This window comes from Micromonospora trifolii (assembly GCF_022229005.1).
Classification (GTDB): Bacteria; Actinomycetota; Actinomycetes; order Mycobacteriales; family Micromonosporaceae; genus Micromonospora; species Micromonospora trifolii.
In genome coordinates this window covers 1-55809 of record NZ_JAKKFD010000041.1, presented here as the reverse complement: position 1 = coordinate 55809, position 55809 = coordinate 1, and the positions used below count along the sequence as shown (strand labels likewise).

The following is a 55809-nucleotide window of genomic DNA, read 5'->3' as shown; positions in this document are numbered from 1 at the left end:
CCGCCGCCACGCCCGCCACGCCACCCGCATCGAGGTCAGCGTCGCGGCCGACGACACGTCAGTGCGCCTGCGGGTCAGCGACGACGGCGAGACCGGCGCCGCCCGTCCGACCGGCTCGCCCGGGTTCGGCCTGGTGGGCATGATGGAGCGCGCCGACCTGCTCGGCGGCACCTGCGAGGCCGGCCCCGATCCCGACCGTGGGTGGACCGTCACGGCAGTGCTTCCGCGCGAGGGAGTCGACGCGTGACGGTTCGCGTGCTCGTGGCGGACGACCAGGAGATCGTCCGTACCGGCCTCACCATCATCCTGAACACACAGCCCGGCATCGAGGTCGTCGGTGGGGCGGGCGACGGCCGGCAGGCGGTCGAGCTCGCCCGGCGGCTCCGCCCCGACGTGTGTCTGTTCGACATCCGGATGCCGGGCATGGACGGCATCGAGGCCACCCGGGCGCTCGCCGGGCCCACGGTCCCGGAGCCGCTCGCGGTCGTCGTCATCACGACCTTCGACCTCGACGAGTACGTGTACGCGGCGCTGCGGGCCGGCGCCCGCGGCTTCCTGCTCAAGGAGGCCGGCCCTGACCTGCTCAGCCAGGCCGTGCACGCGGCCGCCAACGGGGACGCGCTGATTGCGCCGAGCGTCACCACGCGGCTGCTGAAGGCGTTCGCCGACGCGGATCCGGCCGCGCCGCGCACGCAGCCCATCGAGGCGCTCACCGACCGGGAGGAGCAGGTCCTGGTCGCCGTCGCACGGGGACGCACCAACCAGGAGATCGCCGACGAGCTCTACATCACGTTGAGCACTGTCAAGTCGCACGTCACCAGCCTGATGACGAAGCTGGGGGTGCGTAACCGGGTCGAGGTGGCGATGTGGGCGTACGAGACCAACCGCCGCCGACGGCACTGGTGAGCGGCGGAAGTACGACGACGGCGTCCGACCATGGGCCGACCCAATCGCGGCCCATGTGCCGATGAGCGGGGACGGGTCCGGCGTCCACCATCGGTGGCATGACGATGCGCGAGTGGCGGCTACCGGCCGCGTTGATCCTGCTGGGCCTGATACCGATGCTCGCCGGCGCGGGACGCCTCACCGAGTTGGGCAGCGGACCGGAGGTCACCCCTGCGAACGCGCGGTTCGTCGCCGATCCGCTGCCGGTGGTGCTGCACATCGTCGGCGCGGTGGTCTACACGATCCTCGGCGCATTCCAGTTCGTACCCCGTCTGCGCCGCCACTCTTGGCACCGCCGCGCCGGCCGGGTGCTCGTCGCCTGCGGACTGACGGTCGCGTTCACCGGCCTGTGGATGGCCGTCGCGTACGACCTGCCGGCCCATGACAACGACGTGCTCGCCGGCATGCGACTCGTCTTCGGCTCGGCCATGGCCGGCTCGATTCTGCTCGGCCTCGCCGCCGTGCTACGCCGGGACATCGCCCGGCACCGTAGGTGGATGACGCGCGGCTACGCGATCGGGCTCGGCGCCGGCACCCAGGCGTTCACCCACGCGCCGTACCTCATCGCGACCGGGGAACAGCCCGCCGGGAACGTCCGGGCCGGCCTGGTGGTCGCCGGCTGGTTGATCAATCTTGCGGTCGCCGAGTGGTATTTGCGGCGTCCGGCTCCGGTCGTCACCGCGGCGGCAGTGCGCTGAGCTGAGCCCGAGCGGCAGAAAGGCTGAGGGGACGGCGTTCAGGAGTCGGTGGCATCGGTCAGCGCGCGCAGGTCCGGCCTGGCACTACCGATGCTTGGGCGCCACGGCCTCGAGGTCGTCGATGCTGCCGGACATGATCGTGCGAAGGTGCTCGGTGATGTCCTGAGTTGGCCAGTCCCACCAGGCAAGTGCCAGAAGGCGGGCGACGTCTTCCTCGCTGAAGCGGCGACGGATGAGCCTGGCTGGGTTGCCGCCGACGATGCCGTAATCGGGGACGTCATCGACGACGACGGACCCGGAAGCGATGACCGCTCCGCTGCCGATCTGGACGCCGGGCATCACCATGGCTCGGTATCCGAACCACACGTCGTTGCCAACCACGGTGTCACCCCGGCCGGGCAGGTTGGTGATGAGATCGAAGTGTTCGACCCAGGAACCGCCCATGATCGGGAACGGAAAGGTCGACGGGCCGTCCATGCGGTGGTTGGCGCCGTTCATGATGAACCGCACGCCCTCGCCCAGCGCGCAGAACTTCCCGATGATCAGCTTCTCGGGCCCGTAGTGATACAGCACGTTGCGGGTCTCGAAGGCGGTTGGATCATCCGGGTCGTCGTAGTAGGTGAACTCCCCAACGTCGATCAGCGGCGAGGTGACCAGCGGCTTCAGTAGCACCACGCGCGACTGTTCGGGCATCGGATGCAGCACGCCCGGATCGGCCGGAACACCTGCCATCGTGATCTCCTCACGGGCCGCTGAAGGACATAACCAAGATCGCAAAGACCCGTCGCACGCTACCACCGCTCTCACACGTGAGGGTGTGGCTGCCGCGGCGGCGGCACGGCAGCCACACCGGCGTCACCTGCTCTGCTTCTCCTGGCACGGCACGCAGAAGCGGGCGTGCGGGAGGATTTCGAGCCGCTCGGCCGGGATGCTCTGGCCGCACCTCTGGCAGGCGCCGTAGGTGCCCTCGCTGATCCGGTTCAGCGCACCGGTGATCTGCTCGATGTTCTGGCGGGTGGCCAGCAGCAGCGCCGCCTGGTTGTGGGCCTCGCCGGGGTCGCCGGTGTCCGCGTTGAGCTCGGTCAGTTCCCGCAGCCGAGCCGTCTGGGTGGCGAAGTCGTCCGCCAGGGACGCGCGCAGGTCAGCCAGCCAGCTCTGGTCGAGAGTACGACGATTATCGACGCTCATTGTTCGCCTTTCCGGGGTGGGAATGTGTGGGAAAAACAAAAAGGGCCGAAGCTTGGATAGCTTCGCCCTGGCGGTCGTTCTGGGTATGCAACGATTCCGCAGGTGGGCCTCGGCCGGTTCGCATCGGGCTCGACATTGTGTGCGTGTGCGTGGGCACTGTGTGTGGCGCGCGGACAACCGGCACCCGCATGTCGGCCTTGGGGCGGGTCGCCGTCGGCACGCGCACAGCACCGCCCCCCGCCACCTCGGTGGCGGCGGGCGAGTGGTAGGTCACCGGCGGCATGCCCCCACCATAGAGGGGTGTTTGCCCTGAAGCCAACGTCTCCGATGGGACCTCACTGCGGCCACGAACTGCCGCTTTTCGCCGCAACAGGGCCGTTGCCCGAACCCGGTGGGTGCCCTTCGATATCGCAGCGAGGTCGCCGCCGCGGACCTCGGCCTGAGCCGCGGGACCCTGCCGAGGGCTACGGTGAGCTTTCGCCGGGGGGTTGGGGTCAGCTCGGGGTGAGGAGGCAGAACTCGTTGCCCTCCGGGTCGGCGAGCACCCTCCACGGGACGTCCTTGCCCAGGTCGATGGGGGTCGCGCCGAGACTCCGCAGCCTGGCCGCCTCGACCTCGAGGTCGTCACCGGGGTACGGGCGGACGTCGAGATGAACGCGGTTCCACCCGCTCTTCACGTCAGGCGTACGGACGAACTCCAGGTAGGGGCCGACGCCCTTGGCTGAGCGCAGTCTCGCCCCCTGGTCGGTCACCTCGTGCAGGGTCCAGTCAGTGGCCTCACTCCAGAACCGGGCCATGGCTCGCGGATCCGCGCAGTCGACCACCACGGCGGCGATCGGCCCGGTGTCCTGGTAGAGCGGTCGGGGGTCCAACACGCAGAACTCGTTGCCCTCCGGGTCGGCCAGAACCGTCCATGGCACCTCGCCCTGGCCCACCTCGGCAGCTGTCGCGCCGAGATCCTTCAAGCGCGCGACCACCTGCGCCTGGTGGTCCTTCGAGGTGGTGGCGAGGTCCACGTGCACGCGGTTCTTTACCGTCTTGGGCTCCGGAGAGACGATCAGGTCGACGCAGACGGCTACGGGATCGGGGTAGACGAAGCCCTGGGGTTCGAGGTTGGTCACGCCGGGTCCCTCGCTGGAGACTCCCCAATCAAGCGCCTGAGCCCAGAAACCCCCAAGCGCAGAGTCGTCCCGAGCCTTCATGTTGATCTGAACAAGCCGTGTCGCCATGCCGGCGATGCTAAGGCCTGTCGAGTCGGCGGTGGCACCCGACCTGGCGTGATGGGACGGGCGCACAAGCCCATGTGGCAGGTCTGGGTTCAGTAGTCCAACGTTCGTAGCCACCAGGGAAGGTCGGGGTCGGCGAACGGGTTGTTAAGCCATATTCTCTGGCGACTCTCGTTGGCTGGAGTGACAACTCGACGCAGTTCCCGGCGGGCCTTTTCAGAGACCCGGCCGAAGGCGATGTCGATGACGGCGCGGGGATCATCTGAGTTGGCTCGCCAGTCGTCGTCACAGTGCCAGGGAACTTGGGTGCGGGCATAGCCGTAGCCGCGATACTTACCCGGCGGTCGGCACCAGGTCACGATGGCAGAGGCGGTCCAGTTGTCCGGCCAGTTGTAGAGGCGATCGAGCACGCGTAGCTGTCGCATTGTCGAGGCGGACAGGCCAGGCACATCGAGCCGAACCTTGACTCTGCGTGCGGGCCAGGGGGCCTGCGGCTGTCGCCGGTGGTGACGTTGGAGGGTGGCTCGAACGGCGGCAGGTGGCCGACGGGGCATGCGCACTTCCCGAGACGCGGTCGCCGTCCATGGTCTGGCATGCAACCACACCGTGTCCAGGCCGTCCCAGTACAAGCACCATGAGAGCCTGTGGCCATCTATCTGCGCTGGTCCGGGGGTTGCTCCTTCGTCAGGTGCAGCAGCCACCCCTCGCCGGTGCGGATGAGTGCGTATCGCCGGCTACCGGCGCGGCCGTGCAACGTGAACAGCATCCGGCGGTCGGTGCGATCATGCTCCTCCCAGGTGCCGATGTCGGCTATCGACTTGTCGACGTCCTCGTAGGTGAGGTGATCGAGGTCGTGGTCGGGCACGGCGATCGCGAGTCGGTTGTCGCTGGGGCTGTCCGGCAGACCGCGAGGCACCGCCCACGAACGCAGCACACCGTCCTCCTCGAGCCGCAGGTCGAAGTGCGGCCGTGGTTTGCGGTGGTGATGCAGGACGAAGGCGGGTGCCACTCCCCCATTGTCGGCGCCGGCCGGCCCTTCCGCCTGTCAACGCGACCACCTCACGACGCCGGGTACGCCTTCCAGGCCTCGACCGGAGTGAGCGGGACCGGCACGGGCCGCTGCGCCGTCGTCGTCAGCTCGATTCGCTGGCCTTCCGCCGCCGACCGGAGCAGGCTGGTCATCGTTTCGAGGACGTGCAGTGCGACGTTTCCGTCGGCGCGCGGCGGACGCCGATCGTCGGCCCGGACCAGGTCGATCAGACCGATGCCCCGGGAAGCCTTGGCGTAACCGGCAAGCGGTTCGAGAGCGCGCCATTCGGTGCCGCCGAGCGCGAAGAGGCGGACCTCACCGTCGAAGTAGTTCGGATCCGGTACGGCGAGCGTGCCGGCCTCCCCGTGCACCTCGATCGGCGCGGCCGTCGTCCGGACGCCGTCGAAGCTCGTCGTGATGGTGGAGAGCGCACCATCGGCGTGCTCGAGTACGCCGGTGAGGTGGGTGTCCACCCCCACCGGGATCCGCTCACCGGCGCGGGGGCCCGAGCCGATGACACGCTCGGCGCGCAGGCGGCTGGCGGCTCCGGTCACCGCCCGGACCGGCCCGAGCAGGTGGATGAGCGCCGAGATGTAGTACGGCCCCATGTCCAGCATCGGGCCGCCGCCCGGGGCGTAGTAGAAGTCGGGATTGGGATGCCAGCGCTCGTGCCCCGCAGTGACCATGACGGCGGACGCTGACATGGGCCGTCCGATGAGCCCGCCGTCGATCGCCGCCCGCGCCGTCTGCGTACCCGTGCCCAGGACGGTGTCCGGCGCGCAGCCGACGCGGACGCCGGCCGACGCGGCTCGCTCGATGATCGAGCGGCCGTCCGGGAACGCCACGGCGAGCGGCTTCTCGACGTACACGTTCTTGCCGGCGTCGATCGTGCCCAGCGAGATGTCGGCATGCGCAGCGGGGATGGTGAGGTTGAGCACCGTCTGCACGTCCGGGCGGGCGAGTAGGCGCTCCACGCTCAACGCCTCGGCTCCGGGGATCGTGGCCGCGACCTCGGCCGACCGGGAGGGGTCGAGGTCGGCCACCGCGACGATGCTGACCTCACTGTGGTCCGCGAGTGTGTCCAGGTACGCGCGGGAGATGACCCCGAGACCTACGACGCCGACGCGGTGCGGGTCGCCCACACCATTCCCCTCTCGATGACGGTACGGACATCCGCGTGCTCCAGCACGTCGAGGCTGTGGCCCGGGGTCGTCACGACGACACGCCCGGCACCCCACAGGCGGGTCCAGATCGCCGGCGAGGTGACCGGCCGGTGCCACGGATGCCACGCCTGCGTCGGGTGGGTGGTCACGGCCAGCACGTCGATCAGGTCATCGTGCAGCACCCAGTACTGCTCGGTGACCAGGTCGAAATCCTCGATGCCCGCGGTGATCGGGTGCTCCCGGCCGAGGTCGGTGATGCGCACCGTGTGCGGTAGGAAGTTGTCCTCGGGGCCACCACGACGCTCACAGGGCTCCCGGCCCGGGTGGGTCGCGAACTGGCCGCCCACCAGCTGCAGGTATTCGGATGACGCGCGGAACGAGTCAACGATGCCGCCGTGCCAGCCGGTGAAGCCCGTGCCGGCGATGACCGCGGCGCTGAGGCCGGCCACCTGGTCCGCGGTGATCTGCGACATCGTCATGCACTGCACGACGAGGTCGGTCCCGGCCATCTCGGCGGCGTCCGCGTAGATCTCTGTCGACTCCTCGACCCGCACGGCGTAGCCGCTACGTTCGAGGAAGGGGAGGAACAACTCCGTCGCCTTGACCGGCTGGTGCCCCTCCCAACCGCCCCGAACCACCAATGCTCTCCGCTGCGCCACCATCGCTCCCTCCCACCGTGCGTCGCCATCGGGCGGGCCGCTGCCGCCCGACGACGTGCCGCCGATGCCCGTACGTGTCGAGCACCGAAACCGTACCTGTGGTCGACGACAAAGCCGACGTACGCCGGCTTCCGCATTCCACTGTGCACGGTCGGCTCACGCCGCACCACGAGCGACACCCGTGCTGGACCGGCGCCAGAGTTCCGGGCCGGCCGGGTCGAGAGCGCGAGCGCCGCAGTGGGATCTGCTGATCAACCGCTACGGCGGTTGCCATACTGGCGAGGGCTCTGGACCGAGCCGCGGCCGCCGAGGTGCTGACCCTTTCCATGCGGCTGAGGCGAGGCGACCTTGCCCTTCGCGCGTCGGGCAGCCCGATTCGTGGGAACGGCCGGCGCGTCGGTCTCGGAATCGGTCTCAGCCGCTGGTGAGGTGTCGGCAGCCACCGCAGGGTCGTCTTGGGCGGGCTCAGGCTCCGGCATCGGGTTCTCCTTGAATGTGGTGGGGTCCTGCGCGCCGTCGACGGCCGGCGGACGCGGACTGATCGACGCCGAGGCGCGCGCCTTGACGGTAGCGCAATGCCAGGCCCAGCTGATTGCTCCCCCGCTGAAGCGGGACAGTCGTTACCTGCTGCCCGTTGACCACCACCGCAGGTGACAGGCTCAGCCGATCACCGACTCGCCACCCAAGTAGGTGAACGACACGCGCGGTGGGTAAAGCCCCAGACGGCGTAGGCCCGGACGACCGGGCTGGAGTTGACGTGGTGCGTCCACCGGACAACGACGGATTGCTGAAAGGCAACCCGTCGTTGTCCGGCTCGGGAAGGCAACAGTGAACCGGTCGTTACGTCGGAACGACAGTCAGACGGTGGTGCGCGACCACTGCTGGTTGGTGCCGCTGTTGCACGAGTACTGCTTGAGGACCACCCCGTCCGCGGTCGATGCGGCCGGCACGTCCACGCACTTGTTGCTGTGTCGTGCCCGGAGCTGGAAGTAGCCGCCGTTGGAAACCATCTGGAACTGCTGGTTCGTGCCGCTGCCGCAGGTGTACTGGACGAGTTCGGCGCCGTCGGCGGTCGATGCGCTCACGACGTCGAGGCACTTGCCGCTCTGCCGGCTGATGATGCGCCAGAAGCCGCTGCCGGCGTCCTGGAACTGCCACTGCTGCCACGCGCCACCGCCGTACGTGTACTGGCCGACGCGCGCACCGTTGTCGGTGTTCGGCTGCTGGACGTCCATGGCCTTGCCGCTGTGCCGCACATCGATCCGGTAGAACGTTCCAGTCGACGGCGGGGGCGTGGTCGGGCCATCGCCGACGGTGTCGCCCCACGCGTACCGGATCCGGTCCGCGCCGGAGGTGTTGCGGACGGTCAGGTTGAGGTCGGTGCCGCTGCCGCTGAGGGCGAACATCGAGTACCAGTCGTAGCCGATGGTGCCGGTCTTGCCGCCGAGGGCGGGCCAGTAGGTGCCGCCCATCTGGTTGTCGCGCATGACCTGGGCCATGGCGCGGATGTAGCGCACGAAGTTGTCGGTGCTGCCCGCGTCGGCGTAGTTGCGGCCGTCGTTCATGGGTGCGCCGAACTCGGTGGCGACCGCGCGGGAGGCGCAGTTGCCGAGGCGGGCCTGGATGTGGCTGCGGAAGGCGTCGTAGGTCATCGCGCCGTAGAAGAAGGCGTAGTAGTGGAAGGACAGCAGCGTCGCGTTGAAGCGGCTGTCGTTGCAGATGTCGCGCAGGTCCTGGCTGAAGCCGGTGCCGCCGATCAGCACCCGGCCGGGCACCGCCGAGTAGTGGTAGGTGAGCCAGTTGGCAGCGACGTTGCGCCACTCGGCCGAGCTGTAGCCGTGGGGCTCGTTCATCGGCTCGAAGTAGACGTTGGTGTTCGTGCCGTACGTGTTGGTCACCGTGGACCACATCGCGTTCCACGCGGCGAGGTTCGTGATCCTGCCGCCGGAGGCGGCCCCGTCCTCCCAGTAGGCGAGGATGACCTTGAAGCCGCGGGCGGTGGCCGCATCGATGGCACCTCGGTACGCCTCCCACCAGGCCGTCCCCACCGTGTGGGTGTTGATGGGCAGCCGGATGGTGTTGACCCCCATGGTGGACGCCATGTCGTCGTAGAGGGCGTTGGCCTTGGCCCGCACGGTTGCGTTGCTGTCGGACATGCTCAGGCCCTGCACGACGAGCGGGCTGGTCTTGAAGTTGTCACCCAGCATTGCCCAGTTCATGCCGCGGAACTGGTTGGTGGCGGCGATGGCTGGCGACGACGCGACGGCGACGATGCCAACCATCGCCGTCAGCGCGGCCACCAGGGCGCAGAGCACCCGTCGATGTAGTGCCACAGTCGGAACTCCTTGAAGAGGGACCAGGTTCAGCTGGTCACGCGGAAGGTGGCGTCGGCACGGCTCTGCGCGTCGGACACCGGGTCGAGTCGGAGCAGGTAGGCGTAGTGCCGGAGGTAGCGGTCGGGGTGGCTGTAGGACTGGAACGACGTCCACGAGGAGTTGGCGAGGCCGGCGACCTGCCGGAAGGTGGCGTCGGCCGCGTAGGTGGCGGTGCCGTCGTTGGCTTCCAGCCGGAAGTCGTATCCGTAGTGGCGCAGGTAGTGGCCCGGGTAGTTGACCGACTGGATGGAGACGGTGCCGGAGCCGACCAGGCCGGGCACCACCCGCCACTGGCCGTCCTGGGCGGGGCTGACATTCGGGTCGATGCGGACGTCGTAGTCGTAGTGCCGCACGTACCGGTCCTGGAAGTTGTACGACTGGATCCGGTTGACAGCTGTGACGGGCCAGCGGGCGAGCACCCGGTTCTGTTCGGCAGCGGTCAGGTTGAGGATCGAACCGTGCCGTTTCTTGGTGCCACCCATGGCGTACGAGCCGGACGCCGGGAGCCGGTAGCTGCCCGGGCTCGACGGGTCGGTGGTCAGGACCGGCAGGTACCCGCGTCCGCTGGAGTACTGGTCGAGGTAGAGGACCCACTCGTTGCGGTTGTTGTACTTCATCCACATCGGGCCCTCGACCTGCGCTCCGGTCAGCCCGATGCTGGAGAGGTTTCCGAGGCTGGTCCAGGTGCCGAGGATGGAGTTGCTGCCTTCGATGGCGATCTGGCCGTCCCGGGAGGCCCGGACGTAGCGGTAGGCACCGACTCCGGCCGGCACCTCGACGATCTGGGTGTCGATGATCTCCTGGTTTCCCGGCCGGTTGACGAAGACCTGCGGGGTGGTGACGCTGCGGAAGTTCGCCGTGCGCGCGTAGTAGATGCGGTGCTTGGTCGCGCCGTTGAGCGGGACGTTCGTCGCCCAGTAGAGGACGTAGTCGCCGGTGGCCGGGTTCCAGATCGCCTCCGGAGCCCAGGCGTTGCGTCCGTCCGGGATCGCGCCGGCGACGTTCAGCAGCCACGGCGCCGACCAGGTGACCAGGTCGGTGGACTCCCACACGACGAGGTTGCGGCTGCCGTTGTTGATCGCGGCCGACCAGTCCTGGCCGCAGCCGATGCACAGGTCGGTGGCGATGATCCAGTACCGGTCGCCGGCCGGCGAGCGGACCAGGGCGGGGTCGCGGACGCCGCGGGTGCCGACGGTGGACCGCAGCACGAGCCCACCGTTGTTGAGGTCGGTCCAGCGTAGGCCGTCGGTGCTGTGAGCGAGGTAGATCTGCTGGTCGGTGGACGACTCGCCGGTGAAGTGCGCCATCAGGTAGCCGACGGTCGGGTCGAGCGCGGCCGCCTCCCTGGGTGTAGCCGCCGACCAGGTGGTGAACAGCAGGCTCGCGGCCACCGCAACCGCGCAGAGCCGGACGAGGACTCTCGACATGTGTCTCTCTCCTTCGCGCAGGGGCTTACCAGTCAGCTACAGCGTCGGTACGACGGGCCGGATGGTGCCGTCGGTGCTGAATTCCATCCGGTCGATGGCGGTCTCGCGGTTGGTGCCGTTGCCGACCGGCACGGCGAAGCGGTGGTAGGCGATGTACCAGGTGTCGCTACCGGGTGCCCGGAGCACGGAGTGGTGACCGGTGCCCTTGATGCCGACGTCGAGGCGCTTCTGCAGCACCAGACCGCGTCTGGTCCACGGCCCGAGGGGTGAGGAGCCGGTGGCGTACGCGACCCGGTAGTCCTCGCTGCGCGTGTCGTTCTCCGACCACATGAAGTAGTACAGACCGTTGCGCTTGAACACGAACGGCGCCTCGTTGTAGCCGGACGGGGTGATGACCCGCGCCTGCGCCGCGTCGAAGGAGACCATGTCGGCGTTCAACCGCACCGCCCGCGCGACGCCCTGGCCCCAGTACAGATAGGACTGCCCATCGTCGTCGGTGAACACCATGGGGTCGATCGTCTGCCCGCCGGAGAACTGGTCGCTGCGGACGAGTGGTCGTCCGAGCGCGTCACGGAAGGGCCCGGTGGGGCTGTCGGCCACCGCCACGCCCAGCTGTTTGGCCGTGTTGCCGCTGGCCGCGCCACCGCTGAAGTACAGGTAGTAGCGGCCGTTGGCGTTGGCCACCGCCGGCGCCCAGGCCGAGTTGTCCGCCCAGGACACGTCCGGACCGTGGTCGAGGATCACGCCGTGGTCGGTCCAGTTGACCAGGTCGGTGGAGGAGAACGCCTTGTAGTAGGTGCCGGCCCAGCTCGCGTAGCCGTCGGTGGTCGGGTAGAGGTAGTAACGGCCGTTGAACACGGTGATGTGCGGGTCGGCGAAGAGACCCGGGATCACCGGGCCCTTGGTGGTCCGGGGCGCCCAGGGCGCGACGAGGCGGAAGGCGCTGTCCGCACGGAACGCGGCCGTGTCCTGGTAGGCGTCGAGCCAGAGCGCGAAGTCGCGGTGCCGGATCCGACGGCTCGGGTAGTTGTACGAGACGAGCGCCACCGATCCGCTGACCGAGCCCTCCACGGCACAGAAGGTGGCGTCGGCCCGGAAACCCGCGTCGCCGGTGTTCGGGTCGATCCGGAGTCGGTAGTCACGGTGGCGCAGGAACATGCCTGCCTTGGTCTGGAACGAGTAGCAGGTCGGCGACGCCAGGCCGTTGACCACTGTGAAGGTGGCATCGAGCTTGGTCTGGTTGGCACTGCTGGAGGTCACCGGATCGAGTTGACCGAGATAGTCGAAGTGCCGCACGTACCGTCCGGCCTGGTTGACCGCCTCCAGCGAGACGGCGCCGGTCGGCAGCGGGGCGGCATGCGCCGGCCCGTCGGCCATCACCACGACAGCCGCGGCGGCCACTGTGGAGAGCACGAGGAGGGCCCGTAGACGGACGGTCGATGCTCCCGACAGCGATGTCGCTGTCATACACCGTGGAACCACGGTCCCGACCCCTCTCCGCAAGATCATCTATGTTAGCGTTAACAGGAACGAGTCGGGTCCTGGCCCAGGATTTGGCGGGTCGACAGTGGGCGACGTGCCGGCGCAGGACACCTCTGGCGCGTCACGCGGCTACAGGCACAATGTGTTCGGTTCGTTAAGCTCGCGTTGCGGACAAGTGTTAGCGATCGCATCGACCAGTGTCAAGAGATCGACCATGGCCGCTCCCCCGCGACCCCCGTCACGCTCGACCCGCATCGTGCGGGCCCTGATCCCTGAGCACCTCACGCACCTGCATGAGCGCGAATCCGAGCAGGTTGAGCCCTCGCCAACACCCGGGCTCGCCGGCAGCCGGATCGTCGCGGTCCAGTCCGATACCCCAGATCCGGTCCAGCGGGCTGGCCTCCACCAGGACTCGCTGCCCGGTAGCCAGCAAAAATGCCCGGAGCGCGCGATGCTGGCCGAACTTCGCACGGTTGCCGGCCACCACGATCGCGAAGCGGTGTTCGCTCCAGGTCCGCTGATCGAAACCCGCGACGCGTCCTCCCAGCGCCTTGGCGGCGTGGGGATGCGGCGCGGCAAGGATCTGTTCCGCCATCGCGCGGTCGCCGAACAGGGTGGCCTTGCGCCACATCATGTAGTGCTCCGCAGTGGCGAACCGCATGTCATCCGCGGTGAACGGCGCCGGCCACCACTGGCTCAAGCAGCCTGCGCCGACACCCCCGTCACGCTCGGGTTGGTGCCCCCAGAAAAACAGGAACTTGACCCGATGACCCTGCGCCTGCGCGGCGGCCAGATCCGCGACGCTACGAACCGATGCCAGCATGATGGCGAGTCTGCGACACCGGCGCTCCGCGTACCCCCGCATTTTCGGCCGCGACGACACGCTCGCGGCCGCCGCGTCGCCAGGTATGCCCACGGCGCTGTGACATATTGCCCACGCCCGGCGGCCATCGGAGTCGATCGTCGATGCCTACAGTCGGACCATGAGCACCGACGACGGCGTTCGGGTCTGGCTCCGCCGGCATGGTGCTGAGCAGATCGCCCACCCCGGAGGCAACCTGTACGCCCACCTCTGTCGAGTCAGCGAACGACTCGCCTTGCTCGGCTGCACCCTTGACGTGCAGGCAGCGGGGGTCACCCACGCCGTCTACGGCACCGACGGGTTCGACGTCACCCTGCTTGATCGGCCCGATCGTGCCGTGCTGCGGGATCTCGTTGGTGCCGACGCCGAGGAACTCGTCTATCTGTACGGCGCCTGCGACCGTGGACGCAGCTGGCAAAAGCTGGCAAGGACCGGCGAGGTGTTCGACCGTTTCGCATGTCAGGTGCGGACGCCCGGTGAGACTCAACTTCGGTCGCTGGTGGACCTGAGCATCGTCAACGAACTGGACGTCATCGAGCACGATCCTGCGATGGTGGACCGGCACGGGGCCTACTTCCGGGAGCTGTTCGCCTCATGGGCCGCGATCGCCTCGGAACAGGTCATCCGCGATGCGCAGCGGGTCCTGCGGCAGTGACACCCGAATGGTCACGTCTGACAGCACGGCCCCCCGGCCGCGTACGAGTGCGAGCCGTCTACCCCGGCAGCTTCGATCCCTTCACTCCGGGGCATGCGAATGTGGTGAGCCGGGCACGCGCGCTCTTCGACGAGGTGGTCGTGCTCGTCGCGGTCAACAGCGGCAAGCATCCGGGCAGCGACGAGGAGGAGCGGGCCGCCGCTGTCCGGGCCGTTCTGCCGGTCGAGTGGACCTCGGTCACCGTTGCGGCCTGGAGCGGGTTGACCGCCACCTACTGTCGTCTCCGGGACGTAGGAGTGATCGTCCGCGGGGCGCGTAACACCACCGACCTCCGGGCTGAGTACCAGCTCGCAGCGATGAACCAGTCGCTGGGTGTGCCCACGGTGTTCCTGCCGGTGCAGCCCGAACTGGCCGCGGTCTCGTCGACCGCGGTCCGCACGCTAGGCGCGTGGCGGGCCGAGTAGGGCGGCGATCATCGCTTCGGGCTCGGGATCACCTCCGTATCCTGCCCCCGGAAACCGGTTGCCTGTCGCCGGGGTCGCGCCGAAGATCGGTCGATGTCCAGTGACCAGGCGACCCCCGACTTCTCGATCAAACCCACCCTGACCGGTGAACGAGTGATCCTGCGTCCCTTCGTCGACGACGACCTGGACACCTTCCGGGCGGCGGTGGCCGACCCCGAGGTGGCCCGGCTGACCGGCAGCCCGGCCGACGACGCTCCCGACGAGGAGCGGATGCGTTCCTGGTACGGCAGCCGCAACGCGCAGACCGACCGACTCGACCTGGCGGTCGTGGACCGCGCCACCGGGGCCTGTGTCGGCGAGGTGGTCCTCAACGACTGCGACCCCGTCAACCGGAACTGCAACTTCCGCACGCTGCTCATCTCCGCCGGCCGCGACCGTGGCCTGGGCACCGAGGCGGTACGCCTGGTCGTCGGCCACGGTTTCGAGCGGCTCGGCCTGCACCGCATCTCACTGGAGGTGTTCGCCTTCAACCCTCGGGCCCGCCGGGTGTACGAAAAGGCCGGCTTCGTCGCCGAGGGTGTCCTACGCCAGGTCCTACGCCACGGCGACGACTGGGTGGACACCACGGTGATGTCGATCCTCGCGCCCGAGTGGGCGGAGCACCGGGGACATCCCGAGCGCCTGAAGTCGTAGCCGACGAAGGCCGAAGGCGTCAGCTCTGGATGGAGAACGTTGCTACGACACCGCTGTGGTCGGACCTGGTGGCGCTGACGATGTCGTAATCGGTCATCCACATCAGCTGGTGTTCGGGCAGCCGCTTCCAGAAGTAGACGTAGTCGATGTGCCGGTTGCCGTGCGTGCCGGTGCCCTTCTCGCCGAAGAGGTTGTAGTTGGAGCGCAGATTCGGCAGCTCGTTGGCCTCGAAGACCTGCCACGGGAACTTCGCGTACCCGTAGTTCCGGTCGGCGCTGAAGTCGACGTTGAGGTCTCCGCTCACGATGACCTGGCCCTCGTCCTGCTTGTCGACCGCCAGGTCCTTGAGACCCTGGAACTGCGCTTCGGCGCACCTGGTGCGCGGCAGATCCTCCGGCCGCCCGGAAGTTTCGATGCTGGCCACCGCGTGGGCGTTGATGTGGGTCACGTTGCGGCCACTGGCCTTGTGCCGGTACTTGACCCAGTTGTTGTACCGCGCCGGCGGCACCTCGCCCGGACCGTTGGTGTCACAGACGAAGATCGAGCCCTTGTCGAGTACGTCGAACATGCTCTTTTTGGCGATCAACGCCTCGCCGGCCTGGTTGGTCCCGCCCGGCGCGTACAACCACCAGCCGTTGTCGGCGGCCCAACTCGTCAGGAACGCCTTGCGGGCACCGACCTCGTTGAGACCGACGAGGTCCGCCCTGGACGCGATCAGGTTCAGGTCGTGCGCGAAGTCGGCCTGGCTCAGCCCGTAGTAGATGTTCAGCGTGGCCGCCTTGAAGCCCACGCTCGCGGCAGTGGCCGGTGCCGCCGGGAGCAGGGCGGCCACCAGCGCGACCGCGCCAGCGAGAGCGCCCAGGGCGCGGGCCGACCAGTCCGTTGTCCTGCGCATCGATGTCCCTCCGCACGAACCGCCGGTGGTGGCGGCCAACGCACACTATCGATTCGAGTCGACGCGACGCCGAACATCCGGTGACGAGGCATCGACAGACCTGGGTCGACCTGGGTCGGTTAACCAGCTCCCCCAACGGCAGTGGTGGAGCTACGCGAAGGTGAGGGCGTCGGACCGGGCGCGTTTGAGTTCAGAGAAGGCCCGGCAGCCAGCGAGCAGGCGAGCGCCGTCGAAGACGCGGACGGCCTCCTCGCCACGAGGAATCGCGGTCAGCACAGGGCCGAAGAAGGCCACGTCGTCGATGACGACCGTCGGGGTGCCGAGGTCCTCGCCCACCAGTTGCTGTGCGTGGGCGGTGCTCGACCGCAGCTGCGGGTCGAGGTCGCTGCGGTGGGCGGCGTCGGCCAGGTCGGCGGGGAGGCCGGCCTCGGCCAGGGCCAGCGGGACGACGGTGTCGAAGTCCTTGTCGCCGGCGTCGTGGATCCGGCGACCGAGCGCCGGGTACAGCCGTACGAGGGCGGCGGAGCCGTGGTGCGCCGCTGCCGCCACACACACCCTGGCCGGCCCCCACGCCCGGTCGTTGAATTCGCGGTACCAGGGCTCCAGGTCACGGTGCTCGTTGATCACCGCGAGGCTCATCACCTCGAACCGCAGAGTGAGCGGCCGCATCGTCGCGACCTCCATGAGCCAGCGGGAGGTGATCCAGGCGAACGGGCAGGACGGATCCACGTACGCCGTGACCACCGGAGCTGACGTTCGAGTCGAGTTGTCTTCCACGGAAGAGAAGTTATCTTCTCTGGAAGGTAAGATGCAACAGTGGATGACGACCGGATCGCCGACATCGTTGCTCAGTGGGGTCGCGAGCGACCAGACCTCGATCCCACCCCGTTGCTGATCATCGGTCGCATCCAACAGTTGGCCGCCGTACTCGATGCGGCCCTACGACCGCCGTTCGCCGCGGCGGACCTCGGCAACGGCGACTTCGACGTGCTCGCGGCGCTGCGCCGCGAGGGTGAGCCCTACACGCTCACCGCCGGCCAGCTGAGCCAACGGATGCTCGTGACCACCGGAGCCGTGACCAAGCGGGTGGACCGGCTGATCGCCCGCGGCCTCGTGTCGCGCTCGGTCTCCGCAGCCGACGCGCGCGGCAGGGTGGTCGGGCTGACTCCGGCCGGTGTGGCGTTGACCGACCGGCTCATCGAGGAACACCTGGCCAACGAGGCGGCCATCCTCCGTGGTCTGACCGACAGCGACCGCAGAACCCTTGAGCGCCTACTGGCAGCGATGAATCGGACCCTCAACTCCGGAGATCGTGAACCCGGGAGCCGGGGCCAGGACCGATGATGCCCTCGGTCCTGGCCCCCGCCCTCGGACTACCATTCGGCCATGGACGACACCACCCACGGCATACGTGTCAGACGCGGTGGCCTGGCCGACGCACCCGCCGTACTGGACATGCTCGACTCCGCGGTGGTCTGGATGAATGACCGCGGCAACACCGAGCAGTGGGGCACGACGCCGTTCTCGGAGAAGCCCGAAAGAGCCGAACAGGTCGATCGGTACCTGACCGAGAACCTCCCGTTCATCGCGGAGGTGGACGGGACGCCGGCCGCAGCCCTGGTGTTGCATTCCGGGCCCGATCCGCGGGCACCGATCGCGCCAGCGGAAGAACCCGAGCGGTACGTCCGGCTCCTGGTCTCCGACAGACGATTCGCCGGCCAGAAACTCGGGTCGGTCCTGTTGACACACGCCGTCGAGGAAACCCGGCGGGCCGGCGTGGGGTTGCTACGGGTCGACTGCTGGGCGGGCGGCGGTGGCGAGCTGGTGGCGTACTACGAGCGCCACGGGTTCACTCCCACCGAAACCTTCCTGGCCGGGTCCTGGCCGGGGCAGGTGCTGGCCCAGCGGGTCGATTGAGCCGCACATTCAGGCATGCCGCTGGAGTTCATGCATGGCGCAGGATAAATGCGTGATCGGTGACCGGTGGGGCGTGACCACCAGCGAGACGTTGCGCTCCTATCCTTGCGACGACTTCGTCGTCTCACCCACTCTTCGGGCGTGGCGCGGAGTACGGGTCGACGTGCCCGCCGCAGCGGTGTGGCCGTGGGTGGCCCAACTGAGACTTGCCCCGTACTCGTATGACTGGATCGACAACCTCGGCCACCGCTCGCCTCGACAGCTGGAAGGCCTACCCGCGCCCCAGGTCGGCGAGGCTTTCACTACCGCTGGCGGGCGGAAGTTGGGCAGGATCGTCTCGGTCGACCCCGGCAGGCAGCTGACGAGCACCATCATGGGTGCCTTCATGTCCTACGTCCTCGTGCCTCAGGAGGACAACACGACACGCTTGCTACTCAAGGTCGTCATGCAGACGGCCCGCTGGGCCGCACCCGGGCTGTCCGTCGGCGACCTGATCATGGCTCGACGACAGTTGCTCAACCTGAAGAAGCTCGCCGAGCGCAATGGGCCACGTCATTGAGCCCTGGAATGAATCCTCGTTGAGCTGACCGGAAGGGCGGTGCTGCCGCTAGGAGCGCGTGGCCTGGTACGTCAGGAAATCGCGGGCGTCGGCCTGGACTTGAGGCGATGCCATTGGATGGCTCGCCGCCTCCTGGATCAGTTGCAGCCATTGAGGAGCGTCCGGCGGATTCCCGTTGAGCACGCGGTTGGCCATCCAGACGGTCAACGGAGTCGGTTTGCGCCGCAGCGACTCGACCAGCAAGGGACGGTAGCCACGCCAGGTCTCCAGGGTGTGGACGAGGGGGCCGGGACTACCCAGATCCGCCATGTAGAGGCGTTCCATCACTGCGTAGAGCAGTGGCGCCCACTGCTGAGGGTCGTCCCGCTCGGCCAACTCCGTACAGATCGCGTCGAGCTGGTCGCTGCCATTGGCGTCGAGCCGCGTCACGTCGAAGTCCAGCACGTCGAGTGCCTGCAGTTCGGCCGCGATCTCCGTGAGGTTTCGCCTCATGATCAAAAGTCTACGGCGACCGACGAGACGTCCAGTCAAGTAGTCAGGTAATACCTGTCGAGGAAAGCTGCGTAGTGCCCGGCGTCGTACGACTCCTCCACCCACGCGATCTCGTCGAGGATTTTTCGGGCTTCCTCGGTGCCGAGGGTGACGAGGTATTCCTTGGTCCTGAAAACGCCCGCCCCCAGCATCAACTCCACGTCGACGGCACCGGTTGCGTCCATGCTGGTGCCGCGGGCTCGGTTGACCAGCAACACGTCCTCGACGGCACCAGCGTGCCAGAGCTGGATGGCGCAGATACGCATCAGCTCCGTATTGCCGGGGACAGTGCCCAATCCGGCGTAGGTGTCCGTCTCGTGCCGGATCTCACGTACGAGAAGGTTCCGAACGATCGGGATCTGGTCAGCGCTGACGCGCAGGCCGTAGGCCGCAAGATGCTCCTCGGCGTCCCGCTCGTACTGGTCGTAGATGTCCATCCCCACCGGCCCTGCGTGCTACCCGTTGGTGGATTCCAGCTGATCGAAGGCCATGCTCCACCAGGACTTCGGGTCGGCGAACGCGGACGAGTCGACGCCCATCAGCTCCTCGCGGATAGCGGCGGCGCGGGCGGCGCGAGCCCGACCGCCCGGGTCCGTCGCGATGAGCCCTCCGAGCCGGTAGAGAAACTCGACGAACGCGGCGAAGGTCGCGTTGACCGTCTCGAAGTTGGGGGTCTCCAGGTCCAGCAGTACGACGGCTCCGGTCAGCGCGTCGAGGCAGAAGAGCAGCTGCGGGTCCTCGGGCGAACTGCCGAGGACGATGTGGATGCGCGGGCGGGCCTCGCCGATCTCGATCTTCAGCTTGGAGAACAACTCCATGCCGGAGACGTCGACGTCGACAGTGAACAGGATCGGCACGTCGACCGGGATGGCCCCGAACGGTGGGAAGACCTCTGGCGTCAGTGGGCCGAGGACGTCGTCGAACCGGTCGAGCGGAAAGTAGATCATCCCCTCGGCGCCCCAGAGCGCCGTGAGTTCTTCGTGTGTTGCGGTCAAGCGTCCGTCTCCTCGTCTTCGTCGCCAGGCGTGGTCAGGCCCTGCTCGTCGAGGAAGCCCCACCAATTGTCGTCGTCGTAGCCGACCTCGCCGTACCCGGCGCCGAAGACGTGGTAGGCGAGAAACGAGTCGAGGTCCGGTGCGACTTCCAGGAACGCCTCACGCATGAACCACTCTTCGGCGGTCTCCTCCGGGAAGTACCAGACCGCGCCGGTGTCGCGTCGGATCAGCAGCGGCTCGTCGCCCAACGTGCCGAAGACCAGCCATTCGGCGGGTTCGTCGGCGACGCCGGTGAACTCGGGCATCAGCTCGATGTAGTACTGGATGTCGTCGAGTAGGTCGGTTCCGCGAAGGTCGAACGCGCCGGCTCGGAGGCCGTTGGCGATTTCCAACAACTCCCGGACCGACTGCGGCAGACCGGCGGGAATCTGGTCGGCCGGAGCACCCTCGTAGATCTGGGCCCACACCAGTGTCGCCGGCTGATCCGCCTCCAGGTCGGTGCGCAACTCCGCGATGAGCTCCCGCAACTCGGGGTTCAATCCACCACCTCGGTCCAGATATGCCCGCCGACTTCCCCAGTCTGTTGTGCGGTGTAGAAGCTTCAGATTACTAACGTCGTCGGGGCCGCCGAACGTAGCCGATCCAGCCGAGTGGGATGATCGGCTCGATGCCGATCAGCGAGGTCCTCCTCGGGCCATCCGCTCCTGCGCGTCCGTGAGCGCCTGGAGGAACGCACCGAGCCGCGGCACGGCGGTGTCACGAACCTGTTCCAGCTGCTCGGTGAGCTGCGAGAGGTCGCCGGCGGCCACCGACGGGCCGCCGCCGCGCATCGAGTCGATCGCCGCGTTCACTGCCGCGATCACGTGGTCGCAAACCTCGGCCGAGCTGAGCCGCATCATCCGTGGGTCCAGCGTCAGCGACGCCAGCCGGCCATCAGCGCCAAACTCGGCACGGACCTGCCCCTCGGCGGACTCACCGACCCGACGCAGGCGCGCGGTCTCCTCGTCCTCCGGCGCGGCCCCGGCGGCGCGTAACGCGCCGACCGTCGCGTCCAGCATGCGAGCGAACTCCCCGCTCGCCGGCTCATTCACCGACATGCACCCTCCATCGATCGCGTCCGAGACAGGGCAAAGCGTAGTCAGATCCGGCAAATAGTGTGGACCCGCGATGGCAGACGGTTCATCGAGGATCGTCGAAGGGTGCGAGCCGTCGACGACCTGGGGGACGACGGGGTACACCCAGCGCCTCCGAACCACGGCGCGGGCATCTCCAGCGACACGGACCATCGGCGAGGATGCCCTCGTGGAATCCAACACCTTGCACTGGGCGTCGAGGCGCTACCTGACGCAGCGGTACGACGAGCTATGGGGCGGGTACCGCCAACTGCCCAACGATGGCCGCCACGCCGATGGGTACCACTACACCACGGAGGCGAAGCGGATCTTTCCCCGCTACAACATGGTGGCAGCCATCATCCTCACGGAGGTTGAGCGCCTCGACCCGGACCACCTCCCCGGCATCGACGTGGTGACTCACTACCTCCTCGCCGCTGCCGAGAGCGCGAGCTCATCGCTCACCACGTCAGCGCAGGCCGAGGTTGAGGCAGGTGCCATCGCGGACGAGCGTCGGCTGTTCGCTGCGAACGTGCAGCGGTGGTTGGCACAGCCCCACCTCAGCGTCGACCCGCTCCCGTACCGCCGCGTGCTGACGTCTCAGGAGTCATCAGCCTGGCGCACGTCGCTGCGGCAACGATGGGGTGTGCAGGACGACTGCTGGCACCCCCTGTTGAGCGGCGAGGTTCCACACGACGTGCTGGTGCTGACCGGGGATTCGATGTGGGAGGACGACGGCGTCGACCAGGTCCGCCGGGTGCTGCGAGAGCTGGGCCGCCGTCGGGTGGTCGAGTTGAGTGAGGACGGCGCCGACCACCTGCTGGATGTCGAGATCTTCGCCCCGAGGTACATCGGCCCCGAGGGGCTCTGGAGCGACGAGCATCACGACTGGATCGCCTACGCGTCCCACGAGGGGACAGTGGCCTTCGGCGGCGTGCTCTCCACCGGTCTCGCGACAACCTGGCCCGCCGTCCACAGGTGGCGATGGCCCGGCTGGCACGAGTTGAGCCATGGCGAGCCCACGTAGTCCCCTGGCGAAGCGGCGCCACCTCGGCGAACGCTGCCTCAGGCGGTCGCCAGGCGGACCATGAACTGGCAGCCGTCGGGGGTGTTGCGCACCTCGACCCGACCGCCATGCGCCTGCACCAGGCCATGGACGATGGCCAGGCCGAGCCCTCCGGACGCCCCACCGTCGCCGGGGCCGGGCGTGCGGGCCGGTTCACCACGAAACGCGATGTCGAACAGCCGGGGAAGGTCGGCCGGGGGGATGCCGCCACAGGTGTCGGCGACCGACAGCCAGGCGTGGTCGTCCTCCCGGCCGGCTTCGATGCGTACGGTGCCGTCCTCGGGGGTGTAGCGGACCGCGTTGAGCAGCAGGTTGGCCACGACCCGGGCCAGCTCCGGTTCACTCGCGGCAACAGTGGGCCACCCCGACTCGCTGGCGATGAGCTTGATCCGGCGGGCGTCGGCCAGCGGGGTGGTGCTGGCCAGCGCGTCCGAGACCACCTCTCCGAGCGGCACCGCCGTCAACGACAACCGCAACGCTCCCGCGTTGATCCGGGACAGTTCGAACAGGTCGTCGACGAGTCTGGTCATCCGGTCGGTCTCCAGCCGGATCCGTCGGTGGTACTCGTCGACGGTGTCCGGATCACGAACCACCCGGTCCTCCAGCGCCTCCGCCATGGCCCTCAGCCCGGCGAGCGGGGTCCGCAGGTCGTGGGAGACCCAGGCGACCAGGTCGCGCCGGCCCTTCTCCAGTTGCCGTTCCCGCTCCCGGGCCTGGTCGCGCCAGACGGCGGCGCGGGCCAGCCGCCGGCCGAAGTGCCCGCCGACGGCGAGACTGACCACCGCTGCCGCCGCGACGGTGATCAGGACCACCTCAAGGTCGTGCGCGGAGAGGAACATCGCTTCCGCGACCGCCATCACCCCGACGGCGACGGCAACGACGGTGGTGGTGAGCAGCACGTTGAGGTGCACGGTGATCGAGCTGCGTCGGAGCGCACGGAGCAGGACCGCGCCGGCGAGCCCGACGCCGAGTGCCGCGCCGAGGGCGATCGCGAAGATCAGGAGTACGTCACGCATGGGCCGGCTCGTAGCGGTAGCCGACGCCCCAGACGGTCACGATCCGCTGCGGATCGGCCGGGTTGGCCTCGATCTTCTCCCGCAGCCGGCGCACGTGCACTGTCACTGTCGAGTGGTCCCCGAAGTTCCAGCCCCAGACCTGCTCCAGAAGCTCGGCCCGGCCGAACACCCGGGACGGATGCCGCATGAGGTGGACGAGCAGGTCGAATTCACGCAGTGTCAGCGCCAGATCCGCACCGGCGAGGCGGGCGGTTCGGGAGGCCGTGTGCACCACCAGGTTGCCGTCGGTGAGCGCCTCCGGCCGCTCGGGTGGCGTCGCACCGCCGGCGCGACGGAGCACCGACCGGACCCGCAGCACCAGTTCCCGGGGCGAGAAGGGCTTGGTCAGGTAGTCGTCCGCGCCGAGTTGCAGCCCGAGGATCCGGTCGGACTCGTCGCCGCGCGCGGTGAGCATGACGATCGGTACGCCGTCCGGGCGTACCCGCAGCGCCCGGCACACCTCCAGGCCGTTGATCAGAGGCAGCATCAGGTCGAGTACGACCAGGTGTGGCGCCTGCCGCTCCACCGCCGCCAGTGCCGCCGCGCCGTCCGCCGCGAGGCTCACCTGGAAGCCGTCGTTCTCGAGGTAACGACGGATGACGTCGCTCACGGTCTGATCGTCGTCGACCACCAGCACGCGCTGTGTCACGGACCTTCCCCGTTCCGCCCCGTCAACGTCTCCCCCAGATGTCCATCGGCCCAGCGTAGCCACGCAGCGGGGTCGGCCCGCCCCGGCAAACCTTGCGAGGTTCTTACGGCTGCGTGCGCGAACCCGCGCGGGCGTACGGGAGGTCATACGGTGACCGGAATGCGGATCCTTGTCACCGGTGCTGCCGGGTTCATCGGCTCACACGTCGCCGACCTGCTCGCCGACGACGGGCACGAGGTGGTGGCCGTCGACGCGCTCCTGCCGGAGGCGCACGGTGCGACAGTGCCGCCCTGGACCGAGCGGCACGACCTGGTGGTCGGTGACGTACGGGACAGTGAGCTGCTGACCCGGCTACTGGCCGGGGTCGACGCGGTCTGCCATCAGGCGGCAATGGTCGGCCATGGCATCGACCCGGCCGACGCCCCCCGGTACGCCGCGCACAACGACCTCGGCACGGCCACGGTCCTCGCGGCGATGCACGCCACCGGGGTGCGCCGGTTGGTGCTGGCCAGCTCGATGGTGGTCTACGGCGAGGGCCGCTACCACTGCCCCACCCACGGGATCGTCCGGCCCGCCGGCCGCCGCGCCGTCGACCTGACCGAGGGTCAGTACGAGCCGACCTGCCCCCGCTGCGACCAGGCGCTCTCCCCCGGCCTCGTGCCCGAGGACGCGCCGCTGGAGCCGCACAGCACGTACGCCGCCACCAAGCTGGCCCAGGAACACCTCGCCGGTGCCTGGGCCCGGCAGACCGGCGGATCGGTGTGGGCCCTGCGGTATCACAACGTCTACGGTCCGCGAATGCCTCGTGACACTCCGTATTCTGGTGTTGCGTCGATCTTCCGGTCGGCCCTGGCCGCCGGGCGAGCACCCCGGGTGTTGGAGGACGGCCGGCAACGGCGCGACTTCGTGCACGTGACCGACGTGGCCGCGGCCAACCTGCTGGCCCTCACGACACCGGCACCGGACCCTCTGACCCCGATCAACGTCTGCTCGGGTGAGCCGCACACAGTCGGTGAGCTGGCCCACGAGCTGGCATCGGCCATGGGCGGGCCATCTCCGGTCACGGTCGGGGGCGGTAGGGCGGCGGACGTACGGCACGTCGTGGCCGATCCGGCGCGTGCCGCCCGGGTACTCGGTTTCACCGCCAAGGTCGGCTTCGCCGCCGGCATCGCCGACTTCACCACAGCGGTCATGCGGGATCCAGCGTCGGTCAGGACACCGTCCACAGTAGGTGGTTGACGGCGAGGGCCGTGGCGGCCTGGGTTGCCAACCACCACCGTCGATGAGCGAGCGGCAGGTGCGCGGTGGCGACCAGCAGCCAGACGGCGAACGGTAGCCAGATCCGCTCGACCTCGGCCTTGCTGAGCCCGGACAGGTCCGCCGCGAGCACGGCCGCCGTCGCCGCGACGGGCAACCACACGGTGGGCCCGGCGCTGGCGATCCGCTGCCGGAGGGCCCTCCCGAGCGGTGGGCGCGGTGCGCGGACCGACGCGGCGGCCACCACCGCCCGTCGCAGCGCCGGCCCGACCACCGGGCCGGCCGAGAGCAGCAGGGCGGCGAGATTCGCCCAGACCCAGTAACCGTACGGACGTTCCGCCGCCCAGCCCTGGTAGTAACGACGTGCCACCAGGTGGTAGCCGTCCAGCCACCAGAAGCCGGCGAGGGTGAACACGGCGACGACCGCCGCGACCGCCGTCGCCGCGACCAGGAGCACACCGAGGCGGTCCCGCGCCCGGAGCAGCACCACTGCCAACGCGAGCAACCCGACCAGGACGAACCCGTACGACAGGTAGAGCGCGAAGCCGAGGAGCAACCCGCCCAGCGCTACCCCTGGTCGGCCACCCACCGCCAGCAGCGCGAGCCCGGCCGCGACCACAGCGGCGAAGATCCCGTCCGCGGACGCTCCCACCCAGACCGCCCCCGGGAAGATCACCAGGAACGGCCACACCGCCCGGGCCGCGCCCTCGGCGCCTAGTGCCCGCAACGTCACCGGAACCGACACCGACACCGTGGCGCCGAGCAACACGCAGGCGAGCCCGGCGGCGGTCCCGCCGCCCAGGCCGACCCGCTCCAGCCAGACGAAGAAGAGCAACGCTCCCGGTGGGTGAGCTGCGGCGTGGGTGGACCACGAATCGGGTTGGAAGTCGAGAATCCGGTCGGCGTAGCCGGACAGCATGATGCCGACGTCCGTCACCCGGGGTACCTCGTGCAGGTACTCGGCCTGCACCGTGAGCCGCTCGGTCAACCCCGCGGACCAGCCGTCGACCAGGGCCAGCGACAACGTCCAGAGCAGCGAGGCGAGATAGCCGACCGCCAGCAGCCGCGGCCACGATGTGTCGATTGCCCAGCGCGTGCCCCGCCAGACGATCAGCGCCGCGACGAGCAGCGCGGCTGGGGTGCCGGGCCCCAGATGCGGCTGCCAACTCGCGTAGAGCGGCGCCGCGTCGGCGTGCAGCCGGACGCCCTGATGGTTGAGCAGGGCGCCGACGGCGACGGCAACGGCGAGCAGTGCCACCTCGGCGCCGAGGACGATCAGGTCGGCGGACCGGGGTCGTCCCGGCCGGGTCATATTGGTCATGGTGACGGCCGACGCTACGACCTCCGACCAGGGATTCGACGGCCAGACGGTGAGACGTCAGCGAGTCGTAAGATCCGTTGCCGCGTAAGCGATTCGTAAGGACGAACGGCGGTCCCGACGGCCCGTGGCGGGCCTAGCGTCGCCGGTATGCACACAACGATCGACGTGGTGCTGCCATGTCTGGACGAGGCGGCCGCACTGCCTGCCGTACTGAGCGGGCTGCCGCCCGGCTACCGCGCCATCGTGGTCGACAACGGCTCCACCGACGGTTCGCCGGTCGTCGCGGCCACGTACGGGGCCCTGGTCGTTTACGAGCCGCGACGCGGGTACGGCGCTGCCGTGCACGCCGGCCTGCTGGCGGCGGAGGCGGAGCTGGTCTGTGTGCTCGACGCGGACGGCTCGTTCGACCCGGCCGAGTTGCCCAGGCTCGCCGCGGCGGTGCTCGATGGTCGGGCGGATCTCGCCGTCGGGCGGCGTCGGCCGGTCTCGGCGGATGCCTGGCCGTGGCATGCCCGCACCGGGAACGCGCTGGTCGCCGCCCTGCTGCGGCGTCGCGGTGCGCCGGTGTACGACATCAGCCCGATCCGGGTGGCCCGCCGGGCGGCGCTGCTGGGCCTCGGGGTCAACGACCGCGCGTTCGGTTACCCCCTGGAACTGCTGCTCCGCGCGGCCGGGGCGGGCTGGCGGATCCTCGAACTGGACGTCGCGTACGCGCCGAGGGCCGCCGGCACCCGCTCGAAGGTCTCCGGGTCGGTCCGGGGCACGCTGCGGGCGACCCGGGACTTCGCCGGAGTGCTGCGCGCCGACGCCGGTGGTGGCCGGTGAACGTCCTGCTCCTGGTCGCGAAGGCGCCGGTCCCCGGGCTGGCCAAGACCCGCCTCTGCCCGCCCGCCGATCCCATCCAGGCGGCACGGATCGCGGCGGCGTCACTGTTGGACACGTTCGCGGCGGTGCGCGCCACCGTCTCGACCATTCCCGTGCTGGCCCACAACGGTCGGTTCGCCGATGCCGAGTACGGCGCGGAGTTGACCGCCGCGTTGGCCGGTTGGCACCTGCTTCCGCAGCGCGGCGGCACGTTCGCCGACCGCCTCGCCAACGCCCACGCCGACACCGCTGCGACATTTCCCGGCCTGCCGGTGCTCCAGATCGGCATGGACACCCCGCAGATCCGGCCGGCAGTGCTCACCACCGCGCTGGAGCGGCTCACCGAACACGAGGCGGTGTTCGGGCCGGCGGTCGACGGCGGCTGGTGGGCCCTCGGGTTACGCGACCCGCTGTACGCGAGCGCGTTGCGCGATGTGCCCATGTCGACCGACGACACCGGTCGCCGCACCCTCGCCGCCCTGCGCGGGTACGGCGTACGCCCGGCGATCCTGCCCGTGCTGCGGGATGTCGACGACTGGCCGACGGCGCTGGCGGTCGCGGCCGACCTACCCGGCACCCGGTTCGCGGACGCCGTCGCGTCGGTGGGCGGCCAGTTGCTGAGCGGACACCCCCGGTGACGTCGACGATCAGTCTCGACGGTTTCGACGTGGTGCTGGGCAGACTCGGCGGGTGGTCCGCCGACCCTGACGCCTACAGCACGCCGGTCGGCCCGAGGGCTGCGGCCCCACCCGACCACTGGCTGGTGCACACCGACGGGCGACGTGACCTGTTGCCGGTACGGCGCTGGCACGGCCCGCCCGAACCGGCGATCGAGTCCGTCGCCGCACGCTGCACCGGACCCACTATCGATCTCGGCTGCGGCCCCGGCCGGCTGACCAGGGCGCTCGCCCAGCGCGGCCTCGTCGCACTGGGGGTGGACATCTCCGCCGAGGCGGTGCGTCTGACCCAGGGCCGGGGTGTGGTCGCCCTGCGACGCGACGTCTTCGAACCACTCCCCGGTGAGGGGAGGTGGGCGCATGCCCTGCTCATCGACGGCAACATCGGCATCGGTGGCGACCCGGTCCGACTGCTGCGCCGGTGCGGCGCCCTGATCGCCGCCGACGGAACGCTGGTGGTCGAGGTGGAACCCCCGGGGGCCGGGCTGTGGCAGGGACAGGCGTACGTCCTTTCCGGATCGTCCGGCGAACGGGAACTGCGGGGGCCGGCGTTCCGGTGGGCGCGGGTCGGCGCGGAGGCGGTGGCCCGTGCCGCCGCCGCTGCCGGCCTGCGAGTCACCGACCGTTTCCGGTTCGGTGCGCGCTGGTTCGCCGAGTTGGCGCGCTCATGATCCGGCGGCTCCGCATCCCCGCCCCCGAGGACTTCACCGCGCCCTCGCACTCACCGCAGGTCACCGCCCGGCTCGGCCTCTGGCTCGGGGTGGCGTTCGGGCTGTGTTTCGCCACCGGAGTGCTCAGCCACTACATCCAGCACCCGCCGGGCTGGTTCACCTGGCCGACCCGACCGGTCAGCCTGTACCGGATCACCCAGGGCGTCCACGTGCTCTCCGGTGTCGCGGCGATCCCGTTGCTGCTGGCCAAGCTGTGGAGCGTCTACCCCCGGCTGTTCGTCCGTCCGCCAGTACGTCAGCCGATCCGGTTGTCCGCTCACGCCCTCGAACGGATCTCCGTCCTGGTACTGGTCTGCGCAGCGTTCTTCGAACTGGTCACGGGCCTGTTCAACGTCGCCCAGTCGTACCCGTGGGGATTCTTCTTCCCGACGGCGCACTACGCGGTCGCCTGGCTGGTGGCGGGCGCGATACTGCTGCACGTCGCGGTGAAGCTCCCGATCGCCCGCGCGGCACTGAGCACGCCACTGCGGCGCAGAAGAGCGGTGCCGGGGGCTGACGATCCGAACTCGTCCGAGCGACGCGCGTTCCTGCGTACCTCGGCGGGTGTCGCCGGCATCGCCGTGCTGGCCACCGCCGGCGTAACCGTGCCGTGGCTGCGTCGGGTATCGCCGCTGGCGTGGCGTTCCGCGTCCGGGCCGCAGGGCGTACCGATCAACCGTACGGCGGCTGCCGCCCGCATCACCGTTCCCCCGGACTGGCGACTGGAGATCGTCTGGCCGGGCGGGCGAGAAACCCTGTCCCTGGCCGAACTCGTGGCCCTGCCACACCGCACGGCGGAGCTGCCGATCGCCTGCGTCGAGGGCTGGAGCGTCTCCGCCAACTGGACCGGCGTGCCAGTCGTCGAGCTGCTCCGCTGGGCTGGCGCACCGACCGGCCGACCGGTTCGGATCACCTCACTGGAAACGGACGGCCTGTACGCGGCCAGCACTCTGCCTGCGGCCCATGCCCGCGACCCGCTGACCCTGCTCGCCCTGCGGATCAACGGCGAGCAGCTGTCGCCCGATCACGGTTACCCCTGCCGGCTCATCGCGCCGAGCCGGCCGGGCGTTCTGCAGACGAAGTGGGTGGCCCGGCTGGAGGTGCTGCGGTGAGAGCCGTCCGGCTGCTCCTGTTCGTGGTCGGTGCCGCGGCCACCGCGTACGGCGGCTGGTTGTTGCTCCCCCAGTTCGACACCGCCCTGCCGTGGCTGATCGGCGGCCCGGTGCTGCACGACGTCCTGGTTGCACCGCTGGTCGGGTTGGTCGGGTTGGTGCTGGGTCGACTGGTGACGAACCGGTTGCGCCGGGCCTGGATTACCGCGGGCCTGCTGGCCAGCGCCACGTTGCTGCTGATCGCGGTGCCCCTGCTGTGGCGACCGCCCTCGGCACCTGCCAACCCGGGCCTACCGGACCGCGACTACCCGCTGGGGCTCACCGTCGGGCTGGCTGTCCTCTGGGCCGCGATTGTGATCGTCCTGGTCGCCGCCACCACTGTCGACCGGCGCGTCGCGAGCCGCCGAACCGACAGTCAGTGAGTCGGCCCCACCCGTTTCCACTCGTCGCCCAGGAGGGGTACCCATGTCAGCAGGAGACATCAGCACGACCGATCGCCCACCGATCGGTGTGATCGGCGGATCGGGGTTCTACGAGTTCCTCGACGACGTCGCCGAGGTCACCGTCGACACTCCGTACGGACCGCCGAGCGACTCGCTGTCCGTCGGTAGTGTCGCCGGGCGGCCGGTGGTGTTCCTGCCCCGCCACGGGCGCGGGCACACCCTCCCCCCACACCGCATCAACTACCGGGCCAACCTGTGGGCGCTGCGCGCACTTGGCGTCCGCCAGGTGCTCGCACCGGGTGCCGTGGGTGGCCTGCGACCGGAGCTGGGCCCGGGGACCCTCGTCGTACCGGACCAACTGGTCGACCGGACCACCGGCCGGGAGCAGACCTACTACGACGGACGGCCCCGCGCGGACGGGCAGCTCCCCCGGGTCGTCCACGTACCCTTCGCCGACCCCTACTGTCCGGTCGGGCGGGCCACGGTCCTCGACGCCGCCCGATCCGCCGGTTGGCAGCCGGTCGACGGTGGAACCATGGTCGTCATCGAAGGGCCCCGGTTCTCCACCCGCGCCGAATCGCTGTGGTTCGGACGGGAGGGCTGGTCGGTCGTCGGCATGACGGGCCACCCGGAAGCGGTCCTGGCCCGCGAACTGGCGCTGTGTTACACAGCGCTGTCCCTGGTGACCGACCTCGACTCCGGCGTCGAGGTTGGTGAGGGCGTGACCCAGCAGGAGGTGTTCACTGTCTTCGCCCGCAACATCGATCGCCTGCGCCTCCTGCTCGCCGACGCGGTGAAGACGTTGCCGGAGGACCAGGGGGCCTGCCGGTGCGGACAGGCGCTGGCAGATACGGAGCGGTGACCGTCGTAAGAGTTCCGCAAGGGTTCGCGAACAGTTCGACAGCGGCGGCGGCCGTAGGCTGCGAGGGTGAGAAAACGGATGTTCCGGTCGTCGGTGGTCCGAGCCGGTCTCGCAGCCGCTGTCGTCGTGGCGATGCTGGGCCTCTACTGGTTCCAGCCGTGGAAGCTGTTCACCGACACCTACGTCGACGAAGCGGTTCCCCGCGTGGCGACGACATCGGCCACCCCGCCCCCGGTGTCCGCGAGCCCGACCCCCGTGGCCTCGGCGGTCACGCCCGCGGCGAACGAGATTCTGACCGTCGGTGAGTTCGTCACCCATGAGCACCGGACGACCGGCAGCGCCGAGATCCACCGGCTCGCCGACGGGCGCCACCAGCTCGTCATCCGGGACCTGAACACGTCGAACGGTCCGGACCTGCGGGTGTGGCTGACCGACCAGCCGGTCATCCGGGGCACGGCCGGCTGGCGGGTGTTCGACGACGGCGAATGGGTCGAGCTGGCGAAGCTCAAGGGCAACAAGGGCAACCAGGTGTACGAGCTGCCGGAGTCGGTGGACCCTCGCGACTTCCGCAGCGTCTCCATCTGGTGCAAGCGGTTCGCGGTCTCCTTCGGCGCGGCAGATCTCACGAGCGCCTGACCGGCCACCCGGCCCGCAACCTGCCGGACACGGCATTGACATCTTTCACTGCGCGATCTAGCGTCGGGGCGAATCGATTCGACGCCGAGTCAGGTGCTCCGGCACCGTCGGGCGAACGGTCGCATGGTGTTCGGGCGCACGGTGTGGCCACCATCGATTCGGCGACCGGCTGGTCCTGCGTGGGCGGCGAGACCAGTGGCGGAGACCTGTGTCGATGAGCCGGCCGGGCACCGTCGGCACCTCGCCTCGTCTGGGAGTCGTCCGCGGCGAACGTGGTCGATGGCGGTGACCAGCGGTGGCGCGTCGTGGCGGCGTGCGGGTTGCCGTGGACCCCTTTCCATCAGTCCGTGCCGAGTGGCGGGAGCCCCTTCATGACAAGACGTAGACCCATCCTTGGATTGCTTGCGACGGCGGCAGCCGTCGTCGTGACAGTGAGCGCGGGGGCACTGGCCGGCGCTTCGAGCACCACCGCGTCCGCCGCGACCATCGGAGCGGCCGCGGCGACCGCCGGGTGCGGCAAGGCACCCACGTTGACCAGCGGCCAACGGTCCATCCAGAGCAGCGGTCAGAACCGCAGTTTCATCCTGAGGATTCCTGACAACTACGACAGGAACCACGCCTACCGGTTGATCTTCGGATTCCACTGGAACGGCGGCACCGCAAACGACGTCGACGGCGGTGGGTCCGACGGGGCGGCCTGGTCCTACTACGGGCTGCGGCAGCAGGCGAACAACAGCACCATTTTCGTCGCCCCCCAGGGCAACGGCAACGGCTGGGCCAACCCCGGCGGCCAGGACGTCACCTTCGTCGACGACATGATCAGGGTGATCGAGGCAGACCTCTGCGTCGAGACCACGCAACGCTTCGCGCTCGGCTTCAGCTACGGCGGCGGCATGAGCTACTCGCTGGCCTGCTCCCGGCCAAGCGTCTTCCGCGCTGTCGCTGTCTACTCCGGCGGGCAGCTCAGCGGGTGCGGCGGCGGCACCCAGCCGGTCGCGTACATGGGGATCCACGGCATCGGCGACGCGGTGCTCAACGTCTCCGCCGGACGGTCCCTACGTGACACGTTCGTGCGCAACAACGGGTGCACCGCACAGAGCCCACCCGAGCCGAGGGCGGGCAGCCTGACCCACATCACCACCACCTACTCCGGCTGCCGGTCCGGCTATCCGGTGGTCTGGGCCGCCTTCGACGGCGGGCACACCCCCGGCCCGGTGGACGGCGGCGGGGACAGCGGCGCCAGGACCTGGACCAAGGGCGAGGTGTGGAGGTTCTTCACCCAGTTCGGTGGCAGCACCGACCCGACGACACCGCCACCGACCACCACCCCGCCACCGAGCGGCACGTCGCCCCTGCGCAGCACGTCCTCCGGACGGTGCCTCGACGTCAACGGCGCCTCGCAGACCAACGGCGCGGCGGCGATCATCTGGGACTGCCACGGTCAGAGCAACCAGAACTGGACCTCGACCGCCGCCCAGGAGCTACGCGTCTTCGGCGGTAAGTGCCTCGACGTCAACGGCGCCGGCACCGCGAACGGCAGCTCGGTGATCATCTGGGACTGCAACGGCCAGTCCAACCAGAAGTGGCGGCTCAACACCGACGGCTCGATCACCGGAGTTGGCTCGGGCCGGTGCCTGGACATGGTCGGCAACGGCACTGCCAACGGCACGCGCGTCCAGATCTGGGACTGCACCGGCGCGGCCAACCAACGCTGGAGCCGGAGCTGAGCCCGGCGAGGTTCCCGGGACGGGGACCGACCCAACGGATGTTCCACCACCCACAAGGAGGCTCAACCGTGCCACTTCGCAAACTCTCCACCCCCTGGCTGGGGGTAGCCATGGCGGTCATGCTTCTCATCGCCGTCGGAACGTACGTCCTCACGACAGTCGCACCGGCGGCGGCGGCCACCACAGCCGGCTGCGGCAAGGCGCCCGGACTCAACAGCGGCACCCACACCATCCAGAGCAGCGGGAAGAGCCGCAGCTTCATCCTTCGGCTGCCCGACAACTACAACAACACCTACGCCCACCGGCTGGCCTTCGGGTTCCACTGGCTGGGCGGCACCGCCAGCCAGGTCGCGGGCGGTGGCTCCGACGGAGCCGCGTGGGCCTACTACGGCATGCAGTCGCAGGCGAACAACACCACCATCTTCGTCGCCCCGCAGGGCCTCAACAACGGCTGGGGCAACTCCAACGGTGAGGACGTCACCTTCACCGACGACATGATCCGGATGATCGACAACGCTCTCTGCGTCGACACCACCCAACGCTTCTCGGTCGGGTTCAGCTACGGCGGCGCGATGAGCTACTCGTTGGCGTGTTCCCGGCCGACGGTGTTCCGTGCGGTCGCGGCAATCGCGGCCCCGGGGGCGATCAGCGGATGCAGCGGCGGCACCCAGCCCGTGGCGTACCTGGGGATCCACGGCATCAACGACAACATCCCCAGCGGACGGTCGCTGCGCGACAGGTTCGTCCGCAACAACGGATGCGCCGCACAGAGCCCGCCCGAGCCGAGGGCCGGCAGCCTGACCCACATCACCACCGCGTACTCCTGCCAGCCCGGATACCCGGTGCTCTGGGCCGCGTTCGACGGCGGCCACCAGCAGGGCCCGGTGGACGGGTGCGCCGGCTGTGAGAGCGGCGCGCGGAGCTGGGTCAAGCAGGAGGTGTGGCGGTTCTTCACCCAGTTCGGGTCGGACGTGCCGCCCACCACTCCCCCGCCGACGACCCCGCCGCCAGGGCAGCAGAACGTCCTGATCGTGGGGAGCCCGTCCGGCCGGTGCATCGACATCCCCAACTCGAGCACCGCCAACGGCGCCCGCCCGCAGCTGTGGGACTGTCACGGTGGCACCAACCAGCGCTGGACCCACACCGCCAACCGCACCCTTACCGTCTACGGCAACAAGTGCCTGGACGCCAGCGGCGCGGGCAGCAGCAACGGCACCGCGGTCCTCATCTGGGACTGCAACGGCCAGGCCAACCAACAGTGGAACCTGAACTCCAACGGCACCATCACCAGCGCCCAGTCGGGGCTGTGCCTCGACGCGGTCGCATCCGGCACGGCCAACGGGACGCAGCTTCACCTCTGGGCCTGCCACGGCGGCGCCAACCAGCAGTGGGCCAGGCGCGCCTAGTACCGCACGAGGCGACGCCCGCCAGGTCGCAGACGCGCCGCCCGGGTCCTGTCCCGGGCGGCGCGGTGCCGTCAGGCGGTGGGAGCGGCGGAGACCGAGACGTGCGCGGTAACGATCCAGCCGACGGGCAGGCGTACCCAGTCCGCGGGTCTGCCGACCGGATCCGGCGAAGATCGCGGCCCGACCGAACGCCTGTCGCTGACGAAGACCACCGCGCGGTCAGGCTCGGTGGGAGGGGGCACCGATGGCCAGGACAGCGGTGTCGTCGGTGAGTCCGGTGCCGAAGGTATCGAGGAGAGCGGTGACGGCGGTGACTGCTGCGGCGGCGGTCGTGGGAGCAAGAGAGCGGGCAAATCGGGCGAGGGCCGCCGTTCCGTAACGGCCGTCGGTGGTCTCACTGCCGACGGGACGCGCCTCGGTGAGTCCGTCGCTGTAGAGCAGCAACGTGTCGCCAGGGTTCACCACCACCGTGGTGTTGGTGTATCGGGAGTCCGGGAAGGCCCCAACGATGCGGCCCTTCGTGGGGTGGTAGTGGATCGAGCCGTCGGCCCGCAGCAGCAGTGGCTCCGGGTGCCCACCACTGGCGATGACAGCGGTGAAGCCGCCGACGGCCGTCGTGGGTGTGAGGATGCCGAACACGACGGTGCAGTAGCGGGCGTCCTCGCGGTATTCCTGCCAGAGCACCGTGTTGAGGTTGCGCAGCGCGGCAGCGGGGTCGGGGTCGTAGACGGTTGCGGCCCGCAACGTATAGCGGGCCAGGGCGGTGACGGCAGCCGCTTCGACGCCCTTGCCGCTGACGTCGCCAAGGAAGAACCCCCAGCGGCCGTCGACGAGGGGGAACAGGTCGTAGAAGTCGCCGCCGACATGGTCGGTGGAGGCCGCCCGGTAGTACGCGGCGCTGTCCAGTCCCGGCGGAGTCTGCAGCACGGCGGGGAGAAGACTGCGTTGGAGCTTGCCGACGAGGTGCCGCAGCCGTTCGTCCTCGCGTTCGGCGGCCTTACGGGCATCGAGGAGCTCTCGTTCGTAGGCACGGCGCATCTTGGCGTCGAAGATCGCCGTCCGGATGAGTTGGGGTTGACCCTCGCTGCCGGCCTTGACGATCGACGTGACGAGGACCGGCATCCGGGAGCCGTCCTTGGTACGGAGTTCGAGGGACACACCGCCGATCTCGCCCTGCATGGCCAAAATCGGCGCGAAGTGGGTCTCGTGGTAGATCCGGCCGCCACCGGTGAGGAGATCGCTGAAGCGGCGCTGACCGACGAGCTCCTCGCGGCGGTAGCCGAGCCACGTCAGCAGGGTGCCGTTGATCTTGGCGATGGTGCCGTCCAGGAGGGTGGACAGGTGCCCGCAGGGCGCGTTCTCGTACAGGTCCTCGAGGTCGTCCTCCAACAGGGCAGGAAACCCGGCCTCACTCGGCTGGGCACTCCTGCCATCGCCGGGACCCTGACCGTGAGGGTCGTGCCCCGCAGTGGCGGTCATCGGTAGGCGGCCCTGCAAAACGACGTGATCGCCGCGGCGGTGGCCTCCGGCGCGCTCAACTGGGGGCAGTGCCCGGTCGCATCCAAAGTCACGAGCCGACTTCCGGCTATCTGCGCATGCACGAACGCGCCGACCTCGGGCGGTGCGATGGCGTCCTGAGCACATTGCAGGATCAACGTGGGAACCTTCACCGCGGCGAGATCCGCACGGTTGTCGGACAGGAACGTCGCACGGGCGAACACCTGCGCCATCGCGGGATCCGTCCGGCAGAAGCTCGCCGTCAGCTCCTCCCCCAGCTCCGGCCGCTCCGGGTTGCCCATGATCAACGGTGCCATGCTCGACGACCAGCCGAGGTAGTTGCTCTCGAGTGAACCGAGCAGGTCGTCGATGTCGTCGCGGGTGAAACCGCCTCGGTAGGTTTCGTCATCGATGTAGCACGGTGAGGGTGTGACCAGGACAAGCGCGGAGAAGCGGTCCGGTTCGCGGTTCGCCGCGAGGACCCCGATGCTCGAACTGACCGAATGCCCAACGAAAATCGGCTGCTGGAGGTCGAGATCCTGGCAGATGCTCAACACGTCGTCGGCGTAACCGTCCAGGGAGGCGTACCGGTCAGCGTCCCAGGCCGCCGGATCGGCTCTGCCCGATCCGACGTGATCGAACAACACCAGCTGGGCCCATTGTCCGATTTCGGCTGCCACATGGCGCCACATGTGCTGATCGCAGCCGAAGCCGTGCGCGAGCACAACGGTAGGCCCGCCCTCACGACCGGTCACCACCACGTTGTTGCGGTTGCGTACACGCATTCGCCTATTTTCCACCACCCGCATCTGTGGACCAAGCGCCGGCTCACCTGGGCGAACGTCGTCGCACGAACGACCTGCAGACCCGATGGTCGATGATCACCAGGATCGGCAGGTGAACCTCTCATCGATGGATGTGGCCGGCACCACGTCCGGCGACGGCGGTGGCCACCGATACGGCCCCAGCCCGTCGACATCGATGAGCTGGTCGACTGCGCCGATCAGGTCGAGCATCGGGGCGAGCCATCGTGGTGCGGCCAGCGCCAGTCGGTGGTCTTGACCGCCGGGATATCCAGGTTTATCCCGGCGCTGGTCACTGCCAGCAGGTAGCTGACGCATGGAGCGGCGGCGCGCAGAGCCAACGTGACCTCGGCGGACTCCGCCGCGCGCTGTGTTCGCAGCAAAGCGCTGATGCCGTGGGCGCTGAAGAACGTCACCCCGGAGAGGTCGAGCACCAGGCGCGCGGGTCGCCGGATGATCACGTGTTCGGCCAGCTCACTGATGAGATGAGCGGTGCTCATGTCGACCTCGCCGGAAACGGTGATCAGTGGCGCATGACGGTCATTGTGCAGGTCGAGCGTCATGATCGGTTTGGCGGGCCGAGCGTCCTGCCGCGCGGGCTGAGCGTGCTGCCGCGCGGGCTGAGCGTGCTGCCGCGCGGGCTGAGCGTGCTGCCGAGTGGGCTGTTCGAGGATGGACATGACGCCTCCCGATCTGGTGCATCGGTGAGTCGGACCCTCCCGCGGCGAGGCGCGGGCGGCGGACCTGGGCGCATGTCTTGACCCGCGATCCACCCTACCCACGATTTTCGCCGCTGACACCATTCGAGCGGTGGACGAGTCTCGATCCAGCGGTGATCGTGAGGCTTCTCGAAGAGGTGCTGCCCATCCGGTTCGGTCCGCCGGCCCGGGGTAGGGGCACATGCTGAAGGGTGATCGAGGCGAGGAGGCAACGGTGGCGGACGCGACGGTGGCGGACCTGGTGGTGGCTCGGTTGGCCGACTGGGGCGTGGACCGGGTCTTCGGCTACTCCGGGGACGGTATCGATGGGGTGATGGGGGCGTTGCGTCGTGCCGGCCGGCCGGAGTTCGTGCAGGCCCGGCACGAGGAGACGGCGGCGTTCATGGCGTGCGGGCACGCCAAGTACACAGGTGGGTTGGGGGTGTGTCTGTCGACTCAGGGACCGGGCGCGGTGCATCTGCTCAACGGCCTCTACGACGCCCGGATGGACTCCCAGCCAGTGCTCGCCCTGGTCGGTCAGCAGGTGACGTCAGTGCTGGGTAGCGGCTATCAGCAGGAGATCGACCTGGTACGCCTGTACGGCGATGTGTGCGCACAGTTCGTGCAGACCGCGTACACCCCGGAGCAGCTGCCGATGCTGCTCGACCGGGCCATCCGCACCGCGCTGGCGACCCGTAGCCCGACCTGTGTGATCCTGCCGCACGACGTGCAGACCGCCCCGGCCCCGGACCCCGGCGCACACCAGCACGGAATCATGGTGACCAACCCCGGGTTGCCGGTGCCCGAGCTGCGGCCCCGCGCCGATGATCTGCGCGCAGCCGCGGACCTGCTCGACGCCGGGCAGCGGGTGGCGATCCTGGTGGGGCAGGGTGCGCGAGCCGCCGCCGGCGAGGTGGTCGAGCTGGCCGAGGCGCTGGGCGCCGGCGTGACGGCGTCGCTGCTGGGCAAGCCGGTGCTGGACGAGTCCCTGCCCTTTCACACCGGTGTGATGGGCCACCTGGGCAGCACCGCCAGCAGCATGCTGATGAGCGAGTGCGACACCCTGCTGATCATTGGCAGCAACGATCCCTGGTCGGAGTTCTACCCGGCGCCGGGGCAGGCCCGGGCGGTGCAGATCGACATCGACGGCCGACGCCTCGGGATGCGTTACCCAGTGGAGGTGCCGCTGCTCGGCGACGCCGCCGAGACCATCCGGGCGCTGCTGCCGCTGCTCACCGAGCGGTCCGACCGGGGTTGGCGTCAGCGCGTCGAGGGTGAGGTGACCCGCTGGCGGGACATCGCCCGGCAGCGGGCGACCGCCAGCGCCGAGCCGGTGAATCCGCAGTACGTCCTGCACGCCCTCACCGACCGGCTACCCGCAGACGCGCAGGTGGCGGTGGATGTCGGGTCGGTGACCTACTGGTACGCCCGGCATCTGCGGCTGCCCGTCGGTGTGGACGCGCACCTGTCCAGCACCCTGGCGTCGATGGGTTCGGCGCTGCCGTACGGGCTGGCCGCGAAGCTCGCCACGCCGCACCGACCAGTGGTGGCACTCGCCGGGGACGGGGCGATGCAGATGAACGGGCTGGCCGAGTTGCTGACCGTCGCGCACCGCTGGCGCGACTGGGCGGACCCTCGGTTCGTGGTGCTGGTGCTGCACAACCGCGACCTGGCCGAGGTGAGCTGGGAGCAGCGGGAGATGGAGGGCGATCCCCGCTTCGTCGACTCCCAGCGCCTGCCCGACGCGCCGTACGCCCGGTGGGCCGAGTTGCTGGGTCTGCGCGGCGTCCGGGTCACCAGCCCGACCGAGGTCGACAAAGCCTGGGACGAGGCCCTGTCGGCGGACCGGCCGACGCTCATCGAGGCGATCGTGGACCCGGCGATCCCGTTGCTTCCGCCAGCGCAGCCGTACGAGAAGGTCGCCACCATGTACGAGGCGCTCGGTCGGGAGGACACCGACCTGGGCCGGCGGGCGCTGGCGCACCTGCGCCGCGAACGGGCCACCGAAGGCTTCGACGATCCGCGGTGACACCGGGCAGGCATGACGAACAAGACTCGGGAAAAGGTCCCCGAGCAAGCGCGGAGCGGCACGAGCGACAGGGGGAGCGTGATGGGCCGAGCGGGGCGCTCCGCGCACGCCTTCGCGGGCGGCGCGCTGGCGGTGGTGCTCGCCGGGCTGGTCGCACTCGTCACGCACCAGCCGTGGCTGTTCCCCAGCCTGGGGCCGGCGGTGATGTTGCATGTGGAGAAGCCGGCGTCGCCGGAGTCTTCGCCGCGCAACACGTTCATCGGGCACGGGGTGGCCCTGCTGGCCGGTTACCTGTTCCTGGTGGCCTGCGGGCTTGCCGACGAACCCTCGGCGCTCCAGGAGGGGGTGACCGGGTTGAGGATCGTGGCGGTGGCCGGGTCGCTGGCGGTGACCGCGTCGGTGCTGGTGCTGCTGAAGGCGTCGCACGCTCCGGCGGGCGCGACCACACTGATCGTGAGCCTGGGCCTGTTGCGTACCCCGACCCAGTTGCTCGTCGCGGCCGGCGCGGTGGTGCTGGTCACGGTCGTCGACTGGCTCTACGGACGGGTGTCGGGCCGACCGATGCCGCTGTGGGCGGCCACTGCGCCGTCACCGGAAGGAGGACATCGTGGTGGACCGGATCGCCGACCCGTGGGGTGAGCGGACCCCGTACGGGCCGGGGCAGCAGTGGCCGGTGCGGGTGGACCGGTACCTGGCCGACGGCCGGGGCGATGCCGACGTGGACCGGTGGGTGCAGTCCGCGTCGGTGCTGCACTCCAACGGCGACGCGCTGGACATCGGCGTCGCCGACGGGCGGATCGTCGGGGTGCGCGGGCGGGCCGTGGACCGGATCAACCGGGGTCGGGTCGACCCGAAGGACCTGTACGGCTGGCAGGCCAACCACAGCCCGGACCGGTTGACCCGACCGCTGGTCCGCGACGGCGGCCGCCTGGTCGAGGCGGACTGGGACACCGCGATGGGCCGGATCGTGGCCCGGTCGAAGGAGCTCCTCGACGGGCCGGGTGGGTGGGGGCACTTCGGCTTCTACACCAGCGGGCAACTGTTCCTGGAGGAGTACTACACGCTCGGTGTGATCGGTAAGGCCGGTCTGGGCACGCCGCACATGGACGGGAACACCCGGCTGTGCACTGCCACCGCGGCGGCGTCGATGAAGGCGAGCTTCGGCACCGACGGGCAGCCCGGCTCGTACACCGACGTGGACCACTGCGACGCGATCGCGCTGTGGGGTCACAACGTCGCCGAGACGCAGACGGTGCTGTGGATGCGGATGCTGGACCGACGCCGTGGCCCCAACCCACCGGCGATGCTGGCGGTGGACCCGCGCGCCACCCCGGTCGCCCGGGAGGCCGATCTGCACCTGGCGGTGCGCAACGGCACCAACGTTGCCCTGATGAACGGGCTGCTCCGGGAGATCATTCGGCGCGGCTGGTACGACAACGACTACGTCGACGCGCATACCCTGGGCTTCGAGGAGCTGTGCCGGATCGTCGACGGCTACCCGCCTCAACGGGTCGCCGACATCTGCGGCGTTCCGGCCGCCGATGTGGAGCGGGCCGCCGAACTGGTCGGCACCTCGCAGCGGTTGCTGTCGACAGTGTTGCAGGGCTTCTACCAGTCGAACCAGGCCACCGCCGCCGCCTGCGCCGTCAACAACCTGCACCTGGTTCGCGGGATGATCGGCCGGCCCGGCGCCGGGATCTACCAGATGAACGGCCAGCCCACCGCCCAGAACAACCGGGAGACCGGCGCCGACGGCGACCTGCCCGGCCTGCGCAACTGGGACAACGAGCGGCACGTCGAGGAGTTGGCCCGGCTGTGGAACGTGGACGTGGACACCATTCCGCACTGGGCGCCGCCGACGCACGCCATGCAGATCTTCCGGTACGCCGAGCAGGGCTCGATCAAACTGCTCTGGATCTCCGCCACCAACCCGGCCGTCTCACTGCCGGAGCTGCACCGGATCCGGCAGATCCTGACCCGGCCGGAGCTGTTCGTGGTGGTTCAGGACCTCTTCCTCACCGAGACCGCCGAGCTGGCCGACGTCGTGCTGCCCGCCGCCACCTGGGGCGAGAAGACCGGCACGTTCACCAGCGTCGACCGGACCGTGCACATCTCCGACAAGGCCGTCGAGCCGCCCGGGGAGGCCCGCCCGGACCTGGACATCTTCCTCGACTACGCCCGCCGGATGGACTTCCGCAACCGCGACGGCCAGCCACTGATCGACTGGAGCGGGCCGGAGGAGGTGTTCGAGGCGTGGAAGGAGTGTTCCCGGGGCCGGCCGTGTGACTACACCGCCATCACCTACGAGAAGCTGCGCGGCGGCTCGGGCATCCAGTGGCCCTGCACCGACGAGCATCCCGACGGCACCGAGCGTCTCTACACCGACGGACACTTCCATACCGACCCCGACTACTGCGAGACGTACGGTCATGACCTGGCCACCGGCGCGGAGTTCACCGAGGCGGAATACCGGGCCAAGGAACCGGACGGGCGGGCGTTCCTGCACACCGTCGAGTACCAACCCTCACCCGAGGTGCCCGACGACGAGCATCCGCTGCTCCTCACCACCGGCCGCACCGTCTACCAGTTCCACACCCGCACCAAGACCGGCCGCGCCCCGCAACTCAACCAGGCGGCACCGGACGTGTGGGTGGAGCTCAACCCCGCCGACGCGGCCCGGTTCGGCATCGCCGAGGGCGACCTGGTCGGCGTCTCCTCGACGCGCGGCGCCATCCAGGCCCGCGCCCGGCTCTGCGGCATCCGCCCCGGCGTGGTCTTCCTTCCGTTCCACTACGGCTACTTCGACCAGGACCCGGCCGACCGCACCCCGAGGGCGGCGAACGAGCTGACCATCACCGCCTGGGACCCGGTGTCCAAGCAGCCCCTCTTCAAGGTCGCCGCCGTCGCGGTGACGAAACTCGCCGACGGGAGGGGCGTACCCTCGCCGGCGCCGACCGTCGGCGGCAGCGCACCACCAGCGGACGCTGACGTGCCGCCCACAATTGGTGGGCCGGCGGCCGAGGCCACCAGCGGGAAGGAGTGAGCCGTGAACCTCGCCCACTACCTCGGTCTCCTGCATCGCGCGCAGGTCAACCTGGCCGACGCGTTCCGGCAGGTCGCCGACGCGCACGCCGAGGAACCCGACATCGAGCACCTCTGCCAGCAGCAGGCGAAGCGCTGCGACGCGCACGCCGAACAGCTGCACCCGTTCGTCGTCCGCTACTCCGAGGACGCCCCCGACGAACCCGACCGGCTGCACTCGCAACTGTTCACCGGCACCCGCACCGGCGGCATCGGCCTCCTGCGGGACCTCCAGGACCTCTACCTGATGGCCGCCGAGTGCGACATCACCTGGACCGTCGTCGGCCAGGCCGCCTACGGTGCCCGCGACAAAGAACTGCTCGCGGTCGTACGAAGCTGCGAGGGAGAAACCGCGATCCAGCTCAAGTGGCTGCGTACCCGGATGAAGGCCGCCGCGCCCCAGGCACTCGTCGTCGCCGACTGACGGCGCCAACCAGGGCGGGCGGCCGCCCCGGCCCGCTGGTCCTCCGGTCGGGCCGCCGGCGCCCACCCGGTGTGTCCCGGGGCTCTTCGGGTAGGGCATCAGGAACCGAGAGAGAGGAATTCCTGATGCCGAGCATCACAATGGCAATGCTGGAGACGTACCCCAAGTCGATCAACCTGGACCGCGCGAAACTGGCGGCGACGATCGACGCGCTCAACGACTGTGCCCAGGCCTGCACCGCGTGCGCGGACGCCTGCCTGAGCGAGGACATGGTCGCCGAGCTGACCACGTGCATCCGCACGGACCTGGACTGCGCCGACATCTGCACCACCACCGCTCGGGTGCTGTCCCGACACACCGGCTACGACGCGAACATCAGCCGCAGTCTGCTGGAGGCGTGCGCCACCGCCTGCAAGTCGTGCGGGGACGAGTGTGCCGCTCACGCCGACAAGCACGAACACTGCCGGGTCTGCGCCGAGGCGTGCCGGGCGTGCGAGCGGGCCTGCCGGGACCTGTTGGCCACCATGAGCTGAGCAACAGGCAGGGGGTGCCGGCAAGCGAGGGCCGCCTTCCCGACGACAGGAGGCGCAAACGGCGCCCGCCGGCACCCGGTTCCAGGATTCGGACGTTTCCGCCTCCAACGTGGGGTTACCACCTGAACGAGACGAGGAACGACAGTCGACCGTTGAGGGGAACCGTCATGGCCCGACCCAGGATCGTCATCGTCGGCGCGGGATTCGCCGGCTTCCACGCCGCGCGTCGGCTGGCCCGCGTCTCGCGAGGCGCCGCCGACGTGGTGCTTGTCAACCCGACCGACTACTTCCTGTATCTGCCGCTGCTGCCGGAGGTCTCCGGCGGCGTGCTCGACCCCCGCCGGGTCACCGTTTCGCTGGCCGACACCCTGCCCGGGGTACGGGTGGTCCTCGGCGAGGTCGACGGCATCGACGTCGACGGGCGGGCCCTCTCCTACGTGGACCCGGAAGGACGCACCAGCCGGTTGTCGTACCACCGACTCGTCCTGGCCGCCGGGAGCGTCAACAAACTGCTACCGATCCCCGGGGTCGCCGACCACGCGCACGGCTTCCGCGGCATCCCCGAAGCGGTGTACCTGCGGGAGCGGCTGATCCAGCAGATCGAACTGGCCGACGCCACCGACGACCCGACCGAACGGGAGGCACGCTGCACCTTCGTCGTGGTCGGCGCCGGCTACACCGGCACCGAGGTCGCCGCCCAGGGGCAGCTGTTCACCGACGAGATCGTCCGCCACCACCCGCGGCTGGACGGGATCCGTCCACGCTGGTTACTGCTGGACACCGCCGACCGGGTCCTGCCCGGCCTCGCCGCCCGGATGTCGCGGGCAGCCGAGCGGGTGCTGCGCGAGCGCGGGATCGAGGTGTGCCTGGGCACCTCGGTCACCGAGGCCACCGCCGACGGGGTTCAGCTCTCCGACGGCCGGTTCCTGCCGTCCCGGACCCTGGTGTGGTGCGTCGGAGTACGACCCGACCCGCTCGTCGAGGCCACCGGGCTGGCGACGACCCGCGGGCGGGTCACGGTCGACGAGTACCTGAGCGTGCCCGGTCACCCGGAGATCCTGGCCTGCGGCGACGCCGCCGCCGTACCCGACCCGGCCCGACCCGGTGAGATCACCCCGATGACCGCTCAGCACGCTGTGCGACAGGGCCGGCTGGCCGCCGACAACATCGCCGCCTCCTACGGGGTCGGCCGACGCCGCCAGTACCGCCACCGTGACCTGGGCTTCGTGGTGGACCTCGGTGGGTGGCAGGCCACCGCGAACCCTCTACACGTACCCCTGTCCGGGCTACCGGCTCGCGCCGTGGCGCGCGGCTACCACCTGCTGTCCCTGCCCGCCAACCGCGCCCGCACGGCCGCCGACTGGCTCTTCGCCGCGATCGGATCCCGGCCGAGCGTGCAACTCGGCCTGGTGCCCGACGCCGCCGTTCCCCTGGACACCGCCACCCCGGAACTCGCCCACCGCTGACCTGTCCCCAGGGGCCGGTGCGGGCCGGTTGACAGGTCTGAAACGCGAGCCGCCCCGCCGCCGAGAGGCGGCGGGGCGGGCCAACTGGCGCCTCGTCGGATCACTCGCCGCCGGCGGCTCTGTCACGGTCGGCCTCGGCGTCCGCCGCCCCGGTCGGGATGCCGTCGCCGTCGCGGGTCGCGTGGGACAGGTCCACGTCGGCACCGGTCCGGACGGCGTCCGCCTTCGCGTCGTCCGCGCCGACGATCTCCCCGGCCGGAACGGCGCCCGCGCCCTCGTCGTCGATCAGCCGTCCGGCGGCGGCCAGTCCGACCGGTATGTACCTGGGATCGGTCATCTCGTCCTCCTCGGGGGTTTCTGCTCGTCCCCTACCGCTACCCCGAGGTGGTGTCCACACACCCCGGCCCGCTACTCCTCCGGGACGCGCGGGCCGACCTCTCCCCGCCTCAGGTGCTCCGCGTTGCGGTCGGCCTCGCTGTCGGCGTGCGCAGCCCCGGAGCCGGGATCCGTCGTTCGGCGCCCCTCGGCGTCCTGATACACAGCGCCGGTCTCGAGGGCTCTCTCCTGCTGACTCTGCTCAGGCGTCGTCATGGATTCCCCCTGCCCTCCGGGTCCACCAGCAAACGGTCCCGCCGGTGCTGCCGTTGGTGGAAGCCCGCTGGCCCTGCGGACGGTGTCGGGTACACCGCCAACGGTCTGCTACCGCTGTGGGCGGCGTGTGTTCTCGACCATCGCCGAGGCGACGTCGCGCACCTTGCGGTTGCTGTCCTGCGACAGTTTGCTCAGGATGGCGAAGGCCTGCTCGGGGGTGCAACGGCGCTCGCCCATGATGATGCCTTTGGCCTGTTCGATGACGGCGCGGTTCTCCATCGCCTTCTGCATGTGCCCGGCCAGGGTGGCCTGGGTCTCGTACAGGTGGGCGTTGGCCAGGCCGACGGCGGCGAACCCGGCGAACGTCTGAGCGATAGCGATCGCGTCGTCGTCGAAGGCGTTCGGTGCGGTGGCGTAGATGTTCAGCGCGCCGGTGACGTGCTCGTGCACGGGCAGCCCGACCGACAGGGAGCTGTGCGCGCCGGCCTTGGCGGCGGTGTCGGCCCAGCCGGGCCACCGCTGCTCGGTGCCGGTGTCCGGCACGATCAGGCTGGAGGTGCTCTCGGCGGCCTGCAGACACGGGCCGTAGCCACGTTCGTACTGCTTCTCGTCGAGAAGGAGGGCGAGCTCGCCGGTGAACGCGGCGGTCTGCGGCTTGTTGTCGTGCAGCAGGGTGACGCTGACCTCACTGGCCCCGGGGATCGTGCGCTTGGCCAGCTGCGCGATCTTGGCCAGCAGGGCGTCGAGGTCAACGTCGGCGAGCCGGATTCGGCCGAGCTCGGCGAACGCCTCATGCGGGTCCATGGGTTCGACGTGCGTCATCAAAGCGTCCTTAACGAGGGCGCGTACCACCACCAGAAACCTGGGGTGGGGTGCGCGGATCGCTGCAGGACTCCGCAGGCGGAGTCCGGGATCCGCGCCGCTTCTTGACGCTGGTCTCGACGGCGCCCATCGAAGGCGCCGTGCCACAGGTCTCCAGCCTACCCGTACCGGAACGTCCGCTGTCATCATGGGCGAGCGGCGCTGCACTCCCGAGCAGGCCCTCGCCGGCCTGGCGACGATGGCGCGCGACGCCAACCGCACGGTCCGCGAGGTCGCCCAAGCGATGGTGGAACGCACCGCCGACATCGCCGGACGGTAGTCGACAGCGGCTCGCCCGCGCTTAATCTTCGCTGCTGAGGGAAAATCGGCGACGATGCCACAGCCGCTGCAGCGGCGGGCATCCCGCGGCCGCCGGTCGAGAAGCCGGCCGGCGGCCACACGCGGGTGCCGCCCTGATCATGACGTCAGGCGACGCAGAACTCGTTGCCCTCGGGGTCGAGCATGACGACGTGCCCGAGGACGTCGCCGTACCACTCCTCACGGACCACAGTCGCGCCGACGGCAACCAGTTCGGGCACCTTCTGCCGGATCAACCGGGCGCGCTCGGCCATGTCACCCGAGCCTGGACCTGCCACCCGGATGTCGATGTGCATACGGTTCTTGGCGGACTTTTCCTCGGGGACCTTGAGGAAGCTGATGGCAGGGCCCCTGCCGTCCGGATCGATTATGGACGCGTTGTCGGGCTCGTCGAAACCGGGCTCCTTGACATAGCCGAGAGCCAACGCCCAGAAGGCGGCGATCCGCTGGGGATCGTCGGCATCGCATCCGAGGGTCCAAAGAGTGGCCACCGCGCCAACGTACGTCAGCTATGACGGCCTGTCACCGACCTGTCCGGGCGTTGCCCGGCTGACACCCGGTAGCGCTGGGTCTGACCTGGCCTTGGGCACGGCGGTGGTGGCTCAGTGGCCACGGAACGCCTCCTCCAACCACCACGAACCGCGGGCGGCGCTGACCTTGGCGTCGACCACCAACGGCCGGGTGCGCGGACCAGCGAGCCACTGGCGTACCGGTGCGAGATCGTCGACGGTCCGGGCGGTCAGCCCGTCGCAGCCGTAACCGCGGGCGATCGCGGCCAGGTCGGTCTCGGGGAAGGTGACAGTCTCCAACGGGTGCCCGTCGGGGCCGAAGTGGTGCACTTCCGCTCCGTACGCCGCGTCGTCGTAGATCACCACGAGCAGGGGTAGCGCCAGCCGGACGGCGGTGACCAGTTCGGTAGCGGACATGACGAAGCCACCGTCGCCGACCGCGGCGACGGTGAGCCGGTCCGGGCGGGCAACCGCCGCTCCGAGCGCACTGGCCAGGCCGAGCCCGACCGACTGGAACGCCTGGGTGAAGCAGAACCCGGCCACGTCCGGCACGTCGAGCCACATCGACGGGTAGCCCATGAAGTTGCCGGAGTCGACCACCACGGTCCGGTCGGCCGGCAGCAGGTCGTCCAGGGCGGCCGAGAGCGTCCTCGGGTCGATCGTCGCCGGGGCTCCGCCGCCCTCATCCTGGTAGGGAACCGTCCGCCACCGGCAGTGGTCGCGAATGCGTCGGGCCAGCTCCGGCGTACGCCAGCCGCCGGTGGTGGCGCCCCCGGCCCCGGTGGCGCCAACGCTCAGCTGAGCGAGCACCGCCTCGGCGACAGCCGACACCTCGCCGGCCACCGTCAGGTCGACCGGGCGGTTCACCCCGAACGCGGCCGGGTCGTGGTCGACCTGGACGACGACGGCGGAGGCCGGGATCAGTTCGCCGTGCCGGGTGGTCCACATGTTCAGCGTGCTGCCCCACGCGACGACCAGGTCCGCCGCGCCGATCAGCTCGGCGGTGAGCGGGGTGGCGAAGCCGCCGGCCACGTCGAGGTTCCACGGGTTGCCAGCGAACAGTCCCTTCGCCGCGGCCGAGACCGCGAGAAGCGCACCGCACGCGTCTGCGAGCCGGATCAGCGGTTCCCGAGCCGCCCGGGCGCCCCGACCGGCGATGAAGACCGGTCGACGTGCGGCCTGGAGCGCTGCCAGCAACGGCTCGACCTGCGGGGCGCTGACAGGGGTCGGCACGGCCGCCGGGACCGGGCCGGACCACGCTTCGGTCACGGCTTGCTGCACCTCCAACGGGAGGCCCAGCACCACAGTCGCGCCCCGGGCGGCGGCCCGGTACGCCGCGCCCGCGTCCTCGGCCGCGTGCGTCGCGCGTACCCGATGGAAGTCGGCCCCGACCGCGGCGGCGAGCGCCGGCAGGTCGATGAAGAAGTTCGACAGCGGCGCTGTCGCCTCCGGGGCCAGGACCACCATCGGGGTACGGCTCTTCGCGGCCTCGGTGAGACCGGTCAGCGCGTTGGTGACGCCCGGCCCCTGGTGCACCGAGAGCAGCCCCACAGTCCCGGCGGTACGGGCGTACCCGTCGGCCATGCTCGCCGCGCCGCCCTCGTGGGCCGCCGCCACGAACCGGGCGCCGGCCGCGACGAGCGCGTTCGTGACATGGAAGTTGCCACTGCCGACCACCCCGAAGACGTGCCGTGCGCCGTGTGCGTGCAGGACCCGCCCGACCACCTCGGCTACCCGCATCGGTGGCCCGGCCTACCGTTCGACGAGCGCGAGGACCCGACATGGGCTGCCGGAGCCGGAGACGATCGGCAGTGGCCCGGCGATCACCACCGCGCCGGTCGCCGGCAACTGCGTCAGGTTACGAAGCTGGGTCAGGCCGTACTTGTCCTGGCCGAGCAGGTACGAGTGGCACGGGAACGGCGGGTCGAACGAGTGCGCGGCGCCAGCGTCGGTCCCGACCGTCTCCACCCCGACGCCCTGGATCGGCGACTCCTCGGCCAGCCAGCGGGCGCACTCCACGGAGATGCCCGGGGTGCGCCCGGCGTTGGCGTACCGCTCCGGGTCGTCGCCGTGCGCGTCCCACCCGGTGCGGTAGAGCAGCCAGCCACCGCTGGGCAGGGCGCCGTGTTCCGCCTCCCATGCCTTGACGTGCTCGACCTCCAGCAAAAAGTCAGGATTGTCGGCGGCGTCGGCGGCGTGGTCGATCACCACCGCCGGGGCGATCAACCGGCTCACCGGGACCTGCGACACGTCCGCGCCCTGTTGACCGGTGACCCAGTGCACCGGGGCGTCGAAGTGGGTGCCGGTGTGCTCGCCGGTGGAGAAGTTGTTCCAGTACCAGGCCGGACCCCGGTCGTCGTACCGGCTGATCTCGCTGAGCTGAAACGGCCAGGTCTGGCCGAACTGCTCGGGCAGACCGAGGATCGGGGTCTGGTCCGAGAGCGGAGCGGTGAGGTCGACAACCTGGATCCGGCCGCTGGAGAGAGCGGCGACAAACTCCTGCAGCACCGTCATGCGGCGACGGTACACCCGCTCAACCTCCACGATGGACCTCTGTCGCTTCGGGTCGGCCAGGCGGGTTTCGCGCCGGGCGTCGTGGGCACTGCCCGCTCATGACCGACCAGCGCGGACCACACCTGGACGACACCCTCGGGGCGATCGTCAACGGCTACGCCTGGCTGCCCGGGCTGCTGAGACGTGAAGGCGCATCCAGCGTGCCGATCCGGGTGCTGGGTCAGCGCGCACTGGCGCTCCGCGGACCCGACGCGGTGCGGTTCTTCTACGACGAACGGCACGTACGCCGGCACGCGGCCATCCCGGAACCGGTACAGGGAACGTTGTTCGGTCACCGGGCAGTGCACACCCTCGACGGTTCGGACCATCGTCACCGCAAGGCGATGTTCCTGTCAGTGCTCACCGATCCGGGTCGCGTCGCCGCCCTGGTCGACCAGGTGGGCGCGGCCTGGAACGAAACGATCGCGACGAGCGGTGACGGACCGCAGGTCGTGCTCTTCGACGAGGCGAGCCAGGCGATCACCAAGGGCGTCTGCCGCTGGGCCGGAATTCCACTCGGCGATGCCGCTGTCGGGCCCGTGGCCCGCGACCTGACCGCCCTGGTCGACGGCTTCGCGACGCTCGGCCCGCGACACTGGCGGGCTCGGCGTGCCCGTGGGCGGCGCGAGGACTGGCTGGCCGGGCTCGTCCAGCAGGTCCGCGCGGGCGCGCTCACCACACCTGCCGGATCCGCACTGGAAGCGGTTGCCGGGCACCGCCACCGCGACGGTCAGCTGGTGGACGCCAAGCTCGCCGCTGTCGAGTTGCTCAACATCATCCGTCCCACCGTCGCGGTGTCCTGGTTCGTGGCGTTCACGGCACACGCGCTGCACCGCTGGCCCGAGCACCGCGACCACCTGCGCGCCGGCGACACCGGCTACGCGGTGGCTTTCGCCCACGAGGTACGCCGCTTCTATCCGTTCGCCCCGTTCGTCGGCGGCCGAGCGGTGACCGACCTGACCTGGCAGGGTCAGCACGTTCGCGCCGGGTCGCTCGTCCTGCTCGACATCTACGGTCAGAACCACGACCCGGGACTGTGGCCCGACCCGTACCGCTTCGACCCCCGGCGATTCGTCGGGCGCACTCCCGATCCGTACGAACTCATCCCTCAGGGTGGGGCCGATCCGAGCACCGGGCACCGCTGCCCGGGTGAGGACGTCACAGTGGCCCTGCTCACGGCCTTCGCCGGCTGGTTGGCACGGCTGGACTACACGGTGCCCGAGCAGGACCTGTCGATCTCGTTGCGCCGAATCCCCACGCAGCCCCGCAGCCGTTTCGTCGTGACCGACGTGCGCGTCTCGCACGGCGGAGAGGCAGTCGGTGGACAGCGGGAGCGCCAGGTCAGCAAGCGGGATGTCGGTTAGGTCCGCAAGCCGTGGGTGACGATCTGTCGGTGTTCACGGCGATTGCCCCGTCGGTGGGCGTGGTCCGCTACAGCCAGAACACGCTGGTCGATCAGCGTGTGAGCTGGCCTGCCGACGGCCACCGCGGGCAAGGTGCTGCGCGTCGTCGACTGCCGCGTCGTGGGGACGACCTCGACGGCGACCGGTTCGCCATCCAGACCGACACTGCCCCCGGGGGTGGCCACTGGCAGGACAACCACGGGAACCAGTGATCTGACGATCCGGCCGGGCGACCCTGGCTATCCGAGAGTGCCGCGGGTGCGTGCCGCGATGCGGATGGCGGTGCCTGCGGGCCCACTGTCGACGAGGAGATAGTCGGCCATGCGCGCGACCACCCACAGGCCCATTCCTCCTGTCTCCGACAGGGGCGGTCGTTCGGTGCGCGAAACGTAGCGAGCGGTGTTGAACCCCCGCCCCTGGTCAGTGACTTCACAGACGAGGTGGCCGTCCAGAAGCAGGCGTAGGCAACCTGCGCCTCCCCCGTGCCGGATCACGTTGATCATCAGTTCGTTGACCGCGATGACCCAGTTCTCGATCTCGTCGTGGTCGAGGCCACACCGGCGACTGACGGCCTCCACCTCGTGTCGGACGCGGTTGAGGTCGGCGAGGGTGAACGACGTCGAGAGCAGGGGCTTACTGACGGTGGGAGCGTGGTGGTCGAGCGGCGGTTTAGCCACTGCTTCCCCTCCCTGTCGGACGTGGAGCCGGTGACCTTACCGGTGGCACGAGGGACGATAGCTCTCCGGAACGGGTTCACCAGTCGGCCATGGCATCGATGTGACATCGGAAGGTACCCCGCGTCGTCGGCACCACACTGTTGATCTCGCTCCTGACATGCCATCGGTAGGGTGCCCGCGTCTAGGCTGCCTGGGTGGCTGATGCCGAGGTGGTGACGAATGAGGAGCGGCTGCGACGTATCGAGGCGATCACCGATGCCGCCCTGTCGGGGCTGAACGTCGCCGAGCTGCTCGACGAGCTACTCGAACGGGTCCGGGACCTACTCAAGGTCGATACCGCCACCATCCTCCTGCTGGACGACCACACCGGCGAGCTCGTCGCGACCGCGGCCAAGGGCCTGGAGGAGGAGGTACGCCGCGGGTTCCGCATCCGGGTCGGACGCGGCTTCGCCGGGCGGGTGGCAGCGACACGCGCGCCGGTCACGATCCATGACGTCACGCCCGACGACGTGGTCAATCCGATCCTGCTCGCCACGGGCGTACGTGCCCTGCTGGGTGTGCCCATGCTCGCCAACGGCAACCTCGTCGGCGTGCTGCACGTCGGCTCCCTGGCCCCGCGGCGGTTCGGCCCCGAAGACGTGAAGCTGTTGCAGCTCGTAGCCGACCGTGCCAGCCTCGCCGGTCAGGCCCGCGCACAGGTCCTCGACCGGCAGGCAGCGCTGGCCCTGCAACACAGCCTGCTACCCGGCCGGCTACCCGACGTTCCCGGCCTGGACCTGGCCGCCCGGTACGTTCCCGGCCACGACCTGGGCATCGGCGGCGACTGGTACGACGTGTTCACGTTGCCCTCGGGCTGGCTGGGCGCCGTCATCGGTGATGTCTCCGGCCACGGGCTGCCATCCGCCGTCGTCATGGGACGCATCCGCAGCGCGCTACGCGCCTACGCCCTCGATTCCGACGATCCCGCCGTGGCGCTGACCTCCCTCGACCGCAAGATCCACCATTTCGAGGCGGGCACCCTCACCACCGCCGTCTACGCCCTGATCGCGCCCGACCGCGCAACGGTGCACCTCTCCTCCGCAGGTCATCTGCCACCGCTGCTGGCTGTCCCCGGCCATCCCACCCAGCTCGTCAGCCTGACGGTGGACCGGCCACTCGGCGTGGGCCGACCATCCACCAACCGCCGCACGACAGTTCTGGACCTACCGCCGGGAGCGACGCTCGTCTTCTACACCGACGGACTGGTCGAACGCCGCAACGAACTGATCGACACCGGCATCGAGCGCCTCGCCGACGCCGTGCGGTCCGGGCCCGCCGAGGCGTTGTGCGACCACATCATGGTCACCACCGCGGAGGAGCACCCCAACGACGACATCGCCCTGCTCGTCGTCCGCCGCCAACCACCATCGGATTGAGCCGCCGCGGCAGGCACAGTGCACAGGGTTTTGGCCATCACCGGGCTACTGGGTGTGCTCGGCGTGCCCGAGCGCCTGTCCCCGCCCTCTCGATCCGAAGGATGAGGGACAGGGAGGCGGCGTTCACCGGGGTGTGCGGTGGGTCAGTTGACCCGTCGCCGTCAGATACCTTGCGACGTCGACGAGTTTCTGGTTGGTGTTCTGACTGGCCCGTGCCAGGACAGCGAATGCCTGGTCGGCGCTCAGCTTGTGACGCTCCATCAGGATGCCCTTCGCCTGCCCGATGACGTCCCGCACCGAGATCGCCTGATTGAGCTGTTCGAGGTGCTGCGCGCCGGACATCGCCACCGCGGCGTGCGCGGCGAACAGCAGCCCCACGTGCGCCGAGTCGTCATCGAAGGCGTGCGTGCGCGACGAGTACAGGTTCAGCGCGCCGAGGTTGTCCTCCTGCACGTACAGCTGGAACGACAACATGCTCGACACGCCCAACTCGGCGGCGCGCTGGGTGAACCGGGGCCACCGCTCCTCGACCGTCATGTCCGGCACGTGCACGGTCTGCTGCTCATACACCGCGCTCAGGCACGGGCCCTCACCGACTTCGTACTGCACCCGATCCACCGCGTACGCCAGGTCGGCGGTGCCGGCCCGAGTGTGGACCTCCCGGCGGTGTTCCACCACGGACAGGGCGGCGTACTCCGCGCCCGGCACCGTGCCCACCGCTGCGCCGGCAATCGCCTGCAGGGTCGCTACCACGCTGTCCTCGTGCTGCAACGTCCGAGCCAGGTCACTCAGCTTCCCCGCGAGATCGTCCACCGCTGCGGGCCGTGGCACGCCGGTGCCCGCATCGCTGTCACTGCCAGCCATCCCCGCTGCTCCCTCACCTAGGCGGGCGGCCCCGGACGGGATCTTCTTACCGGCCGGGGCCCGAGCGGGGCACATGTCGCGAACCGCGCCCCAGCTTCCCCAGGCCATGACGGCAAGACCACCGTCACGGAGCCGGCAACGCCGCTAGCGATAGCCCACGCTAGCTGGTCACCCGCACCTTGCTGCGCCGATTGCAGGGAAAACCGGCTCGCTGGTGGCCGTCCTGGCGACGAGGTCAGGACACCCGTCCGGCGACTGCTGCGGATCTTGGGCTCAGCCACGATGCGTAAGTCGCCCCTCGTCGGGCACTGGACCATCGACTACCGAAGGAGATTTCCTATGGCGAAGCCGCCGTACTCACCGCCGGGATCCCGACGGGAAGTGCGTGGCTGGCTCGCGGACGCCCTGGTCAGCCTCGCCGAAACCCCGAGCGACGCCTCGTTGATCGATGATCTGTTGCAGCGGATCGTGCAGCTGACAGCTGACCTCGTGGCCCCGGTGAGCTATGCGTCGGTCACCCGGACGCGCGACGGCGCGCCGACGACGGTCGCCATGAGCAGCGAGATCGCGCTCGCTGTCGACCGCGCCCAGTACGCCGACCGGGCCGGGCCGTGCCTGGACGCGCTCGACGCCGGTGTGCCCGTCGCCGTGCCGGACATCGGGGCGACCATGGCCTGGCCCGGGTTCCGCGAGGCGGCGCTGACACTGGGTCTGCGAGCATCGCTCTCCATCCCCCTGTTCGCCGGTGCTGGCGTGCCCATCGCCGCGCTGAACCTCTACAGCCACGATCCCGACACGATGGCACCGCTGACCGACCGGGTCTGGACGGTGTACGACCCGGAGCGCACCCGCACCGGAGCCTCGGATCCGACGTCGGCGGACCCGGGCACCGAGGAACTCGTCAGCGGACTCGTCGAAGCCTTCGCCGTGCGTGCCGTGATCCAGCAGGCCCTCGGCATGATCATGCACCAACGAAACAGCACGGCCGAGGACGCCTACCTGATCCTGCGGGTGAAGGCGGCCGAAACCGGCAGATCGCTCATCGAGACCGCGATCGTCACCAGAGACCACGACGACAGGCCCACAGCCGGAACCTAGAGCAACGGCCAGCTGTCAAGCTCACACCTCATCTCCGCAGCCCTGCCGATGCCGGAGGATCCGGTCGAGGGCACCCTCGCCGTACCGGCATCGGCAGGGCTGCGGAGATGAGGTGTGAGCTTGACAGCTGGCCGTTGCTCTAGGTTCCGGCTGTGGGCCTGTCGTCGTGGTCTCTGGTGACGATCGCGGTCTCGATGAGCGATCTGCCGGTTTCGGCCGCCTTCACCCGCAGGATCAGGTAGGCGTCCTCGGCCGTGCTGTTTCGTTGGTGCATGATCATGCCGAGGGCCTGCTGGATCACGGCACGCACGGCGAAGGCTTCGACGGG

The 55809-nt window shown here is 69.7% G+C and carries 64 protein-coding genes (1 of these 64 only partly in view); 31 read left to right on the top strand and 33 right to left on the bottom strand.

What is annotated here, in order from left to right; genetic code table 11:
* From NIE79_RS24050 to NIE79_RS24040, 3 genes are all read left to right on the top strand, one after another.
* Positions 1–247: the end of a sensor histidine kinase gene (locus NIE79_RS24050; RefSeq protein ID WP_238680721.1), read on the top strand. It extends 902 nt beyond the left edge of the window; the window shows 247 of its 1149 coding nt (coding positions 903–1149); its start codon lies off the left edge, out of view; it ends in the stop codon at positions 245–247.
* Positions 244–906, top strand: a complete 663-nt coding sequence (locus tag NIE79_RS24045) for a response regulator (protein ID WP_238680720.1) — start codon at positions 244–246, stop codon at positions 904–906. Before NIE79_RS24050 ends, NIE79_RS24045 begins: the two co-directional genes overlap by 4 nt.
* A 98-nt stretch (positions 907–1004) precedes the next feature.
* A complete protein-coding gene (locus tag NIE79_RS24040; protein WP_238680719.1) occupies positions 1005–1643 on the top strand; it encodes a DUF2306 domain-containing protein in 639 nt (212 codons plus the stop codon).
* A gap of 84 nt (positions 1644–1727) precedes the next feature.
* Here NIE79_RS24040 and NIE79_RS24035 read toward each other — a convergent pair whose 3' ends face one another.
* From NIE79_RS24035 to ybiA, 11 genes are all read right to left on the bottom strand, one after another.
* Positions 1728–2375: a CatB-related O-acetyltransferase gene (locus NIE79_RS24035; protein ID WP_238680718.1), complete on the bottom strand. Its 648-nt coding sequence runs from the start codon at positions 2373–2375 to the stop codon at positions 1728–1730.
* 123 nt (positions 2376–2498) lie between these two features.
* On the bottom strand, positions 2499–2831 hold the full coding sequence (locus NIE79_RS24030) for a TraR/DksA family transcriptional regulator (protein ID WP_238680717.1): 333 nt from the start codon (positions 2829–2831) through the stop codon (positions 2499–2501).
* A 494-nt stretch (positions 2832–3325) separates the two neighbouring features.
* Positions 3326–4060, bottom strand: a complete 735-nt coding sequence (locus NIE79_RS24025; protein WP_238680716.1) for a VOC family protein — start codon at positions 4058–4060, stop codon at positions 3326–3328.
* An 89-nt stretch (positions 4061–4149) separates the two neighbouring features.
* Complete coding sequence (locus NIE79_RS24020) at positions 4150–4467, bottom strand: hypothetical protein (RefSeq protein ID WP_238680715.1); 318 nt, start codon at positions 4465–4467, stop codon at positions 4150–4152.
* Between the two features lie 242 nt (positions 4468–4709).
* Positions 4710–5066 (bottom strand): DNA polymerase ligase N-terminal domain-containing protein, encoded by a 357-nt coding sequence (locus NIE79_RS24015; RefSeq protein WP_238680714.1) that lies wholly within the window; start codon positions 5064–5066, stop codon positions 4710–4712.
* Between the two features lie 50 nt (positions 5067–5116).
* Positions 5117–6229, bottom strand: a complete 1113-nt coding sequence (locus NIE79_RS24010; protein WP_238680713.1) for a Gfo/Idh/MocA family protein — start codon at positions 6227–6229, stop codon at positions 5117–5119.
* Entirely contained in the window at positions 6199–6912 is a 714-nt protein-coding gene (locus NIE79_RS24005; protein ID WP_238680712.1) for a ThuA domain-containing protein, read from the bottom strand. Before NIE79_RS24005 ends, NIE79_RS24010 begins: the two co-directional genes overlap by 31 nt.
* Before the next feature lie 854 nt (positions 6913–7766).
* On the bottom strand, positions 7767–9242 hold the full coding sequence (locus NIE79_RS24000; RefSeq protein WP_238680711.1) for an RICIN domain-containing protein: 1476 nt from the start codon (positions 9240–9242) through the stop codon (positions 7767–7769).
* A gap of 29 nt (positions 9243–9271) precedes the next feature.
* On the bottom strand, positions 9272–10711 hold the full coding sequence (locus NIE79_RS23995) for a glycoside hydrolase family 43 protein (protein WP_238680710.1): 1440 nt from the start codon (positions 10709–10711) through the stop codon (positions 9272–9274).
* Between the two features lie 36 nt (positions 10712–10747).
* Positions 10748–12178: a family 43 glycosylhydrolase gene (locus tag NIE79_RS23990; protein ID WP_238680709.1), complete on the bottom strand. Its 1431-nt coding sequence runs from the start codon at positions 12176–12178 to the stop codon at positions 10748–10750.
* A 253-nt stretch (positions 12179–12431) separates the two neighbouring features.
* The gene (gene ybiA / locus NIE79_RS23985; RefSeq protein WP_238680708.1) at positions 12432–13016 is read right to left on the bottom strand and encodes a riboflavin biosynthesis intermediates N-glycosidase; all 585 of its coding nucleotides are present in this window, start codon (positions 13014–13016) and stop codon (positions 12432–12434) included.
* A 160-nt stretch (positions 13017–13176) separates the two neighbouring features.
* On the opposite strand from ybiA, the gene NIE79_RS23980 reads away from it, so the two are divergent.
* The 3 genes from NIE79_RS23980 to NIE79_RS23970 all read left to right on the top strand — a co-directional run bounded on the left by NIE79_RS23980 (position 13177) and on the right by NIE79_RS23970 (position 14867).
* Entirely contained in the window at positions 13177–13710 is a 534-nt protein-coding gene (locus tag NIE79_RS23980) for a DUF6817 domain-containing protein (RefSeq protein WP_238680707.1), read from the top strand.
* A complete protein-coding gene (gene coaD / locus NIE79_RS23975) occupies positions 13707–14174 on the top strand; it encodes a pantetheine-phosphate adenylyltransferase (RefSeq protein WP_308193218.1) in 468 nt (155 codons plus the stop codon). The genes NIE79_RS23980 and coaD overlap by 4 nt, the downstream gene beginning before the upstream one ends.
* 93 nt (positions 14175–14267) lie before the next feature.
* Positions 14268–14867 (top strand): GNAT family N-acetyltransferase, encoded by a 600-nt coding sequence (locus tag NIE79_RS23970; RefSeq protein WP_238680705.1) that lies wholly within the window; start codon positions 14268–14270, stop codon positions 14865–14867.
* A 19-nt stretch (positions 14868–14886) separates the two neighbouring features.
* On the opposite strand, the gene NIE79_RS23965 is transcribed toward NIE79_RS23970, so the two are convergent.
* Positions 14887–15762: an endonuclease/exonuclease/phosphatase family protein gene (locus NIE79_RS23965; protein WP_238680704.1), complete on the bottom strand. Its 876-nt coding sequence runs from the start codon at positions 15760–15762 to the stop codon at positions 14887–14889.
* A gap of 150 nt (positions 15763–15912) precedes the next feature.
* The gene (locus tag NIE79_RS23960) at positions 15913–16539 is read right to left on the bottom strand and encodes a mycothiol-dependent nitroreductase Rv2466c family protein (RefSeq protein ID WP_308193217.1); all 627 of its coding nucleotides are present in this window, start codon (positions 16537–16539) and stop codon (positions 15913–15915) included.
* Between the two features lie 39 nt (positions 16540–16578).
* Here NIE79_RS23960 and NIE79_RS23955 point away from each other — a divergent pair, with 39 nt between their 5' ends.
* Genes NIE79_RS23955 through NIE79_RS23945 form a run of 3 tightly spaced genes read left to right on the top strand, consistent with a single transcriptional unit; the run spans position 16579 to position 18238 of the window.
* The gene (locus NIE79_RS23955; protein ID WP_238680703.1) at positions 16579–17106 is read left to right on the top strand and encodes a MarR family winged helix-turn-helix transcriptional regulator; all 528 of its coding nucleotides are present in this window, start codon (positions 16579–16581) and stop codon (positions 17104–17106) included.
* Between the two features lie 42 nt (positions 17107–17148).
* Positions 17149–17679, top strand: coding sequence for a GNAT family N-acetyltransferase (locus NIE79_RS23950; protein ID WP_238680702.1), 531 nt, complete (start codon positions 17149–17151; stop codon positions 17677–17679).
* 52 nt (positions 17680–17731) lie between these two features.
* On the top strand, positions 17732–18238 hold the full coding sequence (locus NIE79_RS23945) for a polyketide cyclase (RefSeq protein ID WP_238680701.1): 507 nt from the start codon (positions 17732–17734) through the stop codon (positions 18236–18238).
* A gap of 48 nt (positions 18239–18286) precedes the next feature.
* Here the strand turns inward: NIE79_RS23945 and NIE79_RS23940 are convergent, their stop codons facing one another.
* The 5 genes from NIE79_RS23940 to NIE79_RS23920 all read right to left on the bottom strand — a co-directional run bounded on the left by NIE79_RS23940 (position 18287) and on the right by NIE79_RS23920 (position 20861).
* The gene (locus NIE79_RS23940) at positions 18287–18730 is read right to left on the bottom strand and encodes a hypothetical protein (protein ID WP_238680700.1); all 444 of its coding nucleotides are present in this window, start codon (positions 18728–18730) and stop codon (positions 18287–18289) included.
* A gap of 35 nt (positions 18731–18765) precedes the next feature.
* On the bottom strand, positions 18766–19206 hold the full coding sequence (locus tag NIE79_RS23935; protein ID WP_238680699.1) for a hypothetical protein: 441 nt from the start codon (positions 19204–19206) through the stop codon (positions 18766–18768).
* 18 nt (positions 19207–19224) lie between these two features.
* Complete coding sequence (locus NIE79_RS23930) at positions 19225–19764, bottom strand: SUKH-4 family immunity protein (protein WP_238680698.1); 540 nt, start codon at positions 19762–19764, stop codon at positions 19225–19227.
* Entirely contained in the window at positions 19761–20303 is a 543-nt protein-coding gene (locus NIE79_RS23925) for an SUKH-4 family immunity protein (protein ID WP_238680697.1), read from the bottom strand. Before NIE79_RS23925 ends, NIE79_RS23930 begins: the two co-directional genes overlap by 4 nt.
* A 135-nt stretch (positions 20304–20438) precedes the next feature.
* On the bottom strand, positions 20439–20861 hold the full coding sequence (locus NIE79_RS23920; protein ID WP_238680696.1) for a YbaB/EbfC family nucleoid-associated protein: 423 nt from the start codon (positions 20859–20861) through the stop codon (positions 20439–20441).
* A 205-nt stretch (positions 20862–21066) separates the two neighbouring features.
* On the opposite strand from NIE79_RS23920, the gene NIE79_RS23915 reads away from it, so the two are divergent.
* Positions 21067–21903: a hypothetical protein gene (locus tag NIE79_RS23915; protein ID WP_238680695.1), complete on the top strand. Its 837-nt coding sequence runs from the start codon at positions 21067–21069 to the stop codon at positions 21901–21903.
* Positions 21904–21941: 38 nt separating this feature from the next.
* Here NIE79_RS23915 and NIE79_RS23910 read toward each other — a convergent pair whose 3' ends face one another.
* Together NIE79_RS23910 and NIE79_RS23905 are read right to left on the bottom strand one after the other, a co-directional pair.
* The gene (locus NIE79_RS23910) at positions 21942–22958 is read right to left on the bottom strand and encodes a sensor histidine kinase (protein ID WP_238680694.1); all 1017 of its coding nucleotides are present in this window, start codon (positions 22956–22958) and stop codon (positions 21942–21944) included.
* Positions 22951–23646 (bottom strand): response regulator transcription factor, encoded by a 696-nt coding sequence (locus NIE79_RS23905; RefSeq protein ID WP_238680693.1) that lies wholly within the window; start codon positions 23644–23646, stop codon positions 22951–22953. Before NIE79_RS23905 ends, NIE79_RS23910 begins: the two co-directional genes overlap by 8 nt.
* A gap of 159 nt (positions 23647–23805) precedes the next feature.
* On the opposite strand from NIE79_RS23905, the gene NIE79_RS23900 reads away from it, so the two are divergent.
* The gene (locus NIE79_RS23900; protein ID WP_238680692.1) at positions 23806–24885 is read left to right on the top strand and encodes an NAD-dependent epimerase/dehydratase family protein; all 1080 of its coding nucleotides are present in this window, start codon (positions 23806–23808) and stop codon (positions 24883–24885) included.
* On the opposite strand, the gene NIE79_RS23895 is transcribed toward NIE79_RS23900, so the two are convergent.
* The gene (locus NIE79_RS23895) at positions 24857–26224 is read right to left on the bottom strand and encodes a hypothetical protein (RefSeq protein ID WP_372471777.1); all 1368 of its coding nucleotides are present in this window, start codon (positions 26222–26224) and stop codon (positions 24857–24859) included. The genes NIE79_RS23900 and NIE79_RS23895 overlap by 29 nt on opposite strands.
* Before the next feature lie 147 nt (positions 26225–26371).
* On the opposite strand from NIE79_RS23895, the gene NIE79_RS23890 reads away from it, so the two are divergent.
* The 9 genes from NIE79_RS23890 (at position 26372) to NIE79_RS23850 (ending at position 34661) form a co-directional block, all read left to right on the top strand.
* Positions 26372–27049 (top strand): glycosyltransferase family 2 protein, encoded by a 678-nt coding sequence (locus NIE79_RS23890; protein WP_238680690.1) that lies wholly within the window; start codon positions 26372–26374, stop codon positions 27047–27049.
* Positions 27046–27726, top strand: coding sequence for a TIGR04282 family arsenosugar biosynthesis glycosyltransferase (locus NIE79_RS23885; RefSeq protein WP_238680689.1), 681 nt, complete (start codon positions 27046–27048; stop codon positions 27724–27726). Before NIE79_RS23890 ends, NIE79_RS23885 begins: the two co-directional genes overlap by 4 nt.
* A complete protein-coding gene (locus NIE79_RS23880; protein ID WP_372471776.1) occupies positions 27723–28436 on the top strand; it encodes a class I SAM-dependent methyltransferase in 714 nt (237 codons plus the stop codon). The genes NIE79_RS23885 and NIE79_RS23880 overlap by 4 nt, the downstream gene beginning before the upstream one ends.
* On the top strand, positions 28433–29587 hold the full coding sequence (locus NIE79_RS23875; protein WP_238680688.1) for a molybdopterin-dependent oxidoreductase: 1155 nt from the start codon (positions 28433–28435) through the stop codon (positions 29585–29587). Before NIE79_RS23880 ends, NIE79_RS23875 begins: the two co-directional genes overlap by 4 nt.
* Positions 29584–30009, top strand: coding sequence for a hypothetical protein (locus NIE79_RS23870; protein ID WP_238680687.1), 426 nt, complete (start codon positions 29584–29586; stop codon positions 30007–30009). Before NIE79_RS23875 ends, NIE79_RS23870 begins: the two co-directional genes overlap by 4 nt.
* A 43-nt stretch (positions 30010–30052) precedes the next feature.
* Entirely contained in the window at positions 30053–30892 is an 840-nt protein-coding gene (locus NIE79_RS23865) for an S-methyl-5'-thioadenosine phosphorylase (RefSeq protein WP_238680686.1), read from the top strand.
* 66 nt (positions 30893–30958) lie between these two features.
* Positions 30959–31528, top strand: a complete 570-nt coding sequence (locus NIE79_RS23860) for a DM13 domain-containing protein (protein ID WP_372471775.1) — start codon at positions 30959–30961, stop codon at positions 31526–31528.
* Positions 31529–31899: 371 nt separating this feature from the next.
* Positions 31900–33255, top strand: a complete 1356-nt coding sequence (locus NIE79_RS23855; RefSeq protein ID WP_238680685.1) for an RICIN domain-containing protein — start codon at positions 31900–31902, stop codon at positions 33253–33255.
* Between the two features lie 68 nt (positions 33256–33323).
* Complete coding sequence (locus NIE79_RS23850; RefSeq protein WP_372471774.1) at positions 33324–34661, top strand: ricin-type beta-trefoil lectin domain protein; 1338 nt, start codon at positions 33324–33326, stop codon at positions 34659–34661.
* Positions 34662–34880: 219 nt separating this feature from the next.
* On the opposite strand, the gene NIE79_RS23845 is transcribed toward NIE79_RS23850, so the two are convergent.
* The 4 genes from NIE79_RS23845 to NIE79_RS23835 form a co-directional block, all read right to left on the bottom strand.
* On the bottom strand, positions 34881–36050 hold the full coding sequence (locus tag NIE79_RS23845; protein WP_238680684.1) for a PP2C family protein-serine/threonine phosphatase: 1170 nt from the start codon (positions 36048–36050) through the stop codon (positions 34881–34883).
* An 86-nt stretch (positions 36051–36136) separates the two neighbouring features.
* Positions 36137–36943 carry an alpha/beta fold hydrolase gene (locus NIE79_RS23840; protein ID WP_238680683.1) on the bottom strand — a complete coding sequence of 269 codons (807 nt, stop codon included), beginning with the start codon at positions 36941–36943 and terminating at the stop codon, positions 36137–36139.
* Positions 36944–37039: 96 nt separating this feature from the next.
* A complete protein-coding gene (locus NIE79_RS33760) occupies positions 37040–37174 on the bottom strand; it encodes a hypothetical protein (RefSeq protein ID WP_274524575.1) in 135 nt (44 codons plus the stop codon).
* Positions 37162–37641, bottom strand: coding sequence for an STAS domain-containing protein (locus NIE79_RS23835; RefSeq protein ID WP_238680682.1), 480 nt, complete (start codon positions 37639–37641; stop codon positions 37162–37164). The genes NIE79_RS33760 and NIE79_RS23835 overlap by 13 nt, the downstream gene beginning before the upstream one ends.
* A 253-nt stretch (positions 37642–37894) precedes the next feature.
* On the opposite strand from NIE79_RS23835, the gene NIE79_RS23830 reads away from it, so the two are divergent.
* The 6 genes from NIE79_RS23830 (at position 37895) to NIE79_RS23805 (ending at position 45192) form a co-directional block, all read left to right on the top strand.
* The gene (locus tag NIE79_RS23830) at positions 37895–39688 is read left to right on the top strand and encodes a thiamine pyrophosphate-requiring protein (RefSeq protein WP_238680681.1); all 1794 of its coding nucleotides are present in this window, start codon (positions 37895–37897) and stop codon (positions 39686–39688) included.
* Positions 39689–39769: 81 nt separating this feature from the next.
* Complete coding sequence (locus NIE79_RS23825) at positions 39770–40327, top strand: HPP family protein (RefSeq protein ID WP_238680680.1); 558 nt, start codon at positions 39770–39772, stop codon at positions 40325–40327.
* The gene (locus tag NIE79_RS23820; protein WP_238680679.1) at positions 40296–42731 is read left to right on the top strand and encodes a molybdopterin oxidoreductase family protein; all 2436 of its coding nucleotides are present in this window, start codon (positions 40296–40298) and stop codon (positions 42729–42731) included. The genes NIE79_RS23825 and NIE79_RS23820 overlap by 32 nt, the downstream gene beginning before the upstream one ends.
* A gap of 3 nt (positions 42732–42734) precedes the next feature.
* Positions 42735–43193, top strand: coding sequence for a hypothetical protein (locus NIE79_RS23815; protein ID WP_238680678.1), 459 nt, complete (start codon positions 42735–42737; stop codon positions 43191–43193).
* Between the two features lie 125 nt (positions 43194–43318).
* Positions 43319–43726 (top strand): four-helix bundle copper-binding protein, encoded by a 408-nt coding sequence (locus NIE79_RS23810; RefSeq protein WP_238680677.1) that lies wholly within the window; start codon positions 43319–43321, stop codon positions 43724–43726.
* A 167-nt stretch (positions 43727–43893) separates the two neighbouring features.
* Positions 43894–45192, top strand: a complete 1299-nt coding sequence (locus NIE79_RS23805; RefSeq protein ID WP_238680676.1) for an NAD(P)/FAD-dependent oxidoreductase — start codon at positions 43894–43896, stop codon at positions 45190–45192.
* 100 nt (positions 45193–45292) lie between these two features.
* Here NIE79_RS23805 and NIE79_RS23800 read toward each other — a convergent pair whose 3' ends face one another.
* A complete protein-coding gene (locus tag NIE79_RS23800; protein ID WP_238680675.1) occupies positions 45293–45529 on the bottom strand; it encodes a hypothetical protein in 237 nt (78 codons plus the stop codon).
* Positions 45530–45891: 362 nt separating this feature from the next.
* Complete coding sequence (locus tag NIE79_RS23795) at positions 45892–46605, bottom strand: GAF and ANTAR domain-containing protein (protein WP_238680674.1); 714 nt, start codon at positions 46603–46605, stop codon at positions 45892–45894.
* Between the two features lie 187 nt (positions 46606–46792).
* Here NIE79_RS23795 and NIE79_RS23790 point away from each other — a divergent pair, with 187 nt between their 5' ends.
* Complete coding sequence (locus tag NIE79_RS23790) at positions 46793–46924, top strand: ANTAR domain-containing protein (RefSeq protein ID WP_238680673.1); 132 nt, start codon at positions 46793–46795, stop codon at positions 46922–46924.
* Positions 46925–47069: 145 nt separating this feature from the next.
* Here NIE79_RS23790 and NIE79_RS23785 read toward each other — a convergent pair whose 3' ends face one another.
* From NIE79_RS23785 to NIE79_RS23775, 3 genes are all read right to left on the bottom strand, one after another.
* On the bottom strand, positions 47070–47453 hold the full coding sequence (locus NIE79_RS23785) for a VOC family protein (RefSeq protein ID WP_238680672.1): 384 nt from the start codon (positions 47451–47453) through the stop codon (positions 47070–47072).
* Between the two features lie 111 nt (positions 47454–47564).
* Positions 47565–49211 carry a thiamine pyrophosphate-binding protein gene (locus tag NIE79_RS23780; RefSeq protein WP_238680671.1) on the bottom strand — a complete coding sequence of 549 codons (1647 nt, stop codon included), beginning with the start codon at positions 49209–49211 and terminating at the stop codon, positions 47565–47567.
* Between the two features lie 12 nt (positions 49212–49223).
* On the bottom strand, positions 49224–49985 hold the full coding sequence (locus NIE79_RS23775; protein ID WP_238680670.1) for a cyclase family protein: 762 nt from the start codon (positions 49983–49985) through the stop codon (positions 49224–49226).
* Between the two features lie 98 nt (positions 49986–50083).
* Between NIE79_RS23775 and NIE79_RS23770 the strand changes: the two genes are divergently transcribed.
* Positions 50084–51388: a cytochrome P450 gene (locus NIE79_RS23770; protein ID WP_238680669.1), complete on the top strand. Its 1305-nt coding sequence runs from the start codon at positions 50084–50086 to the stop codon at positions 51386–51388.
* A gap of 11 nt (positions 51389–51399) precedes the next feature.
* Positions 51400–51639, top strand: coding sequence for a hypothetical protein (locus NIE79_RS23765; protein WP_238680668.1), 240 nt, complete (start codon positions 51400–51402; stop codon positions 51637–51639).
* Positions 51640–51666: 27 nt separating this feature from the next.
* Here NIE79_RS23765 and NIE79_RS23760 read toward each other — a convergent pair whose 3' ends face one another.
* Positions 51667–52104 carry an ATP-binding protein gene (locus NIE79_RS23760; RefSeq protein ID WP_238680667.1) on the bottom strand — a complete coding sequence of 146 codons (438 nt, stop codon included), beginning with the start codon at positions 52102–52104 and terminating at the stop codon, positions 51667–51669.
* A 194-nt stretch (positions 52105–52298) separates the two neighbouring features.
* Here NIE79_RS23760 and NIE79_RS23755 point away from each other — a divergent pair, with 194 nt between their 5' ends.
* Positions 52299–53519, top strand: a complete 1221-nt coding sequence (locus NIE79_RS23755) for a PP2C family protein-serine/threonine phosphatase (protein WP_238680666.1) — start codon at positions 52299–52301, stop codon at positions 53517–53519.
* Between the two features lie 123 nt (positions 53520–53642).
* Here the strand turns inward: NIE79_RS23755 and NIE79_RS23750 are convergent, their stop codons facing one another.
* A complete protein-coding gene (locus NIE79_RS23750; RefSeq protein WP_238680665.1) occupies positions 53643–54383 on the bottom strand; it encodes a GAF and ANTAR domain-containing protein in 741 nt (246 codons plus the stop codon).
* A 339-nt stretch (positions 54384–54722) separates the two neighbouring features.
* On the opposite strand from NIE79_RS23750, the gene NIE79_RS23745 reads away from it, so the two are divergent.
* Positions 54723–55481, top strand: coding sequence for a GAF and ANTAR domain-containing protein (locus tag NIE79_RS23745; protein ID WP_238680664.1), 759 nt, complete (start codon positions 54723–54725; stop codon positions 55479–55481).
* A 139-nt stretch (positions 55482–55620) separates the two neighbouring features.
* On the opposite strand, the gene NIE79_RS23740 is transcribed toward NIE79_RS23745, so the two are convergent.
* A partial coding sequence (locus NIE79_RS23740; RefSeq protein WP_238680663.1) for an ANTAR domain-containing protein occupies positions 55621–55809 on the bottom strand: 189 nt, incomplete at its 5' end.

Coding starts and splice junctions, on each gene's coding strand:
- NIE79_RS23825 (WP_238680680.1), top strand. CDS start 39,770: ATGGGCCGAGCGGGGCGCTCCGCGCACGCCTTCGCGGGCGGCGCGCTG.
- NIE79_RS23940 (WP_238680700.1), bottom strand. CDS start 18,730: ATGAGGCGAAACCTCACGGAGATCGCGGCCGAACTGCAGGCACTCGAC.
- NIE79_RS23980 (WP_238680707.1), top strand. CDS start 13,177: ATGAGCACCGACGACGGCGTTCGGGTCTGGCTCCGCCGGCATGGTGCT.
- NIE79_RS24035 (WP_238680718.1), bottom strand. CDS start 2,375: ATGGCAGGTGTTCCGGCCGATCCGGGCGTGCTGCATCCGATGCCCGAA.
- NIE79_RS23805 (WP_238680676.1), top strand. CDS start 43,894: ATGGCCCGACCCAGGATCGTCATCGTCGGCGCGGGATTCGCCGGCTTC.
- NIE79_RS23895 (WP_372471777.1), bottom strand. CDS start 26,224: ATGACCAATATGACCCGGCCGGGACGACCCCGGTCCGCCGACCTGATC.
- NIE79_RS23795 (WP_238680674.1), bottom strand. CDS start 46,605: ATGACGCACGTCGAACCCATGGACCCGCATGAGGCGTTCGCCGAGCTC.
- NIE79_RS33760 (WP_274524575.1), bottom strand. CDS start 37,174: ATGCTCGACCTGATCGGCGCAGTCGACCAGCTCATCGATGTCGACGGG.
- NIE79_RS23935 (WP_238680699.1), bottom strand. CDS start 19,206: ATGGACATCTACGACCAGTACGAGCGGGACGCCGAGGAGCATCTTGCG.
- NIE79_RS23775 (WP_238680670.1), bottom strand. CDS start 49,985: ATGACGGTGCTGCAGGAGTTTGTCGCCGCTCTCTCCAGCGGCCGGATC.
- NIE79_RS23855 (WP_238680685.1), top strand. CDS start 31,900: ATGACAAGACGTAGACCCATCCTTGGATTGCTTGCGACGGCGGCAGCC.
- NIE79_RS24005 (WP_238680712.1), bottom strand. CDS start 6,912: ATGGTGGCGCAGCGGAGAGCATTGGTGGTTCGGGGCGGTTGGGAGGGG.
- NIE79_RS23800 (WP_238680675.1), bottom strand. CDS start 45,529: ATGACCGATCCCAGGTACATACCGGTCGGACTGGCCGCCGCCGGACGG.
- NIE79_RS23790 (WP_238680673.1), top strand. CDS start 46,793: ATGGGCGAGCGGCGCTGCACTCCCGAGCAGGCCCTCGCCGGCCTGGCG.
- NIE79_RS23745 (WP_238680664.1), top strand. CDS start 54,723: ATGGCGAAGCCGCCGTACTCACCGCCGGGATCCCGACGGGAAGTGCGT.
- NIE79_RS23865 (WP_238680686.1), top strand. CDS start 30,053: ATGTCAGCAGGAGACATCAGCACGACCGATCGCCCACCGATCGGTGTG.
- NIE79_RS24030 (WP_238680717.1), bottom strand. CDS start 2,831: ATGAGCGTCGATAATCGTCGTACTCTCGACCAGAGCTGGCTGGCTGAC.
- NIE79_RS23770 (WP_238680669.1), top strand. CDS start 50,084: ATGACCGACCAGCGCGGACCACACCTGGACGACACCCTCGGGGCGATC.
- NIE79_RS23970 (WP_238680705.1), top strand. CDS start 14,268: ATGTCCAGTGACCAGGCGACCCCCGACTTCTCGATCAAACCCACCCTG.
- NIE79_RS23990 (WP_238680709.1), bottom strand. CDS start 12,178: ATGACAGCGACATCGCTGTCGGGAGCATCGACCGTCCGTCTACGGGCC.
- NIE79_RS23840 (WP_238680683.1), bottom strand. CDS start 36,943: ATGCGTGTACGCAACCGCAACAACGTGGTGGTGACCGGTCGTGAGGGC.
- NIE79_RS23950 (WP_238680702.1), top strand. CDS start 17,149: ATGGACGACACCACCCACGGCATACGTGTCAGACGCGGTGGCCTGGCC.
- NIE79_RS24025 (WP_238680716.1), bottom strand. CDS start 4,060: ATGGCGACACGGCTTGTTCAGATCAACATGAAGGCTCGGGACGACTCT.
- ybiA (WP_238680708.1), bottom strand. CDS start 13,016: ATGCTGGCATCGGTTCGTAGCGTCGCGGATCTGGCCGCCGCGCAGGCG.
- NIE79_RS23890 (WP_238680690.1), top strand. CDS start 26,372: ATGCACACAACGATCGACGTGGTGCTGCCATGTCTGGACGAGGCGGCC.
- NIE79_RS23835 (WP_238680682.1), bottom strand. CDS start 37,641: ATGTCCATCCTCGAACAGCCCACTCGGCAGCACGCTCAGCCCGCGCGG.
- NIE79_RS23910 (WP_238680694.1), bottom strand. CDS start 22,958: ATGCGTGACGTACTCCTGATCTTCGCGATCGCCCTCGGCGCGGCACTC.
- NIE79_RS23750 (WP_238680665.1), bottom strand. CDS start 54,383: ATGGCTGGCAGTGACAGCGATGCGGGCACCGGCGTGCCACGGCCCGCA.
- NIE79_RS24040 (WP_238680719.1), top strand. CDS start 1,005: ATGACGATGCGCGAGTGGCGGCTACCGGCCGCGTTGATCCTGCTGGGC.
- NIE79_RS23995 (WP_238680710.1), bottom strand. CDS start 10,711: ATGTCGAGAGTCCTCGTCCGGCTCTGCGCGGTTGCGGTGGCCGCGAGC.
- NIE79_RS23810 (WP_238680677.1), top strand. CDS start 43,319: ATGCCGAGCATCACAATGGCAATGCTGGAGACGTACCCCAAGTCGATC.
- NIE79_RS23875 (WP_238680688.1), top strand. CDS start 28,433: ATGATCCGGCGGCTCCGCATCCCCGCCCCCGAGGACTTCACCGCGCCC.
- NIE79_RS23900 (WP_238680692.1), top strand. CDS start 23,806: ATGCGGATCCTTGTCACCGGTGCTGCCGGGTTCATCGGCTCACACGTC.
- NIE79_RS23780 (WP_238680671.1), bottom strand. CDS start 49,211: ATGCGGGTAGCCGAGGTGGTCGGGCGGGTCCTGCACGCACACGGCGCA.
- NIE79_RS23965 (WP_238680704.1), bottom strand. CDS start 15,762: ATGCGCAGGACAACGGACTGGTCGGCCCGCGCCCTGGGCGCTCTCGCT.
- NIE79_RS23920 (WP_238680696.1), bottom strand. CDS start 20,861: ATGTCGGTGAATGAGCCGGCGAGCGGGGAGTTCGCTCGCATGCTGGAC.